This window comes from Nitrosopumilus sp. S6 (genome assembly GCF_054515815.1).
This window is the reverse complement of record NZ_JBTNRI010000014.1, coordinates 1-40831: the sequence shown is the minus strand read 5'-3', so window position 1 is coordinate 40831 and position 40831 is coordinate 1. Positions and strand designations below refer to the sequence as shown.

The following is a 40831-nucleotide window of genomic DNA, read 5'->3' as shown; positions in this document are numbered from 1 at the left end:
TGTAGTTTTTCTTGCTGGTTTCTTTTTAGTTGCTTTCTTTTTAGGAGATTTTTTTCTCTTAGCCAAAATTTCTTTTAATTTTGAGGATGCTTTCTCTAATGCCTTCTTTGCAGATTCTTCGGATTTTGTTTTTCTTTCCAAGTCTTTAACAAATTTTTCTGCTGCTTTCTTACTAGACATCATTGTCTCACGTAGTGAAGGTTTTGATTTGGATTGTTTTTGGATTTTAGTAGAAATTTTTGATTTTATACTATCAAATTTGGCAACATCTTCAGTAATTTTCTTTGCAGTTTTTTGTCTACTTTTAATTTCAGAAGTCAATTCTTCAACATGGTCCCTTAATGAGCGTAATCTGGACTCAGCATACTGCTTTTCTTCAGGACTTTCAGAAAATTCAATTTCTTGTTCAGTTTGCTCAATAGCCTCTTTTTCTCTAGTTAGACGCTCTTCGGCAGCCTGAACTAGTCTTTCAATACTTGCTAATTGAGAATTTTTTTGATTTAAAACACTAGAAACATCTGAAGCATCTTCTTTCTCAGATTCTATTTTTCTATCAATAGAGTTAAGACCAGATGAAGAACGTCTCTGAGATGAAAGAACTTCTTTGAGTTGTTTTTCTGCTTTTTTTCTTAGTTTAGTTGCTTCTTGTTGTTTTTTACGCAGTTGCAAAACTGTTTTTTCTAATGATGCCAATGATTCAAACAAATCAAAAGAGTCGATTAAGTTGTTAATATAATCATGATTTGACTTACCAGTTAAGAAAATTAACTAACAATGATCGCAAATATCATTTTTTTAAAAAATATTAGTCAAGATATCCGACTAATATCATGGATTTTCATCCAAAAGACTTGCCAGTTACAAAAACATATGATCTCAAAGATGAAAAAGATGCATCAAATGCTGTGGAAGACATGGTAAGTATTGGCTTTCAAGGTAAAAAGGAAGGATTTCGAGTTTTGATGCCAAAAGAATCAAAACTTGCAAAAAGGATCGGATATACTGTCACTACAGGTGTAACACACGGGTTAAGACAAAAAAATGAAATTCGAGATGTCAGATATTGGACATATCATCATGATGATGAACATTATGCGATAGTTTTGATTAGTAATTCAGCATTAACTGAGTTAGGTTTTTGATTTGTCAAAAATTTTGTAAAGTTTTGTTCTATTTGCCATAACACCAGCAAGCATGATGCCAATAACAGTTCCACCTATCACATCCATCGGATAATGTTGTAAAACATAGATTCTACTCAAAGAGATCATTACAGGATACAAAAACAACAAATATGCACCTCTAGGGAATCTTTCAGATAAAGCATATCCCAAGATAATTCCAAATATCATAGCTCTTGCAGCATGTCCAGATGGATAAGAGGCATCAAAGCCACCCTCACAAAATAGGGCAAAAGTATCACGACTAATTTCTACGGGAAATTCTACACCTTCATAATCAAAATCAGGTCTATCACGGTCAACCCCACATTTTATGTATCCAGTAAGGAGAGTAGACAATACAATCAATATCATAAGAGTAATTCCTATCCTTCGGGTTTTTGGAATAATTAACAGTACAATTCCAAATACCAGCATGTTAAAGACATCACCACTTTCTGTAACATACTGCATTATGATGTCAAGTGTAGGGTTTCCAACATTTTGAGAGAAAAATGAAATAATATTTTGATCAAAACTTTCAGTAATTCCAGAGTATACTAATCCAGTTAAAATCAAAAATAAAATTGTCAATAATACAAATGAACGGGACCTGATATCAAAAAGCCAGCTTTGCAATCAATCAAACTCCATAGACACATCTTTTAATTTTTGTCAATAGATAAGTTTTGAAGTCAATATTTTGTAAATTGTATTTGATGAAATAATTCTGATCGGCTCAAAGAATTTAACCAAGAGGATAATAGAAAAGGCGTGAAGGTACTCACACTTGATGATTTTGACTTAAAAGGTAAGACTGTTTTTTTGAGAGTCGACATGAATTGTCCAATTGATCCAGAAACAATGGAGATTTCAGGTACCAGAAGAATCGAGGAAGCCATTGAAACATTACAGTCACTAGGAGAAGCCAAAGTTGTTGTTGCATCACATCAAGGCAGAGTAGGAAATAATGATTATACTGGAATGGACAAACATGCAAAAGTTCTTGAAAAATTAATGAATAGAGAAATAAAATATGTTGAAGACGTTATTGGGGAAGCTGCACAAAATGCAATTAAAAATTTAGAAAGTGGAGACATTCTACTTTTAGATAATCTCAGATTGTGTGCTGAAGAAAATTATGAATTTACCCCAGAGAATGCAGCAAAAACAATCATGGTAACCAGATTAGCAAAACTATTCGATCTATGTGTATTGGATTCATTTCCTAGTGCACACAGATCACATCCATCAATTGTTGGATTTCCACAAGTGCTACCTGCATGTGCTGGAAGAATAGTTGAAAGAGAAGTTAGAAATCTTGACGAAATCATGACTGTTGCAAAGGCTCCTCATGTTATAGTTTTAGGAGGATCCAAAGTTCCGGACAGGCTTGAGGCAATCAAATTACTCATTCAGAATGGTAGAGCAGATCATGTCTTACTGACAGGGTTGATAGGAAATGTGTTTATGCGTGCACAAGCCAGAGTCAAATCCCCATTGGGAATAAAAAGAGAAGAAGAAGTAGTTGCAAAAGCCCACACATTGATAGGAGAATATCCAGATGTATTCGCAACACCGGTAGATATTGCAATTAACAAAGATGGTCAAAGAGTAGAGATGGACGTAAGAGAGATGGGTAAAGGAGATAAGATTTTTGATTTAGGTCCAAAAACAGTAGAATATTATTCAAAATTAATTTCAAGTGCAGGAACTGTATTTATCAGTGGGCCTGCAGGGTTTTTTGAGAAAGAGAATTTTAGTTTTGGTACAAAAGCACTCCTAAATGCAGTTGCAGATTCAATGGCAACAACAATTGTTAGTGGAGGTCACTTAACAACTGCATTAAAGCAGCAAGGTTTAGCAGACAAGATTGATCATATTAGTACTGCAGGTGGAGCTTTGGTACTTTATCTTACAGGAGAAAAATTACCAATGATAAAAGCACTTGAAGAAGCTAGAATAAAACAGCAATCTAAATAGTAGATTTACACGAAGAGTTTGGACAAACTCTATCTTCAGATTTTCCAAGAAAGACATCTTGGTTACAAGCATTACAATGTAGTTTTTCAACGGCATCAAATAGTTTGAGATGGATAGTAGTAAAATTCTGAGCAACATTTCTTGCAAGACCAGAATCACAAAGGTCATTGACAAAAGTTTCGAGATCATCAATTATCCATGAAGGATCAATGTCACCATTTGTTTTGAGAATTTCAAATATAGAATCATTTGTAAAGATAGTATCAACTTCATTGAATTTCTCAAAGATTATTTTTCTTATTTGAATTTCAACAGGTGTTGTAGGAGTGAAACTCATACTAGTACAGGTTTGCTGCCTCTTCTTTTAATTTATCTACATCTTCTGAATTTTCAAGATGTTTTCCAATGTACGTGTAAAGCGCAGATTTGAGCACCTTTAGAGAAAGCAAAGCACATTTGATTCTAACTGCTTGTAAGTGTTCTAATCCCAATTCACTTAGGACATCATTTTTTTCAATCTTTCTTACATCATCAAGACTTTTGCCTTTAGTGATTTCAGTCAAAACTGAAGAACATGCCATACAAATTGCACATCCCTTACCATGGAATTTGATATCAGTTACTTTATTGTCATCAATTTTCATATCGATGTCAATGCTGTCACCACATAAGGGATTTGAATCATGGAAAGTTACATCATGGTTTTCTATTTCGCCATAATTAACAGGATTTCTTGAATAATCCACAATCATTTCATGGTAAATGTCAGCATTACTACTCATAACTTAAACACCTTTGCCACCGTATTTAATGAATTGACAAGTACATCAATATCTTCTTTAGTATTGTAAATGTAAAAACTTGCTCTTGAAGTAGCTGCAACATTTAGTCTTTCCATCAATACTTGTGCACAGTGATGACCAGAACGTACTGCAATTCCTTCTTCATCAATAATTTGTGCAACATCATGTGGATGTACATCTGCAAAATTAAATGAGATCACACCTCCACGTTTGGATATATCCTTAGTTCCATAGATATGAAGTCCTTTAACTTCAGATAATTTTTCAATAGCATATTTTGTTAATTCAATTTCATGTTCACGGATATTATCCATTCCAAGTTTAGTTAGGTAATCAATTGCAGCACCTAATCCAACAACATCAGCAATGTTAGGAGTTCCAGCTTCAAATTTGTAAGGCAAATCGTTCCAAGTAGTCTCATATTTGTGAACTTCACGGATCATATCACCGCCACCATGGAAAGGATTCATGGTATTGAGTACAGATTTTCTAACCCATAGAACACCAATTCCAGTTGGACCTAACATTTTATGGCCAGAAAATGCAAAAAAGTCACATCCTAAATCTTCAAGGTCAACTTTCATGTGAGGAACTGCCTGAGCTCCATCAACCAAAGTAGGAACGCCTACAGCCTTACATTTTTCAATAATTTTTTTAGCATCAGTAATAGTACCAAGCACATTAGACATTAGACTAAATGTAACAAGTTTCACTTTACCTGTTGCAAGATATTTATCAAGATCATCTAGAATTAATTCACCGTTGTCATCCATTCCAATGTATTCTAGTTTAGCACGTTTTTCTTGTGTAAGGAGTTGCCATGGAACAATGTTACTATGATGTTCATATTCGGTAGTGACAATAATGTCACCTTCATTAATGTGAGGTCTTCCCCACGCATATGCAACTAGATTAATTGCTTCAGTAGTACCTCTAACAAAGATGATTTCTTGTCGGTCTTTAATGTTAACAAATTTTGCAATTTTATCTCTAGTGGCCTCATAAGCTTCTGTTGCTTCTTCAGCTAGTGCATAAACGGCTCTGTGGATATTTGCATTATGATTTTGGTAATAGTCAGTAATGGCATCAATTACTTGATTTGGTTTTTGTGTAGTAGATGCATTATCTAGATAAACTAGATGTTTGTTATCTCTAACAGTTCTTTCAAGTATTGGGAAATCTTTTCTTAGACTTTCAAAAGATGATTCAGTACTTTGCATATCTTAAAGCTCCACGTAAATTTCGTTGTCGTCTATTTTAACATTGTATACCTTTAAAGGAGTTTCAGCAGGAAGATTTTGAGGTTCACCATTCTCTAAATTGAAAACAGAGAGATGTAATGGACATCTAACACCTTCATCGCTTAGAAAACCAGTTGAAAGGTCAGCATCAGCATGAGTACAGATTAGATCTGTTGCATAAATTTTGCCTTTGAGATTTGCCAATAAAAGTTTCTTATCTTCATGTACAAACCCAAAGAGTTGACCTTCTTTTACTTGCTCTAAATTACAAGCCTTAATCCATTCAGACAAAAAAATCACCTGTATTTGTAGTGTTGTTCTATTTCTGCATCTTCGTTGTAACGTGTCTCTTCAACTTCAACGAACTTTGTTAATTCTTTATCAGTATTGATGGTGAGTTCACGGTTTTCCCATTTGGATTCAATAAGATATGCAATCCATGCTCTAACTTGAAAAGACATTTTTCTTGAAAGTGGTTCTAAGAAACCTTCAACAATGGTTCTTTCAGCTTCTTCATGACTAAGACATCTAGTTTTTAGATAGAAGATTTGTTCTTCATCAATTTGTGCAACAGATGCAGAGTGAGTTGCCTTTACATCATTTGTAAAAATCTCTAATCCAGGAATTGCATCCGATTTTGCGTCTTTATCTAATAAAATAGAACGGCCTGACAAAAATGAGTTTGATTTTACTGCATTTTCTTTAATTCGAATCATTCCCTTGAAAAGAGATTTTGATTTGTCTCTTAGAATGGATTTTTCAACTACTCTTGCTTCTGTAGATGGACTTTCGTGGTTTACACTAGTTTGAATATCAAATGATTGTTCATCATTACCAAAGATTACTTCTGAATCATTTGAGGATGCACCAGTTCCATTTAGAAAGTATTCAATTTTGTATCTAGACAACATGGAACCAAATAACCCAGAGTACCAGTTAACTTTGGCATCTTGAGCCAAATCTGTTCTTCTAGTTGAAAAGACCACAGCATGTTGATCAATCATTTGAAGAGTTGTGACATCTAGTTGTGCATTTGCACCTAGATTTGTATTCATTAATTCAAGATATGCTTGTTGAGTTTGAATATTAGGTGAGTATAATTCCTGTACAATGGTTGCTTTACTACTTTCATCTGCAAATATTACATTTCTAGAAATTGTAGAATGACCATCTTCAGAGAGACAAGTTAAGAAATGAATTGGTTTATCGACAATCAAATTACGTGGAATGTGAATGAATATGCCTGAATTAAAGGCAGCATTGTTTAGTGCTGTAAATTTATCCTCTTCAGATTTTGAGGCCTCTAGTGCTTTTTTTACTAATTCAGAATTATTTTCTATTGCATCAGAGATTGAAGTAATTACTAGTCCTTTTGATTTTAATTCATCAGGAATGTTGATTTTGTGAATGTTTGTTCCAATTTGAATAATGCATAATTCATTTTCTAATTCACCTAATCGTTTTGTTAAGAAGTTGGGAATTGTTTCTGCAGTAGAGGTTGAAAGAGATACTTTTTCTGGATCCATTTTTTTTGCATCAGTGTATTTGTTGTATAGTGGCGATAACTCAATTGGTAAACTGTCGTAGATAGATAATGAATTTTTTCTGTAGTCTTTTAACCAATCAGGTTCGTTTCTTGATGAAGAGATTTTATCAATATGACCGGTATTAAGTTTTGAAAGGATTTCTTGAGACATAATTTCACCAAAATTAAAAAGAGATTATCCGACTGAGTCGTCCATCTCTAGTTTAATGAGTCTGTTTAATTCAACAGCATACTCCATTGGTAATTCTTTTGTAAATGGCTCCATGAAACCATTAACAATTAGAGATAATGCTTCTTCTTCACTAAATCCTCTACTCATTAAATAGAAGATTTGTTCGTCACCAATTTTTCCAACTGTAGCTTCGTGAGTAATTGTTGCATCTTCTTGATTAATTTCCATGTAAGGATAGGTATCAGTTTTGGATGTATCATCTAAAAGCAATGCATCACATCTTACAGTAGATTTTACACCAGTAGCACCTTTTGCTACATTTAGCATTCCTCTGTAAGTGGAACGTCCATCTAATCGACTTACTGACTTTGATGTGACTTTGGAAGTTGTATTTGGTGCAAGGTGAACCATTTTTGCGCCTGTATCTTGGTGTTGTCCTTTACCAGCAAAGGCAATAGAGAGAGTTTCACCATATGCACGTTCTCCCATTAGATAAACGCCAGGATATTTCATTGTTAGTTTACTTCCAATATTTCCATCAATCCATTCTACTGTTGCACCTTCATATGCATAAGCACGTTTGGTTACAAGATTGTAAACATCAGCACTCCAATTTTGGATTGTAGTGTATCTTAATTTTGCATCTTTGTGTGCAACTAATTCTACAACTGCAGAGTGAAGAGATTCTGAAGAATAGACAGGGGCAGTACATCCTTCAATGTAATGTACTTCTGCACCTTCATCAACAATAATCAATGTTCTTTCAAATTGACCAATGTTTTCTGCATTAATTCTAAAGTATGCTTGTAGAGGCATGTCAACTTTGACACCAGGTGGAACATAGATGAATGAACCACCACTCCAAACTGCACTGTTTAGTGCTGCAAATTTGTTATCCTCTGGAGGAATAATTTTACCAAAATATTTTTTGAAAATCTCCGGGTGTTCTTTTAAGGCAGCATCAGTGTCTAAAAACAAAACACCTTGTTTTGCCAAGTCTTCTCTTAAACTATGATACACAACTTCAGATTCGTATTGTGCGCCAACACCTGCCAAGAATTTCTTTTCAGCTTCTGGAATTCCAAGTTTATCAAATGTATTTTTGACATTTTCTGGAACATCATCCCAGTTCTTTTCAACTTTGTCAGATGCTTTTGCATAATAGTAAATATTTTGGAAATCAATTACTGAAAGATCTCCACCCCAAGTTGGCATTGGTTTTTTCATAAAAATTTCAAAAGAACGTAATCTAAAATCAAGCATCCATTGTGGTTCATCTTTCATTTTACTTATGCCAATTACAGTTTCCTTAGTCAGGCCTTTCTTGCTAAGGTGGACGTATAGTTCTGTAGAGTCTTTAAAATCATATTTTGAATAATCCATGTCAAGGTTTTCAGTTGCCATGAGCAAAATAACCCCGTTATATTATAAATACATGAGGAAAAATAGGCAGAGCTAAATAGGTAGAGCTAAAGCCATCAGATCGAGGCTATTTTTTTGATTTCTTTTTAGATTCTTTCTTTTCTTTTTTGCCTATTTTCTTGTCTTTCTTTTTCTTTTCTTCGATTTCTAGCTCGATTTCAATTTCAGTTTCTATTGCTTTTTCGCAATGAGGACATGTGATATGGATCTTCTTTTTAATTTCATATTCCATAATTTGAGAATAATTTCAAAGTATTAGAATTTGATCATTAATTATGCAACAGTAAGAGTATTTTTCATAGATTCAAATGCACCAGCAACAGTATGAACTTCAGCCACAGTGTTTTTGACTTTGAATTTTTTTAATTCATCTGAGGTAAATGGGCCAATAGAAACTACAGAAAGTTTAGCAAGGTTATCTAACAAAGAATTTTCATCATAATCTTTAGTCATTATTTCAAAGAATCCTCGAACTGAAGAAGCACTTGTAAAAACTACACCATCAATTTTGTTTTTAGAGAATAGTTCTCTAAACTCATTCCATTGAGACGTGTCTCTAAATGCACAAACATCATACAAATGAATTTCAAAGACATCAATTCCAATTTTGTTTAGTAATTCTTTGAGAAAGGGAGTAGATGCACCACTTCTAGGAACTATAACTTTTTTCCCAACTGCATTAAGTTGTGTAAATAATTCCCCAACACCTACAGAGGAGAAGGTTTTGTCAGGTTCATGATTAACTTTGATTCCTTGTGCTTCAAGAGCAATTGTAGTTTTTGGACCAACTGAAATAACACCAGTATTTGCAACTGCTAATTGAAGTGTTTCAAGTTTTCCAGATTCTTTTGCTGTGTCAAATAACAATTTTACAGCTTTTGAACTCATAAAAACAGAGTAGTCAGGATTGTAAGTTTTTACAGAGTCTAAAAATTCATCAACTATTTTTTCACCTTTACTAACAAGCTCAATAGTAGGCAAAGGTATTGGTGTTGCGTTGTTTTGTTGAGCAAGTGAAATAAATTCAGCAGCATCATGACGTGAGCGAGTAATTGCTATAGTTTTTCCATCAAGCATTATTTCCACCCAATTGTTTCTGATAAAGTGACAACATTTCCAATTATGATGTTACTGGGAGGAGTTATTTTATTTTCTTTGACCTTTTTTGCAATATTTGTAACAGTGCCTTTGATCATTTTTTGTTTGGGAGTAGTACCATTTTGAATTACTGCAACAGGTGTTTTTTTATCCATTCCACCTGCAATGAGTTGTTTACAAATAATATCAATTCGAGATAGACCCATCATTATTACTATGGTATCTACAGATTTTGCAAGTCGTTTCCACTTTACAATCTCTTGTTTCTTTTCAGGGTCTTCATGACCAGTTACAAAAACTACAGATGAGGCATATTTTCTATGTGTAAGAGGTATTCCAGCATAAGTAGCTGAACCAATTCCAGAAGTAATACCAGGAACAATTTCATATTTTACCTTGTTTTCTTTAAGGAATTCTGCTTCTTCTCCACCGCGTCCAAAAATAATAGGATCTCCACCCTTTAGTCGGACAACATTCTTTTTTGATTTTGCATACTTTACCATCAAATCATTTGTAGTATTTTGATGCGTGGTATCATCGCCTACTGCACGACCAACATAGACTTTTTCAGTCTTTTTTGAAATCATGGAAATAATTTTTTTGCTAACTAATCTATCATACAAAACAACATCTGCTTTTTGTAACAATTCAACTGCACGAAGTGTAATCAGTTTACTATCTCCAGGTCCTGCTCCAACAAGATACACCTTTCCTGTCATGTCTTATTCCATTCCTCCACTTTTTCTCTCCAATTTAATGCAAGATCATTTACTCCTTTCTCACGAAGTTCTTTTCCCACACTTTGACCCAAAGCTTGTGGATTATTTTTATCTCCAGTTTTAATTACATGAAGAGATTGTTTTCCATCAACAGAGAATGCAGTTACAGTCAAAGTCATTTCTAAGCCATTAGATTTAGCATATGCACCCACAGGGAATCTACATCCAGAATCAACAAAATCAGATAATGCGCGTTCTGCCTCTATTTCTAAACGAGAGTCAAAGTCTTCGATTTTTTTGAGCATCTCAATTGTTTTTGAATCATCAGCTCGGGCTACAATAGCGATTGCACCCTGACCTGGAGAGGGAGAAAAATCATCAGTTGATAACTCTGTATAGTTTACATCAACACCCAATCTAGTAATCCCAGCCTTTGCAAGAACAATTGCATCATAATTTTCTCCAGATGCTTTTTTGATTCGAGTTTCAATGTTTCCGCGAATTGGTTTTACTGTAACATCAGGCCTTTTCCTAGATACCTGTACTGCTCTTCGAAGTGAGCTTGTTCCAATTACTGAACCAGACTTTATAGAGTCAAGAGAAGAACCATCTGAAGAGATGAACACATCATTTACTGTTTCTCGCTTTGGAATACAAGCCAGTATTAGATTTTCATCTAATTCAGAAGGAACATCTTTTAGACTGTGAACTGCAAAGTCGACTTCTTTTTGTGCAACTGCTCTATCAATCTCTTTTTCAAAAATTCCTTTTTGGTCTATTGTAAATAGAGGTCTACTATCCGTATCACCTTTTGTTGTAATTGTTTTAATTTCATATTCTGTATCAGGATTTACTTTTTTTAATTCCTCAATTACCAAGTTTGTTTGAGCAACTGATAATTGACTTCCTCTTGCACCTACAACATACTTCAATTTTTCACCGATTTTAGAGCCAAATGATATGCATCAAGTGTTTTGTTTAGATCATTTTCTGTATGTGCATCAGATAAGAAAACAACTTCAAACTGAGAAGGTGCAATGAATATTCCTTTTTTAAGTAGAGTTTTGAACATTTTTTGAAATTTCTTTGCGTTTGCTTTCTTTGATGTTTCATAGTTTGTAACAGGTTTGTTGGTAAAGAAAATCTGAAACATTGAGGCGGTAAAATTGATTTGGTGAGGAATTCCCATGTCAGTTGCCATATCATCTAAAGCAGTTGAAAATAAAAGATTGAATCTCTCAAGTTTAGAATATAGTTTGTTTTTGAGTTTGTTTATGGTCTTAATTGAGGCTATTGCAGCACTCACAGAAACAGGATTTCCAGCAAAGGTACTTGCCTGATAGACTTTACCACCAGGAGATAGTAAATCCATTATCTCTTTTTTACCACCAACTGCAGAAATTGTAAATCCATTGCTTAGAGCCTTAGCCATAGTAGTAATGTCAGGTTTTATTCCAAAGTGTTCTTGTGCACCACCAGGTGCAACCCTAAACCCAGTAACTACTTCATCAAAAATTAATGGAATGTTGTTTTCTTTTGTAATCTTTCTCAAGTCAGATAGGAAATTTTTCTCAGGTAGAATCAATCCCATATTGGCAAGAATTGGTTCAACGATTACTCCTGCAACATCTTTATTTTTTTGAATTGTTTTTTGCAAATCTTCAATGTTATTGTATTGAACTACTAATGTGTTCTTTGATACTTCATCTAATCCACCATCAGAAACAGAAATTCCATTATGTGCTGAACCAGATCCTGCTTTTACTAAAACAGAATCATGTGCTCCATGATAACATCCTTCAAACTTGATTATCTTTTTCTTTTTTGTAAATCCACGTGCAAGTCTAATTGCAGTCATTGTGGATTCACCACCAGTATTCATTAATCGAACTTTGTCAATTGATGGGAAATTTCCAATGATTAGTTTAGCAAGTTCAGTTTCTGCTTCGGTAGGAGTACAGTAAAGAGTGCCTTTGGTTAGTTGTTTTGAAACAGAATTAATAATCTCCTTTCTTCTGTGTCCTAACAGTAATGCTCCATAACCATTGCAAAAATCAATTAGTTTTCTATTATCAGCATCCCAAATGTATGCACCATCTGCCTTTTTTGTGAAAAAGGGATATGGTTCAAAGTATCTAACAGGACTATTGACACCTGAAGGAGTCACTTTTTTAGCGTTTGAGAATAGTTTAGAGTTTGTCAATATTTGACAGGGTTTTTGGTCATTATTATTCGTAATTTGAGGCTCTTTGGGCTCGAAATTTACCACGAAATAGAAAAGCCATGATAATAGTTCCAACAAACGGAGCAGTCCAGTATAGCCACAAGTCACTTAGAGTTCCAGATAGCAATGCAGGAGCAAGAGCTCTTGCAGGATTCATGGAAGCACCTGAAATAAATGCTAAAAACAAAATATCCAATCCAACAATTCCTCCAATTGCAACACCGCTGAATCCTCTCAATCCTTTTGTATATACCACATAGAAGATTACTCCCATAAGCATTGCAGATGCTAACACTTCAACTGGAAAAATCAAAAATAATGAAAAATCATAGTTTGGAGCATTTGCTCCAAGATTTGCATTCTCACCTATAACTTTGAGAACAAACAATGAACCTAATAAGGCACCAATAATTTCTGCTGCAAAATAATATAGAATCTGAATTTTTGTAATATGTCCTGTGATGTAATACCCAATAGTTACTGCAGGATTAAAATGTGCAAGAGATATTTTTCCAAAGGAATAGACACCAATTAGTAATGCAACAAATGGTGCAACTGCTGCAAAAGGAATTCCTAATTGTCCATCAAAAAATTCGGCATCATAAACAATGGAACCCGTTGCAAATACAACAAGAATGAACGTTCCAATTAATTCTACAGTAAAAATTTGTAAATTAGAATAAGTCATGGTTTATTTCTCAAGGGATTTAATTAATTCTAAAACTTTTTTTAAAATTTGATCACGAATTTCTCTAACATCATCAATTGATTTTTCTTTAGGATCTGAAATATTCCAATCAAGTACATCTTTTACAAATAATGCAGGACAAGATTCTTTATCCATACACCCCATGTTGATTGTTTTTGATGAAGTATCAATCATTTCATCAGATAGTGTTTTTGGAGATTGTTGCATCATATCAATTCCAACTTCTTTCATTACTTGAACAACTGTAGGATTTAGTTGAGAAGAGGGAGTAGTACCTGCACTAATTACATTATACCTTGCAGGAGCATATTTTCGAAAAAACGCCTCAGCCATCTGGCTTCTGCCTGCATTTTCTACGCACACAAACAGCACATTTTCCATACCATCACATAAATAGCAGTTTATATAAATCTAAATTGATATGAATGGTGTCAGTCTTTTAAAGTGTATTTGTGATGAAACACGATTTGAGATTCTAGATTTATTGCAGAAAAACAAAGAACTGTGTGTAAATGATTTTGTTGAAAAATTAGAAAAAGACCAACCGCTAGTTTCACATCATCTCAAGACACTCAAAAAATGCGGAATTGTAAAATCAAGAGATGAAGGAAAAAAAGCAATGTATGCAATTTCAAACAATCAGTTATCAGAACTAATATCAAATGTCACAAATGCAAGCAAAAAGATACCAGTCTTGTGTTCAGATGACTCTTGTTGTTAGAATTTTTCAGGTCGCAGTACACCAACATCACTAACATAAAGAACAATAGCAAAATTTGCAAATAAAGTTCTAGATATTTCTTCTACAACATCTTGTAATTTTTCTTCTCGCATGATTACTTCAACTTTGACATTCTTTTCATTTTTTAATCCCTGACCACGTAAACCACGTGCACCATTTCCATCAACTTCATAAGTAGTGTATCCAGTGATTTCATGTTTTTTGAGAATATCAATAATATTTTCTTGTGCCAAAATTTCACAAGTAATTGTCAATAATTTGACATTGTATAGTTTCATTAGAATCCCTCCATAATGAAATTGAATAAGTCTATCGCCCCTTCACCAGAATGAACAAGTGTAGATATTGTAAATAAGATTGGTAATGTGACAATGATGTTAAATGGAAATGTGATTCCTAGAGCAGATGTAATATACAGACTTGGTTTTGCCTGAGGAATGGCGTGACGCAAAACTGCCGGAGCCGCAATAAATGAGGCACTAGCCATAAGTAATCCAAACATAACTGCTCCTCCCACGCTTAATCCTAATGCAGTTGAGACCAAAACTCCAATTATTCCGTTGAATAGAGGAATGATTATAGCAAATGCAGTAAGGAAAACACCTACCTTTTTGATATCATCTAATCTTTGGCCAGCAATTATACCCATTTCAATCATGAAAATTACTATTGCTCCAGTGAACATATCATCAAATACAATCTTAATTGGTTCAAACCCATCCTTGCCAATAATGTAGCCTATCACTATACTTCCAAGAAGAATTACTATTGCCTTTCCAGTAATGGATTCATGTAGGACTTTGGAAAGTTTTGTCTTTGTCTGGTTTAATCCAAGATCGATTTCTGAAGTATCAGCATCTGAAAAAGACTGTTTCTTTGCCTTGATCTGTTTTGCAACTGCCATGTTGGTCATAAATATTGCCAAAATGAATGCAAGAGGTTCTAGTACGGCAAGAATTGCTGCAATGTATCCTTCAGATGATACTCCTTGATTTTTTAAAAATGACAGACCTACTGAAAAATGTACAGCCCCTACTGCACCATAAGTTGATGCAAGTGCATAAGAATCAAAGAGATTGAACTTTCCTAATCGCCTAAGAATTTGATAGTGATTTAACGTAAACAACAATGACAATCCAATTGCAACAAACATTGGAACCAACATGTTTTCAAATCCAGTGTTACGCATCTCAATTCCACCATGAAGACCAATTGCAGCTAAAAGATAGATGGGCAAGAATTCAGAAATTGCTTCAGGAATTTTCAAGTCAGATTTTATTCGAGCTGCAATAATTCCAAACAAGAAGAAGAGAATTATTGGAGTAAGAAGATTAGCTTGGATTAGTTCTAGTATTTCCATGGAGATATTTCAGCCAAATTATGCTTGCATAAAAACCAAGAGAATATGACTATACGAATAGATGAATCAAGTAAGTAAAGCCGATTCCAAATGCTGCAGCACCAGGAATAGTGATTATCCATGAAAAGACAATCTGTCTACTGACTTTCCAACGTACTGCACGTTTTCTTCTGGCAGCTGCTGATCCCATAATAGTTCCAGTAATTGCATGGGTTGTACTTGCAGGAATTCCAAAAACTGCAAATATCGCAAGCATTAAGCCACCACCCGTTTCAGCACAAAATCCTTGATAGGGTCTTAATCTTGCAACTTTAACGCCAAGTGTTTTGATTACTTTGTATCCACCAAAGAAGGTTCCCAATCCCATAGCTGCTGCAGCAGCAAAAATTACCCAAATAGGCATTTCAAATTCATCCATAAATCCTGTAGAGACTAAAATTAAAACAATTATTCCCATGGTCTTTTGTCCATCATTTGCACCATGGGTCAAAGCAAACCAACCTGAGGAGATTATTTGTAATCTACCAAAAGTTTTGTTTACAATAGCAGGCCGTCTACTTGCAAAAACAGTAATTATTAAGCCAGTTAACAATAAACCAAAAATTATTCCACCTATTGGCGCAATAACAATTCCTGCAAAAACTTTGGTCAAACCACCATAAACTAGTTTTTCAAAACCTAACCCTGCAATTCCTGCACCCATTATTCCACCAATAAGGGAATGACTGTTTGAAATTGGCAATCCAAAGTAAGTACAAATAGTACTCCACGTAATTGCACCTGCAAGTCCTCCAATTATCATGTAGATTGTAATGTCATCCATGCTGACAATTCCTTTTGCAATAGTAGATGCTACTGCAACACCAAAAATGAAGGGACCTACAAAATTTGCTACAGCAGACATGGTAACTGCATGTAAAGGTTTGAGAACACGAGTTCCAATCACAGTTGCAACAGAGTTAGCAGAATCATTGAAGCCATTAACAAAATCAAAGATTAAGGCTACAATTATTGCGCCAATTGCTATCTCTAACATCTCAACACCTAGGTATATTTCAGAACGATATCTTCAACCACATCAGCTACATCCACACATCTGTCTGATGCAGTTTCTATGGATTCATAGATATCTTTAAGTTTGATAATATGGATTGCATCGTTACTTTCGAATAATTCTCGGATTGCATCTCGATACATATCATCTACTTTGTGCTCAATAACACTGGTATTTCTACAGTGATCAATCATATCTTGTGGATTTTTAATGCGTTTTAGTTTTGATACCATATACTGAACCTCTTTTGTAGCTTTGGAGAGTTCTTCAACCATTACTTGAGTAAATGGTGGAGGAGACTGAATTTTGTAGCTGTATAGTCTAGCAGCAATTCCATCGATAAAATCAATAACATCATCTATTTTTGATGCTATTCTTTGCATATCTTCCCGATCTAAAGGAGTGATGAAAGTTTTGTTTAATTCTGCAAAAATCTCACGAGTATAAACGTCGCCTTCACTTTCTAGTTGACGAACTTTTTCCATTTTTTCCAAATTTCCTAAATCATTTAGATATTCAGTCAGTGCTTCAGAAGTTTCTACGGCCTTTGATGCCAAGTCATTTAGAATTGTTAGAATTTCATTTTCATTGGATTTTACCCAAGATAACCATTGTCCCATGATTTTGCAAATGTAAAATTAGAGTTAAGGCTAGTGAACATACAAACTATTGTTCTATATAGAAACATGATTAATGACAGATCATAAAATGATCGCAGATATGGAAATTTTTTTAATAGAAAAATAAAAGAAAAAAGAGTTTGTTTTACTCTACGTAGAATCCACGATCCCACTGGTCAGTGTTTCTAAGATCGTTTGAACTTAGATTATTTCCTTTTTGTACTTCAAACATTGCATCATAGATTGGATTATTTGGAGTGTATCCTTGGCATTCAAAGTCAAAAATGTTTTCTAGTGCAAACTTGTTTTTGACATAGCTCTCCTCAGTATTTGGATCGGTTTCAACTTTATAATCAGTTACACGACAATTGGAATAATTGAATCCACGAATTACCTCACCGTTAGAAACAATTTCAACATCAATATCTGCAAGGTCTTTTAATGCAGTTCCCTTTACAGTTTGATATTTGATATTCTTGTCTACGTAATTATACAGCATTGGATAATCACCAATAATTCCTCTCAATTCTAATGTAGGGGCAACAGTTTTTCGTGTAAACTTGTCAGCTGCTACAGTTTTTTGGCCATTTTCATTGTTAACATTTTCAGTTGAAGTCAACACTTTACTTTTTTTGAACATTGAAAATTCAATTATTTCAACACCACTTGGTAAAGTAAATGTTGTAATTACATCTAATCCTTGATCAGTGTTTTGCATAGATTCCATATAGACATTTGAAAGTTGAGTCATTTTCCAGACAGGGGCATCACCTTTTAGTTTATCATAGTGCATATTGATTGGAGTTAGTCCAGAACATGTGAAACTCATAGTGTGGACTACTGCAAATCCACTCTTTCCAGTAAAGCCTTCTTCTTTGTCAGAAACAGTATTAATTTGAGCATCACTAACAATACAGTCTCTGAAATTAAATCCTCTCAATGTTTCTTGACCATTAGAAAATTCTACAGTAGCATCAAAATCTTCATTTGATGCATAAGAAGTTCCAGAAATATTTCTTGCATTATTAATTGCATTGAAAAGTAATGGATAGTATTCCAGGACACCTTCTACTTTAAATTCTGCAACAACATTTTCAGATGAATCTTCATATGCTGAAATCAAGTTAAACACAGGAAATTCCATTTTTTCTGTTCCATGATCAAACATAAAAGTTACAAAAGTGCTGGTGTCTTTTGCAAATGTAAATCCAGATTCACCAAAATCAGTTAGTGACTTAGTTGGCTTTACAAATTCAGTATTTGAATTAACACCACTACATACAAAGTCTATTTTATCAACAACTGCAAATCCAACTTCTTTGAAATAGCTCTCATAGTCATTTGAATCTAAAGTTTCTACCTGGTAGTTATCTACCCTACAGTTCCGATAATCAAGAGATACTATAGACTCACCGTCTTTCATAAAATTAGCATTAACATCAAAGTATTTCATTTGAAAATCATATGCTGCATTTGAGAATCTGTATTTGTATGCCTCATCCATCGCCTCATGTAATAATGGAGATTTAGTAACAGTTCCTTCTACAGAAAAAGACACTCCAGAATCGGATACAAAGTTTTCACCCATATCAAAGACAGGAAAAGTATGTACTTCAACACCATCTCTAAAGTTAAAAGTTAGTACGGGTACAATATCACCTACCATTTTGTATTCTCTAGTTTCTTCTGCAAAGACATTAGAAGTTTCAAAGGATGCAAATGCAATTGTTGCAATAATGCTAAACACTGCAATGTTTTGTACGTTTTTAAAAGTCATTAATTTGAAAAAGTAAAATTTGCATTATAAGTTACATCATCATTCTCTATTTGTATAACAATGCATGAGATAGTCAACGTATTTCTATATAGGAAAAAGATTCAAAGATATTCTAAATCAATAGAATAAAGATTAAGAAAAGTTATTCATTACAGTTTAGAATGATATTTTCTAGGGAATCATAACAATTGTCATTCTCAGAACCGCCATCAAGTACATCAGAGCCTGTTCCACCATAAATTACATCAAATCCTGAATCACCTTTAAGAATATCATGACCGTCATTTCCATGAATAGTATCATATCCACTGTTTCCATACACAATATCATCACCATCTCCACCAAAGATGCAGTCATTTCCTTCCAATCCTTGAATAATGTCATTTCCTTTCAATCCAAAGATTAGATCATCAGCAGTAGTTCCTTGAAGAACATCATTTTCATCAGTTCCAACTATCATGTTATAATCAGAATACACATTACCACAGGCATATACTGTGATAATTTGATAGTCTTCAGCAGTATTTCCAGCATTATCAAATGCAATCCAAGTTACCTTACTTACACCCAAAGAGAACGACTCAGGAGCATTGTTCAAAATTGTTTTAATTCCACTGTGTAAATCTTGGGCAACTGCATCACCTATTGGCACAGGAGTAAATAGATCAGTTGCATCTAATTTTATATCACTAGGAGCCATGATTATAGGATTAATATCATCAAATTCATGGCCTTCCGTTATTTCAGGAGTAATAATTTCAATTGTTTGAACAATTTTTGTTTCATCATAAAAGGGGGTTTCAAATGATTTTATTTTATGGGCAGCAGAGTCTACTACTAACAATTCACCTTGATAACCCAATGTAACATCAGTTGGATCAACAAAAGAATTACCAAATGGTCCTAGTTGTTCAAAGATATCTAAACGTAGATTGTCATCCAATTCAAGATGCAAAACTCGATTATCTGCAGAGTTTATGACAAATACCTTTCCATCAGGAGCAACAATAATTCCTTCAGGTGCAAAGACATGGTTGTTACTACGTAGTGGATAAGATTCAATCAAAATTCCATCAGAAGTGAATTTTTCAATTTTACGATTTCCTTTGTCGGTAACATAGACATTCCCATCCTCATCGACGGCAATACCAGATAAAATAAGAAATTGATCATGATTCATGCCACCCGAACCAAAAGACAATACAAATTCACCATCAGTAGTAAATTTTTGAATTCGGTAATTATCAGCATCTACAACATAAATGAAATTAGAGTGAACTGCAATGTCTTTTGGAGATTTGAATTCACCTTCATTGTTACCATATTTTCCCCATTCATCTACAAATATTCCATCAAGAGTAAATTTTTGAATTTTATGCAAGTTTTGATCTGCAACATAAACGAAATTAGAATCAACTGCAACACCAGAAGGATGATGGAATTGGCCGGCTAATTTTCCACTTTCTCCAAAAGTAAGAATAAATTCGCCAGAACTGGAGAATTTCTGAATGCGTTTATTTCCTAAATCACTAATGTATGAATTCCCATCAGCATCAACTGCGATAAACTGTGGATAGGAAAGATGTCCAGGAGTTGAAATTCCAAATTCTCCCCATTCATCAAGAAAATCATAATCTCCTAATGCGAATGAGGGAGTCAAAGTACCAGACAGTAAAATTACTGAAAGAACTGCTACAATTACAGGGATTGTATTCAACAGACAATGATTTCTAAATTTCTCAAAGATCAACAGAGTTAACAATTGTTTGATTTTTTGTCAACTTTATCTCAAAATGGCTTGTTTACTTCACGCGTAAACACATAGCTTGCAAGACATACCATCACCAACACAAAGACAGTGATGATTCCAAGGCTGAGAAAAACAGATACTCCACCTTCAGACACACCTGTCATCATTTCTCGTACAAGCAAGACAGTGTAGGTTACAGGGTTTAGTTTTGCAATAGTTGAAAGCCAATTTGGAAGTAGTTCTAGTGGGAATAATGCAGGACTAAGCATGAATAGAGGCATGCCAAGAAAATTGATAATTCCCCAAAAAGTTTCTTGAGACTTTGCAGTGGCTGCAACCATTACAGAGATTCCAGAGAATCCTAAAGAAAACAAAATTACAATTGCCATAATTGGTGCAATCATTAGTGGGTTTGGAAATGTTACACCAATTGCCAAAGCAATTCCCAAAATCAAACTGGCTTGCAGAGCTGCAATTAACGATATTGCAGACATTTTTCCTAATGCAATTGCAGAACGAGAAATTGGAGATGTTAATGCTTTATTCATAAAACCATAACGTCTATCCCACAAAGTGTTTACACCACCAAAGATACTAGTAAAAATTGCAGTAAGGATAATGACGCCAGGTGCCATAAATTCAATATATTCACCTTCAAACCCAACTGATTGAATTAATGGTTGAGTTCCTGAAAAGGTATTACCAATAACTATAATCCAAATTGCAGGTTGTATCAGTCTAATTAAAACACCACTTCGAGATTTTTTGTATCTCTTGAGTTCTCTCCAAAAAATCGTATAGGTATCATACATCAAAGTATTCATGCGCGTAACCTCTTCATTTTTGCGTGTTCTCGTTTTCGATTAAATGTTCCATCATCATCTCGAATTTCATGTCCAGTGTATGAAATGAAGACATCATCAAGAGTTGGTTGAGTCAAAGAGATAGAAGTGATTTTGATTCCAATGTTTGATGAAATTTGAAAAATTTTTGGTATTACTTCGGTTCCATTTGATACAAAGAGAGTAAGTTTAGAACCATCTTTATTGATTTTATTTACAGACTCTATTTTTTGGAGTTCAGCTAAAAAGGAATCTCTAGAATGATTTTCTTCAATTACAATTGAAATAACCTCATTTCCCATAGCATTTTTCATGTTTTCAGGAGAATCTATTACCTGAATTTTTCCCCCATCAATAATTCCAATTCGATCACATAGTTGGTCAGCCTCTTCCATGTAGTGAGTTGAAAGAAATATCGTCATCTCAAATTCATCATGAATCTTTTTGATATACTCCCAAATTTTCCTCCTAGTTTGAATATCTAGTCCAACTGTAGGCTCATCAAGGAATAGAACTTTTGGTCGATGGAGTAACCCACCTGCAATATCTAATCTCTTTCTCATTCCACCGGAATAAGTTACAACAGATTCATTTTGCTTGTCAGATAGTTCAATTAAATCTAAAATCTCATCAATTCTTGAATTAATTTCATTTTTTGGAATGTGATTGAGTTTTGCTTGTAACAAAAGATTTTCGCGTCCTGTAAGATATTCATCAACAGTAGTTTCTTGTTGCACATATCCAATGTTTTGACGAACTTTTTTTGGAACAGACATTACATTGTATCCAGAAATCAAAGCTTGCCCAGATGTTGGTTTTAACAAAGTTGTCAGAATCATCATGGTCGTACTTTTTCCTGCACCATTAGGTCCAAGAAATCCAAAGATCTCACCATTCTCAACAGTAAAAGAAATGTCATTTACTGCAGTTATGTCACCAAATGATTTTGTTAATGATTTTGTTTCAATTGAATACAACACATAGATCGCATTTTTCAATTATAAATTGCTAAGGATCCTACTCTAATCCACAAAAAAATTTAAGGAGTGGTTTTAGAGTTTTGTCATGAAAGGATTATGTCAGAAATGTCACTCATCAAATGTTGAGGTTACAGTAAAGGAAGGAATTCCTGTTTGTGAAAACTGTGCTAAAAAAACAGAATAAGTGTATTTTTGAAAAAAGAAATTAAAAAAGAATCATTCAAGATTCTTGAATTCTTCTTTGGTCATTCTTAAAATGACTTTTTCTCCAATTCCCCAAATTTCTGATTTGGATAGAATTTTTGAATGCATCAATCCGTCTGATACTTCGATTGATTCTAATTCATTGGTATCAGGATGTCTGTGCAGTCTTTTTACTTTACCAACTTTATTTTGGTCAATATCAGTTACAGGAATTCCTGTTCGTACAGGAGGTCTGCTAAGGAGTAGGGTCTCTTCAGAGAATTTATCAATATAATCTTCTGAGAGAAAATAATCCTTGTTAAATCCTTGATGGATTGTAACACCAGATACGGTAAGGGTATCTTGATTGATGTGAATATGTTTGACTTTACCGTATGCTATTCCTTCTCTGTCTATGACTTTTTTTCCAGTAAAGGTATCTGCAGTAGCCAAGTTTGATGGCATTCCTTCTAGTTTTACTGACATGACTTGAAATGTTGAGATTTGCTTATCACACCAAATATCAGAAATTTCTATCAATGGGGTTAAATTACTTGACAGAAGAAAATTACGCATGAAGATTTCAGAGGATTTGTTTAGACCAATTCTAATAACTAAAGGAAGAAAGACAGGAAAAGAACACAGAGTTATGCTCAGAGCAGTAAACCATAATGGGAAGATCTATTTTTCAAGACACAGACCTGATGGAGACTGGTTTCAAAATGCATTAGCAAATCCTACTGTAAAAATTCAGTACAAAGATTCAGTTTTTGTAGGTCAGGCAAAAGAGGTAACTGATGAGGAATTGAACAAAAAAATTTCCGAGTTAAAATATCCAGGCGAAGAAAGAGCAAAAGAAAAAAGAGTTACAATAGAAGTTACATTAGACTAGTTTGATTTTCGAAGTTTCCAAATATAGTAAGCAGTCAATCCACCCAGAATTATCGTAATTATTACAAATGGAATGGACAAATCAATTCCAGAAACACCATAATCAACTACCTTTTCTGTAATTTCCATACCTGCAGACAGATCTTGAGGTTCAGATTCAGCCATAGGTGCAGATGCAACAACAGATTCATCAAATGATTCAATACGTTTTGATGATTCTTCAATTGCAGAAAATTGTCTTGTATGCTCTATTGGAATAGTTTTTTCTTGAAATTGAGATAAAGAAAATATTCCAGAAATTCCAGTAGCAATAGCAAATCCTGCAACTTTATAGATATGTCTGAAAGAGCGAACCAAAAGTTTACTTTCTTTGGTTTTTTCAGAAAATTTTGGTGGGACAATTACAATACTGAATTTTGTTGCAGAGTAAACTTTCATATCTTGAGATTTTGAATTTTTTTCAATTTTTGAAATCTTTACAACTCCCAAATCTTGTAATTTGTTTAGATGATACTTTACTAGTTGTAGTGAAATGTCAGTCTTTTGTGCAATCTGATTTGCAGTCATCTCTTCATTGAATAGTAATTGTAAGATTTCACGGCTTGAATCATTCGTAAGTATCTCTCCAAATGACTTTATTTTCTCATCATCTGTGGCCAGAATTTTGATTTTTTCAGTTAGTTCATCATCTGGATTTTCAGCAGACATTAGAATAGAGTATGTAAATCAGGAATATGTAAGTTGTTTGGTAAAATTCCAATTTCACTAATCCTTTTATCTCAAACTACCAAGGAATAGTAATCACTAAAACTGATGAAACAAAAAAGATGATAAAATTGAGTTCAAAAATAATAATTCCAATTGCAGTAGCCATTTCGGTAATCGTTACAGCAGGAATCATGTATGCAATAGGTTTTGAGCAAGAATCACAAATTGTGCAAGTACCTCAACCTGAAATTGTTTATGTAGACAAGTCAGTTTCAGAATTTTTCAAGGGAACAAATGACATTAGAAAAATATCATCACAAGAAGATCTAGTGTCAATTCTTGAAGCATCATCACTTTTTGGTGGAGGATTCTATGACACACGTTCCATCAGAAGTATGGCAGTAGAAGAAGCTGTAATGTTTGACAGGGCAGAATCTGCAGTGTCTGCTCCACAAGCAAAAATCATGGGAGATGATGGAGGAGTGGATTATTCAACAACAAATGTTCAAGTAGAAAATGTTGATGAACCAGATTATCTCAAAAATGATGGCAAGTATGTATACATTGTTTCAAGAAACACACTTTCGATTATTGACGCATATCCAGCTGAGAATGCAAAAGTAATTCTCAAAATTGCACTAGACATTGAATCACAATACATTCAGAACATGTTCCTCAATAATGACAGATTAGTGATATTTTACAATGGACAAAGTGACGAGGAAGTAATTCCACAATTTGACTTTATTCCAAGACCATCTTATAATCCAGTCACCCACGCACTAATTGTAGATATATCAGACAAAGAAAACCCAACCATTCTCAAGGATTATTCCATCGATGGACATTTCAGAGATGCAAGAATGATTGGAGACTATGCATACTTTGTAACAAATAGTCACATCAATCACCAGAATCCTCGACTTCCAATAATAATGGAGGATTCAGTAAGAATCATGACTCCAAATGCATTCTATTTTGATAATGTTGAGGAATTTTCAAACTTTAACACACTAACTGCAATTGATATCTTTGGAGATACCATAAACTCTGAGACATTCTTGATGGGATACACAGGTTCATTCTATGTATCAGAAAAAAATTTCTATTTGACTTATCAACAAAACATGCCATTTGGATATTATGAAAATTCATCACGAGACAGATTCTATGATGTTATTGTACCATTATTACCAAACAATATCCAAAAGGAAATAAAAAATATCCAAAATGATTCAACACTGAATTCCTCTGAACAATGGACAAAGATTTCAGAACTAATGCAAGACTCTTACAATTCTATGGATAAAAAAGAGAAAGAAAAATTATTTGAAAAAATAAGAGAGGCATTAAATGAATATGATGTTAAAATTCAAGAAGAAAATAGAAAGACAATCATTCACAAAATTGCAATTGACGAAGATAAGATAGAATATGTTGCAAAGGGAGCAGTCCCAGGCAGATTATTGAACCAATTTTCCATGGATGAATCAGGAGATAGATTCAGAGTTGCAACAACAATAGAGTATTACATTCAACATGAAGGAACAATCCGTTCAAATGCAGTGTATGTCTTAGATGAAAAACTCAACATAGTTGGGGAACTAGAAGATATTGCACCTGATGAAAGCATATTTTCATCACGATTTATGGGCGACAGGCTCTATTTGGTAACATTTGAGCAAATTGACCCATTCTTTGTTATTGACTTGTCAACTGACACACCAAAAATCTTAGGGGAATTAAAGATTCCAGGATTCTCAAATTACTTGCATCCATTTGATGAAGATCATGTGATTGGAGTAGGAAGGGATACCAAAGTAGACAGTAATGATAGAGTTCAGCAATTAGGAGTCAAAATTGCATTATTCAATGTAGCAGATGTGAATAACCCCAAAGTATTAGATGACTTTGTTATTGGAGATAGATCAAGTCATTCTGAAGCACTATACAATCACAAGGCATTCTTCTTTGATAAAACAAGAAATGTATTATCAATTCCAATAAGCGGAGATTCAAAAGGTTTGGAGCATATCACTTCAAAGATGTTTGCTCCAGAGTATAATCGTTGGAGTGGATTTTATGTCTTTGATGTAAATGACTCAAATGGATTTTCCATCAAAGGAACAATCACACATTCAGACAGCGATTCCAGATACTATGGAATGGGAGATGCAAGAACATTCTACATTGAAGATGTGTTGTACACTGCATCTCAAGGATATTTGAGGATGAATTCATTTGAAAATCTAGAAGAAATCAATTCAATTAAGTTGGAAAACACTGGAAAATTTATTGATTATTTAGAAGAACCAATAATGGAATTAGAACCTGTTAGATAGAATTTTAGATTCAATCATCATTTTGAAATAATGCAGCATCAATAAGTCATACTCCAAATGATTTGAATTGGTCATCACAGTTAGGGCAATTCATTCCAGTGGTTTCTTTTCCACATTTGTTACAATGTTTTTTAATTCCCAATACATCATGAGAATGAGTTTTTAACACTTTTACAATTAGATATGTTGCAATTAGAATTCCTATTCCAAGTCCTATCCATAAAAGCACCATGATTAACTACTCATTTTGATTGTGTTTTCTATATGTTTACCAAATGAATATTGTATCTTATCTTTGAATAGTGTTATAAGATAATCTGCCATGTATGCCATTTCTAACATTTTTTTCACCTATAGCATATTCAAAGGTAAATTGAATACTTAAAGAAAGTACAAGATGATTTAATTCTGAATTAAATCAAACTATGTGAATAATAGTACTAAGACCTCTTTTTTCCATTTCAACATCATTTTCAATTTCATAAATGGTAACTGTAAATGAAATAACATCTCGTTGTTTTGCATTTTCTGCATGTAATTTTAGATGAATATCCATAAGATCAAAATCTTTTTGCGGAAGGTCTGTTTCATCCAAGTATGCCCCGCACGTAGATTCTATTCTGAATCGGTCATCTTTGAAGTGATATCCCAATCTTACTTTTCTTCCTTCTCGCCCACTTGCCTTTACATTGACATCAATTACTCCAGGTTTTGCTTCAGTGTAGCTTGGAGTTTTGTTTACAAATACACCAATTTGAAGTGGTTTTCCAGCAGTAGCTTCTGCCATCTTTTGTATTCCGTCATTCATTACAACATCAATTGCAGGAATTGATGTTGCTACTTTTGCAATCCAAGTATTGGTTTTAGTTATGGTTGCACGAATTTCGTCTCTTCTTTTCTTATCTTCATCTTCAGGCAATTTGTAATAGTCAACCCAAGCCTCATAATCATGAGAAATATCTTCAATGAAATCCATGCATGTTCTTTGATAAGAATTTACATCAGTCGTTCTCTCTGACTCATCATCAATTCGCATAGAATCATCAGTTGGCATTGCCATATTCTAAGCCAATCAAAGTTCTAAAAAAACCAATCTGGAAGAAAATTAATGATTATAATAGGAATTTCTTTTCAAAATAATCATGATATTTTCAGAATTAATTTTGGATCTTCAAAATGCATTAAAAAAAGATCTAGCGCAGATTAGATTTCTCTTAAAGAAAAATCCTGCAATGGGATACACAAGAATTGTAGATATTGGAAAAGAGGTAGGTAGAAAATACAACATTAAACTTGTCGTAAATTTTCCAAAAGAGGGAAGAATTGAGGAATTTGAGATGTATGGAAAAAGAGATTTGAGTTTGATTGTAGATTATGAAAGAAAACGATTTCCAATAGAAAGAGAACAAATCAAAGAAAAGGCAAGAGAGTTCCTCGGAGATGTTCAAACTGAAGATGCATACATGTATGAAAATAAGGAGGGGGTCAGAGTATTTGGAGAAAATTGGAAAATAGATATTTTGCCTCACTCAGTCCATATTTGGACAGAATTTGATGACAAAGTTACAGCATTTTGTAATTGGTTAATGGAAAATGCATATCAGATGAAAAAGAAATAATCTATAATCTTTCAAGTTGATCAAGTAAATCATGAGCCTCATGATTTTTTGGATCAACTTTTAGAATATGTTCACAACAGTCAATGGCTTCAGATTTTTGTTCCAATGCCAAGTGAACGTTAGTTTTGAGTCTAAGCATTTCAATATCAGTTTGATTGAGTTGGAATGCTTTTTCAAAATATGGCAGAGCCTTTTTTGGTTCATCAACTAAAAAGTAGACACTACCCATAATGAACATAAAATCATGATCATCAGAATATTCAGATTCTAAACTTTTTCCTAGTTGGATTGCATCTTCATATTTTCCTTGTGTTAACAATTTTTTTATTTTTCGTTTAGGATGTTTGAAAAGACCAACCATTTTTCTTCAAAGACTTTTCAGTGATTCACAATTTGAATGTAGATAATTATGAAGATATACTCATAATTCCTTCTTTGATTAAGAATTGAATTCCTTGAACAAAGGAGTTATCGTCAATTGCACCATCTGCCCACCATCCAGCATTATTCTTAATCCAAGAGGGAATTTCATTAGAAGAACCAGTACCTTGTGCAGTTGGAGGAATTTGCATTATTCCTTCTTTGATTAAGAATTGAATTCCTTGAACAAAGGAGTTATCGTCAATTGCACCATCTGCCCACCATCCAGCATTATTCTTAATCCATTCAGGAATTTGTGTAGAGGGATTCACAGGGACACTTGCTTCACCAGCGAAAATTTTCACAGGTATTTTCACATAATCAGTAGCTGATGAGGGGGCAATTCCTTCAGGTGCTAAACCATAAATCCAAACAACATAGTTTGCAGTGCCAGGTTTTTCTTTTACTATCATATCTAAAATGTACTGACCAGATGGAGAATAGAGATATTGTCTACCTTCTTCTTGGGCAATTGATCTTAGAGGAGTCAAATTGTCATCTACAACTAGAACATCAAATTGGACTTGGTTTAAAAATTCAGTATCATCAAATTTACTGATAAATTTGATAAGCCATTCCATTTCACATCCTTCTACTGGGTCTTCAGGTCCATAAAACACATGTACTTGATAGGCAAAATTTTTGGTGGCTTTCTTTACTTGAGTATCCCTTTCAAAGTTAGTATCACATCCTTGTGCTGAAAAAGTGTCAATAGTAGAAACAATTCCAGAAAATGGGCTAGTTGATACATTCTCTTGATATTTTAATAATTCAAATTTGTATTCAGCTGGAGGAATTCCTTCTGATACATGAGTCAAAGTATGTGCTTTAACAGGGAATGGGAATTCATCAACAATCCAAACTTTACTGTGGTATCCACCAGTTTTCCATCCAATTTGAACAGTTTCCCAAGTGCCAGACTTTACGGTGATTGTTTCAATCTTTTGAGGAAGTACTTGTTCTCCACCAATGTTTCCAATCTTTCCCCAAGAAGTAGCACTGAATGCTTTTGGACCTTTACCACCAGAACTACCATCAGAAGTTGCAAATGCAGATAACCATGCAACTGAAGATTTGAATGCGCCTCTATACACACCTAGTTCTGGACTTCCACCAGTTGGTTCAGGAGCAATCTTACCCAATTCCATTTCACCAACAATAATCTTGTTGCCATCATATACAACAACTTCAGCTAACCATTTAGTTTCACTTCCAACTTGTTTGTCACCTTTAATCCACATGTCAAGACCAAATTGAGCACATTCTTTGTAGTCCACATGACACATATTATAAGAAAAATAATCACCTTGTTTCAGACCTTCACCAACATACCACGTTCCAGGTTTATCTACACCGCCAGATTGGATTTGAGCAAATGCCGAAGGAATCATTAATGTTCCTAATAATATCGTCATGAGAATTGGAAGAATTAGCAGTTTATTCAAATCTAAAAAAAATTGTTAAAAGAGATAGTTAAACGTTATTCAACTTGCTTCAAATAAGCAAATATAGAGGAAAATTTAGAGAGTGATTAGGTATGTGTGAATGCTCAAAAGTTCACTTGTTTGAAGTAGAATTCAAGTTAGACGGAATGAATGTTGTTCCAACACACAAAAATTGTGGATATGCACTAGATTCAAAACAAAACGACAAATTCCAAAAAGAGTTAGTAAAATCTTGGGGATTTGAAGACGACGACGAATAATTTTAAAAAGAAAAGAAAAAATTGGAATAATCCAATTACATGTCTTTAGTAGCTTCTTTACAAACGTCAGTATTACATTTGCAGTCTGCACTACAGATGCAGTGACCTTGCATTGCACAATCACATGCATATTCTGGATCGCCGCTATCAGCTTCGCATCCACATGCTTGATCTGTCATGACAAACCATAATCGTACTTATTTTAAAAGGTTAGTGCAAGAATATAGAACTATTATTCTGAACGTGCGGCAAGTAAAGTATTACAAGAATTTTGAATCAAGTCAGCCTGTTGTAATAAAACATTAGAGTCAGCCTCAATGTCAAATGCTGTTTTTAACACGTGGATTAGATCAGGATTCCTGCTCAGATTGTTTTTCACTTTTATGAAATTTTCTTTATTGGTATATCCAAGATAGAAATAACAGTCAGAAATCATTGAATTTTTTACAAAATATTCATGTTTTTGAGAGATAATTTGAGAATGATTATTTTTTTCAACCATATCAGAAAAACCCATAGTAGATTTTACCATACGTTCAAGTAAAACAGGAGTTGCTCGCTCTATTCCAACTGTTTGTGTAACAACTGAGATGTGTTCATTAATTGGAGATTTTTCAAATTTTCTCAAAGAATCAAGCATGTGTGTTGGGCCAAATCTTTTGTTATTGAGAGAAGTGATTGCATCAGCCAGATAAAAAGATGCACATTTTTGCCAACAAGGAGCAAAATCATCAGAGTTATCAATTGACTCTTTTGTCTTTTGACAGCAAAACATTGATTCGATCAAAGAGTTTTTTGCAAAATCAGCAAACAAGGAGGAACGTTTTTCTTTAATTTTTGATAAAAACATTCGAAGTTCCCAGGAAGCATCTTGAATAATTTGAAGATCGTTATACTGTAAAAGTCTCTTTGAGTTTGTTTCAGAGAAAGTTCCATGACGAAGAACAAATATTTCTTCATCAATTGAGATAATTTTGTCAGGTTTATCTTCATCATCAAATATAACAACATCATATCCACAAGAATCAAAAAAATTTTCAGAAACCCTACATCCACCCAAACCTATAGGAAAATCAGATAAATCTAGTTTCTCAGGAATTTTTTGCAAATCCATGTAAAACAATATTATAGATTTTCTATAAATGACCTAACTCACAAAGTTTAACAAATTCATGTAAAGTCAAAACCTTTCCTTTAAATTGAGACAAGAGTTGTTTTGGATTAAGCTCCTATAGTGTAGTCCGGTTAAGCATACAGCCCTCTCAAGGCTGTGACCCGGGTTCAAATCCCGGTGGGAGCACTTTTTAATTTTTAAAATTGTTTCTTTAAATAACAAATTCATTAGATGATACTAGTGGGATTAAGAGACATAGAACTAAAAGAAGAATATCGTTCGGACACAGATGATATTGTAGCAGAATTTTTCTTTCCCTGTCTTGGACATTGTATTGAATATGATAGATGTGTAGATTTTTTATCAATTCAAACATTGGCTACTATTGCTATGGCCTTTGATAACTTTGCAGTAGGAAAGGCAAAGTTGAGAATGGTTACAGGACACAGATTTAGAACAGGTGACCTTACTTTATTTAAAAAACTCTTCTCTGAAAAATATACAAAATCATTTGAGGGGAAGTTTATCAAAGATACAAAGATACAAAAATTACAAAATATCGTCAACGAAGGTCAAATTGAGTTAAAGATTGCAATTCCAAATTCTGAACAAGTAGCAGATTCTTTTTCAGAAAGAATTGGGATATTTAGAGATGGAAAGGATGATGCAGTTGCATTTACAGGAACATCAAGTGAGTCATTTTCTACCCAAACAAGAGACTTTGAATCAGTTGACGTATTTACATCCTGGAATGATAAATCAAGAGTGGTAAGAAAGATGAAAGATTTTGAGGAGTTGTGGGAAAATAAAACAAAACATTTGGAAGTTTACGATTTTATGTATGCTGAAGAAAGAAATCTACTAAAATATTCTTCAGATTGGATTTTCAAAGATTAAAGGATTCTTCTAGTCTTGCCTTATTTTCATAAAAGTTCATTTTATTGATTTTGTAATAGATTACTTCACCACGACGTTCAATAACTGCAATTATTGGTTCTTTTCCCATTTGAGTAATCTCTTGAATCTTTTTTTGTAAATTTCCCATCTTTTCTTGTTGGCCTTCATTTAGACCAAATATCAAAAACTTTGCCCCCTTTTCACCAAAGTGTCCTCTTTCATATACTCTAAAATCAGAACCAAATCCAAACCCATCTTTTACAACATAGCCTCTATTTCTTAGATCACGATAGATCAAAAATTTAGTTAGAATTTCTGAATCAGTCTTTTGACAAGTATTCATGAAAAAATCAAAATCGATTTGTTTTTTGCCTTTCTTTAGTACTAGTTTGTTTGTATACAAAAGATACAGAGTCTCAAATTGTTTTAGGAATAGTTTTTCTTTTTCAATTTCTCCATATCCCTTTAGTTCAAGTTCATGAATCATGTTCTTATCAACAATACAGGCTTGATCTGATACCAATGTGCCTCTAACTAAAGGGGTGTCTTCCACGATGAAAAGAAAACCAAATGATTTCCATATAAGCATTGGAAAATACGAATGAATGTCTTCTAACCGTTAAAATATGGGCATTCAGGCGTTATCATATCATGCATGGTGCCAATTACAGAGAAGGAAATGGTCAAGTATTTACTAGAAGAAAGTACATCAAAGGTAAGCCACAAATCAAAATTGCAAAATTTCAAGGTGGTAAAAGAGGAACTTATCAGTACTGTGTACAATTATGCATTAATGAAAAAATGCAATTAAGACACATGGCAATTGAATCAACAAGATTGGCAGCAAACAAAACACTAGAAAAAACAACTGGTGAGTCAGGATATTATTCCAGACTTAGAATTTATCCACATAACATGTTAAGAGAAAATAAACAAATTGCAACTGCAGGTGCAGATAGAATTTCAGAAGGAATGAGAAGAGCGTGGGGTAAAGCAACCAGTTTGGGGGCAAGAGTAAAAGAAGGTCAATGCATTATGGAGCTCTACGTTAATGGTGACGCTCATTTGACAGCAGCAAAGAAAGCACTCAAAAGTGCATGTGTGAAATTACCAGGAACACCAACAATCAAAGTTTTCGACTGGAACAAACCATCACCATAGATTTTCTAATTCAGATTTCTTGGTTTGAACATATTCTAAAAATTCTTCAAATTCAGTTTTTGTTGGATCTCTATTCAAAATTCGTTTTGATTGATAATAAAATGCATTGTAGAGTCTTCCAACTACAATTCCTAAGGCAAAAGATTTAGAATTATCAATATTTGACAACATGGAAATTAATTGTTTAATTTCATCTTTATTTGAAATTGTTTCTTGAATTTTTTCTTCAATCTTTTTTAGAAGAATTTCATCCATAATGATTCTTCATTAAAATAGTTAAAAACAGTTTAATATCCAAATTCAGCCTCTAGGTTTGTTGCAGTTATAGTACAGTCTGGTTAGTACTCGTGCTTGCCAAGTACGTGACCCGGGTTCAAATCCCGGTAACTGCACCATCTATTGATTTTTAGGAATTAGAGCAGATTTTATTATCTCTAGAGCATCATGAGCTTTTTCAGGTCGAGGTAGTTGAATTGCAATGACATTGTCTGTACCATATTGAGATTCAGGGGAATTTAGTACAAGCATTGAAGTGTTGGCAAGCGTTTCAAAAAATTTCAGATCAGTCTTTGCATTAATAAGAAATTTTTCAGATATATTTCCAATTGAAAAAGTTAAAACAACTTCAACAAAAACATTTCCCAATCCATCTTGTAAAATATTCAAATCAGTGTTTACTGAGAATGGTTGTCCCTCAATTTTTGCTCTAATAGTTCCGTATTTTGTCGCATCAATTACTATACAAGGAGTTTCTTTTCCTTCAAAATCAAAGGTAGTGATGCCAGTGTGAACTTGTTCTAGCATTCGTTTTAATTCATCAGACATTATCTTTTTCTAATTTGGGAATTATTTTATCTCCAGCTTTTACCATGAAGGGAGAAAGAAATGCAGTGATAATTGAGATTATACCAATTAGAGGGAACAAGAATGCACTGACTGCTCCAATATCTACACCAGCTTTTACAATTACAATTGAGAATTCTCCTCTGGGGGCACCCAAAGTAAATGCTGAACGAAGCGCTTTACCACGTTTTTGTCTGAATAAAATATTTCCAAGCATATTTCCTCCAAATTTCATACCAGTGGCAACTGCAATCAACGCTATAGCTATCCAGATGTAATCTCCAAGTTGAGATACATCCATCAATGCACCAACTGAGATAAAGAAGATTGCAACAAACATGTCTTTAATTGGGCTAGAAAGAAGTTTTGCAACTTCAGCAGATTTTGATTCTGCTACCAAAACACCTGCCAAAAAGGCACCAATTGCAACTGACAATCCAACAATATTTGCAAACAAGGCATAACCAAAGCAAACACCAAGAACACTAAGGAGTAAAATTTCACGGTGTTCTGCAGCAGCAACTCTATCAATTAGAGGTGGAATTACACGAGTTCCAACGGTAAATGTTCCAACAATTAATCCTGTTGCAACTAGAACAACTACAATTATTGATTCAATAGAAACACTTCCAACCAATGCAATTGACTGCAATGATGAAATTAGAATAACTGCGATGACGTCTTCAACTATCAAAATACCCAATACAAGAATCGATGATTCTTTTTTGATCTTTCCCATGTCTTCTAAAATTTTAACAATTATTGCAGTACTGGAAATGGATAATGCTGCAGAAATAAACAATGCATCCATAAATTCTAGACCCAGAGCAGTAGCAGTGTAAAATACTACACCCAATGTGGAGAATAACCCAATTGTTCCAACTCCAACTGCAACTCGTCCAATACTTTTAATTTTTGCATATGGAAATTCAATTCCAATTACAAATAATAGTAAAATCACACCAATCTCAGCAAAAAGATTTAGTGCAGAAATGTCAGATAAAATTCCAACACCTTCTAAAACATCAGCAGACGGGCCACCTTCAGGTAACACCCAAGACCAAAATGGAGACAATGGTCCAATTAGCATTCCTGCAAAAAGATATCCAATGATTAATGGTTGCTTAATTTTGAAAAAGGCAAGAGTGACAACAGCACCAATAATCATGATAAATGCCAAATCAGTAACAAATGATGTGTGAGGAAGTTCAGGAGTAACTTGTTCAATTAAACTAGAAACAGTATTGTTAATTGAGCTTTGAATCCCACTAGGGTTCAGTTGGAGTGGGATGTTTTGCATGTTATCACTTAACAAATTTGTTTAAAAATGATTACGAATTGAAAATTCAGAAATGAAATTGTAAAAACGGTGAATAATTAACTACAGGCTCGAAAAAATTTCAAAATGTTAATCTCTTTATTCTAAGTAATCATTGTCAAAATGCAGAGTGATGATTAGGTCAACTGAATAAGATGTAGAGATATGACCTGGGGTATCTGACTGCATAATTGGTTACGTTGTCATTACCTTGTTATTAATAGTACGGTACCATACCGTACTATATGATTCAATGTGAATATTGTACAAGAGGTTTTATCGAAACAGCGAATGGTTTGGCTGAAAAGACCTTTCACGAGTTACTTCATGAACCAGAAGTGGTAAACAAGTAACTCTTTACATTTTTTATTTTAGACCTAACTTTTTTATCATTAAATTTTTAATTCAATTTAGATGGCTACAAAAACTACAAAGAGGAAACCTACTACTAAAGCAAAAAAAGTTGTAAAAAAAGAGCCAAGTCCTTCAGTTTTACTAAAAAAAGTAGCATCAGTTTCAGACTCTAACAAAGCATTACAAAAAGAGATCAAAGTAATGTCAAAGATTTTTGGAGAAAATCAAAAGGTTCTAGTTTCTATGAAAGGAATGATTGATTCATTAACATCAGCATTAGAACATATTCAAAAACAATCAAAACAGCTTAACATAATTGAAGACGACACACAAAAACTCTATGCAGGACTAAATCAAGTTAGAACACAATCAAATCTAGTAACTAAAATAAATAATCAAACAGCAAAATTACAAGAAGAAATTAACAGGATTTCAGAGGAACAAAAATTAGCAAAACCTCAGGAGATTACTCAACAAATAGAAGAAAGTATGAATTCTATTAGAAATAATTCACAAATGATCATCAAGATTGCACAAAGAATTGATGAAGTAAGAGATGATCTGAGAAAAGTTTCAGGAAAAACGGATTCCTTTTTAGAAATCGGTTCAGAAATGGACAAGCTAAAAAATAGTATTGAAGAGATTTCAGGAAAAACTGCAAAACTTGAGACAGGTGCCCAGATAATTGAAAGTCTCAAACAAGAACTCTCAAAAATAACTGAAGGAGTTTCTGATAATTCCAATCTTAATTCAGAATTAGATGCAATCAAAGTAACTATTGATGCAATTTCGTCTAAAGCATCAAAGATTGATTCACTTGGAGGTGTAATTGAGGGCTTAAAACAACAGTTTGAGACTGTTGCCACAAAGGCAAGTTCAGTAGATAATTTAAGCCTAGAATCAATAAAAGAACTAGCAGGTAAGATTGACAAAATTGAGACAGAGATAGGAACACTATCTCACAGAGCAGATTCAACTGCCTTTGTAGGTGAAGGACTCAAATCAGTTCAAGAGGACCTCTCAGAATTCAAACAAAATGTCTTTGATAAAACAAACAGTATTGAACAAAAGATCTCTTCAGCATCAGATATGCTAAAAAGACAAGATGCATCTACTGCAGAATTTCATAAAAAGACTGAAAAATTATTTGAAGAGATGCAATCAGTTAGAAGTGTCACAAACAAAGCTTCAGATGATTCATCAAAAGAGATGATGGCATTATTGAAACTGTCAGAATATCAATCAAACATTAGAATGAATGCTGAATCAAAATATGGTGAAGCAAAAGATCTTGAAAAGATGGCATCTCAAACTGCAGACATTGTAAATCTATTTGATAGAATTTCAATAGAATCCGGTGAAAAAATTCCATTACCACACGAAGTAAGACAATGGGCAGTAAGTAAGATTTTGGATTGTGCAGACAAGTGGGAAATTCGATTTAGTGATGTCTATTCGATTTTAACAAATGCTATTGGACGAGACTTGTTAAAAGAAGCAGTAAGAATTCAACAAATAAGAGATATTTATGGAATTAGAGCAGTTGATGAGATTAGAAAGGATCTAAATATTACTTAGATTCCAGCTTCGTCAGCTTCTTTGAGTTGTTCTTTCTTCTTTTTTAGAGCTGCAAAGATTCCCAGTAGAGCAGCAATCCAAACTGTTGTAAACATTAGATTTGCAACACTGACATACATGTAGGGAGTTGCATCCATAATGTTGGTTTTGATTAGAAGAGCTCTATCACTTACATCCATCATTCCGGTATGATATGCAGAACTATCTTTTGGAACGGTAGAAATTTTATCAACACTTGCAAGCATAGTGTCTAAATTGTCTTGAATTCTAACAAAGTTAGTAGATTCTGTGGAAAATAGCCAAACAGGATTTTTAGAAATTAGTTCACCATCAGCATTAGTTTTCTCAGGGATTAGGCCATTTGCCATAATTCCATCCATATCAGCCTGAATAGCCATCAAATGCGCACGGATATCAGCAGGATCAGACGAACCAATTATACCATCTAGATTACCACGAATTCTATCAAGTGGATAGATATCAACACTATATCCATAAATTGCCATAAATCCTCCAAAAATAATTATTCCAATAATTCCAACCATGGAAAGTTTGTAAACTCTATTTGCCATCTTTTCGTTCTTGGTCATTACACGGTTAACACTTGATTTATTTCTTTTAAATCGAGTATGAGATAGGCTCAGATAGGCAATATAGAAGAATCCAACAGTCTGCAGTGCAATTATCGGAACAAAGATTGGATTGTTTGAAAATATTGAAACAAAGATTCCCAACATACCATAAACGCCAAAGAAAATTTCAAGGAGTGTTACTTGAGAGAAGGGTAAATTGTAAGCATTATCTTTCCAATCATCTTTTGTTTTTAGAACACCATATTTTGGAGTTCTAAGAAATTCATTCTTTTTTCCGAGGATTGCATCAAATACTGCAACAGTATTATTTACAGACATTCCAGCATTATAGACCAATAATGCAGGAAGTATTTTGGCTTTTGACTTCCATGATTTGTGATACATACTTTGAATAATCATGATGTACGCACCAGGGCCCATTGCAAGATATGTTGCAATTGTTATTGCAGGAAGAAAGCTAATCACATAGAGATTAACTTGTCCTGCCAACAAAATTGGCAATGCCAAAAATTGGATTAACATTAAGGGATAAACAATGTGACGAGTAAGTTGAATGAAAGCCTGAATCTTTGCTTCAATTGCAATTTTTCGTTTGATTACAATATCAGTAAGTAATTTTACTGCACATTGGATAGAGCCTTTAGCCCAACGGAATTGTTGTCTTTTTGCAGCATTCATCTGTACAGGTAATTCTGCATCAACTACAATATCAGGTAAGAATACACATTTCCATCCTTTCATTTGCGCTCTGTAACTAAGATCAAGATCTTCAACTAAAGTTGCAGTGTGCCATCCTCCTGCATCTTCAATACAATCACGTTTCCAGATTCCAGCAGTACCATTAAAGTTCATGAAAAGATGAGAGTTACTCTTTGCCTTTTGCTCAATTAGAAAATGAAAGTCAAGGCTTAGTGCTTGGGCTTGGGTTATTGCAGAATAATTTTCATTGACATGACCCCAACGACATTGTACAAGTCCAATGTTTGAATTTGCAAAATGAGGAATGGCACGTTTTAGGAACCATGTGGGGGGAATAAAATCAGCATCGAAGATGGCTACAAGTTCTGTATCAGTTGATAGCATTGCATGTTTTAGAGCGCCAGCCTTGTACCCCTTTCGAGTTCCACGTCTTACATGTTCAATTTGGAAACCTTTCTTTTTGTAATCATTAACGGTATCGGCCAAAAGGTCTACTGTATCATCATCTGAATCATCCAACACCATTATTCTCATTTTATCATGAGGATAATCCAAATTGCATACAGAATCAACTAATCTCTTTGCAACATACTTTTCATTGTATATTGGTAATTGAATTGTAATTGAGGGAGTTCCCAAATCAGCAGTTTCCAAAACATCTTTTCTTTTTCTTGATAAGAATGCAAGATAATAGAAATTGCAAGTATATGCAGTAATTATAATAGCAGATAGAATAAAAAGATCAAAAACAAATGCAGTGAAAGGATTGAATGCCATATCCCTAATTTTCCAGAATCACTGTTCGCTATTTATACTTGCAATGAATTTTCATTATTTTTGTTCGAATATCTTGATTGCTTGTGGAGGACAAACACCTTCACATGCAAGACAAAATATACAATCAGGTTCTTTTGACATTAGTGGTTTCTTTTCAGATGCAGGATTTCCTGGAGTGTCAAACCATTCATACACACCTACAGGGCATGCTTCAATACATCCACCATCTGCTACACAAATATCATAATCTACTGATACAAATTCTCCCCAAACACCCATAATTCCATTACTCGTGCCTTTTCTACCCCAAGTCTTGATTGTGTGTTCAGGGGCTTCATAAGGAGTAGATGCTTTCATCTTTTGTTTGAACTCAACATCAATTGGTCCAGGCTTTGCACCATCGGGAATTTCAATATCACCTTCATCTTCTTCTGCTTCTTCTTCAGTAGCCTCAACTGGTTTTGGTTTTGCACCAAGAACAATTTTTGCTAATGGAGTAAGATCCTCGAGTTTTTGAATAGCTGCAACTTCAGATATTTTTTCTGTTTTTACAAAATAAGAAATCATCTTGTCTGCTAAGATAGTATTACGTAAAATAGTATCAATTACCATTTTTGCAAAATGGTCTGCTTTCTTTCTGTAATCTTTGACCCAGTTAGGATCACCAAATTTTTCAATTGGAAAAATCTGATAAATAATATCTACAACTTCGCCAGTAACAATTTCAACTGTAACTGATAATTCAACTTCTTCGTATCCTTTTGCATCAGGATCATCCATATTTTTTTCAGTCCAACGATATGTTGCAAATACTCTATCAGCATACTGGTCCATCTCAAATGCTTTTTTGAGACCATCATGAACTGACTTTATCTCATTAGGATCTTCCAGGTTAATTGGTAATCTATACAATCCAAGTTTGAATCCGTGTAATGGATAAACACCACGTTTTGCAGTAGGGGCTTCCATTGACCAAACTCGATCTTTGAGAAGTAAAGACATCTGAGATTCATCAATTGAATTTATTTAAAAAGGTTATCAGTCATTGTCATCAGGACATGTAAGTTCTCGCAATTCTGTGTATTTTTTTTCCATTGCTTCAGCATGGATTGTGACTGAAGCGAGATCGTATGAATCCTTTGGAAAATACCATCTTATTGGAACCCAATGACCAATCCCATCCATATCATGGATCATGCCCTTGTCAGCCTTGACATCAAGTTTTTCATCAATAGATGTTTCCTTAACAGTAAGTCCTCGTTTTGTCTTATCTTCCATAACAAGATCATCATCAGATTCTTTGATAAAATAAAAAGATCCCTTTTTTAAAATAGGGAGGTCTAGTAACAATTTATTTTTCCACAGGGTTTCCTATCATGTTTCCCCATTCAGTCCAAGAACCATCATAGTTTCGGACCTTTGGATAA

Annotated in this window: 48 protein-coding genes and 2 tRNA genes; 12 read left to right on the top strand and 38 right to left on the bottom strand. The window is 33.8% G+C overall.

The window, feature by feature from the left end; all coding sequences use genetic code 11:
• The coding region (locus ACX12B_RS08680) for an ATPase V (protein WP_459353615.1) at positions 1–693 on the bottom strand (693 nt) is incomplete at its 3' end.
• A gap of 137 nt (positions 694–830) precedes the next feature.
• On the opposite strand from ACX12B_RS08680, the gene ACX12B_RS08675 reads away from it, so the two are divergent.
• On the top strand, positions 831–1142 hold the full coding sequence (locus tag ACX12B_RS08675; RefSeq protein WP_459353614.1) for a hypothetical protein: 312 nt from the start codon (positions 831–833) through the stop codon (positions 1140–1142).
• Here the strand turns inward: ACX12B_RS08675 and ACX12B_RS08670 are convergent.
• Positions 1131–1799 carry a phosphatase PAP2 family protein gene (locus tag ACX12B_RS08670; protein ID WP_459353613.1) on the bottom strand — a complete coding sequence of 223 codons (669 nt, stop codon included), beginning with the start codon at positions 1797–1799 and terminating at the stop codon, positions 1131–1133. The genes ACX12B_RS08675 and ACX12B_RS08670 overlap by 12 nt on opposite strands.
• Before the next feature lie 135 nt (positions 1800–1934).
• Here ACX12B_RS08670 and ACX12B_RS08665 point away from each other — a divergent pair, with 135 nt between their 5' ends.
• A complete protein-coding gene (locus ACX12B_RS08665) occupies positions 1935–3143 on the top strand; it encodes a phosphoglycerate kinase (RefSeq protein ID WP_459353612.1) in 1209 nt (402 codons plus the stop codon).
• On the opposite strand, the gene ACX12B_RS08660 is transcribed toward ACX12B_RS08665, so the two are convergent.
• The 13 genes from ACX12B_RS08660 to ACX12B_RS08600 form a co-directional block, all read right to left on the bottom strand.
• A complete protein-coding gene (locus tag ACX12B_RS08660; RefSeq protein ID WP_459353611.1) occupies positions 3136–3480 on the bottom strand; it encodes a hypothetical protein in 345 nt (114 codons plus the stop codon). The two genes, ACX12B_RS08665 and ACX12B_RS08660, sit on opposite strands and share 8 nt — an antisense overlap.
• Position 3481: 1 nt before the next feature.
• A complete protein-coding gene (locus ACX12B_RS08655; RefSeq protein WP_459353610.1) occupies positions 3482–3925 on the bottom strand; it encodes an iron-sulfur cluster assembly scaffold protein in 444 nt (147 codons plus the stop codon).
• On the bottom strand, positions 3922–5166 hold the full coding sequence (locus ACX12B_RS08650) for a cysteine desulfurase (RefSeq protein WP_459353609.1): 1245 nt from the start codon (positions 5164–5166) through the stop codon (positions 3922–3924). The genes ACX12B_RS08655 and ACX12B_RS08650 overlap by 4 nt, the downstream gene beginning before the upstream one ends.
• 3 nt (positions 5167–5169) lie before the next feature.
• The gene (locus ACX12B_RS08645; protein WP_459353608.1) at positions 5170–5478 is read right to left on the bottom strand and encodes a Rieske (2Fe-2S) protein; all 309 of its coding nucleotides are present in this window, start codon (positions 5476–5478) and stop codon (positions 5170–5172) included.
• A 5-nt stretch (positions 5479–5483) separates the two neighbouring features.
• A complete protein-coding gene (gene sufD, locus ACX12B_RS08640) occupies positions 5484–6884 on the bottom strand; it encodes a Fe-S cluster assembly protein SufD (RefSeq protein ID WP_459353607.1) in 1401 nt (466 codons plus the stop codon).
• A gap of 24 nt (positions 6885–6908) precedes the next feature.
• Entirely contained in the window at positions 6909–8309 is a 1401-nt protein-coding gene (gene sufB / locus ACX12B_RS08635) for a Fe-S cluster assembly protein SufB (RefSeq protein ID WP_459353606.1), read from the bottom strand.
• 85 nt (positions 8310–8394) lie between these two features.
• Positions 8395–8559, bottom strand: a complete 165-nt coding sequence (locus tag ACX12B_RS08630) for a hypothetical protein (protein ID WP_459353605.1) — start codon at positions 8557–8559, stop codon at positions 8395–8397.
• 41 nt (positions 8560–8600) lie between these two features.
• The gene (locus ACX12B_RS08625) at positions 8601–9404 is read right to left on the bottom strand and encodes a uroporphyrinogen-III synthase (RefSeq protein ID WP_459353604.1); all 804 of its coding nucleotides are present in this window, start codon (positions 9402–9404) and stop codon (positions 8601–8603) included.
• Complete coding sequence (gene cobA / locus ACX12B_RS08620; RefSeq protein ID WP_459353603.1) at positions 9404–10144, bottom strand: uroporphyrinogen-III C-methyltransferase; 741 nt, start codon at positions 10142–10144, stop codon at positions 9404–9406. Before cobA ends, ACX12B_RS08625 begins: the two co-directional genes overlap by 1 nt.
• Positions 10141–11076 carry a hydroxymethylbilane synthase gene (gene hemC / locus ACX12B_RS08615; protein ID WP_459353602.1) on the bottom strand — a complete coding sequence of 312 codons (936 nt, stop codon included), beginning with the start codon at positions 11074–11076 and terminating at the stop codon, positions 10141–10143. The genes cobA and hemC overlap by 4 nt, the downstream gene beginning before the upstream one ends.
• Positions 11073–12350: a glutamate-1-semialdehyde 2,1-aminomutase gene (gene hemL / locus ACX12B_RS08610; protein ID WP_459353617.1), complete on the bottom strand. Its 1278-nt coding sequence runs from the start codon at positions 12348–12350 to the stop codon at positions 11073–11075. The genes hemC and hemL overlap by 4 nt, the downstream gene beginning before the upstream one ends.
• Before the next feature lie 22 nt (positions 12351–12372).
• Positions 12373–13056, bottom strand: a complete 684-nt coding sequence (locus tag ACX12B_RS08605; RefSeq protein WP_459353601.1) for an MIP/aquaporin family protein — start codon at positions 13054–13056, stop codon at positions 12373–12375.
• Positions 13057–13059: 3 nt separating this feature from the next.
• Positions 13060–13458, bottom strand: coding sequence for an arsenate reductase ArsC (locus ACX12B_RS08600; RefSeq protein WP_459353600.1), 399 nt, complete (start codon positions 13456–13458; stop codon positions 13060–13062).
• 40 nt (positions 13459–13498) lie between these two features.
• Here ACX12B_RS08600 and ACX12B_RS08595 point away from each other — a divergent pair, with 40 nt between their 5' ends.
• The gene (locus tag ACX12B_RS08595) at positions 13499–13798 is read left to right on the top strand and encodes an ArsR/SmtB family transcription factor (RefSeq protein WP_459353599.1); all 300 of its coding nucleotides are present in this window, start codon (positions 13499–13501) and stop codon (positions 13796–13798) included.
• Here the strand turns inward: ACX12B_RS08595 and ACX12B_RS08590 are convergent.
• The 9 genes from ACX12B_RS08590 to ACX12B_RS08550 all read right to left on the bottom strand — a co-directional run bounded on the left by ACX12B_RS08590 (position 13795) and on the right by ACX12B_RS08550 (position 22925).
• A complete protein-coding gene (locus ACX12B_RS08590; protein WP_459353598.1) occupies positions 13795–14097 on the bottom strand; it encodes a DUF3240 family protein in 303 nt (100 codons plus the stop codon). The two genes, ACX12B_RS08595 and ACX12B_RS08590, sit on opposite strands and share 4 nt — an antisense overlap.
• Positions 14097–15179 carry a sodium-dependent bicarbonate transport family permease gene (locus tag ACX12B_RS08585; RefSeq protein WP_459353597.1) on the bottom strand — a complete coding sequence of 361 codons (1083 nt, stop codon included), beginning with the start codon at positions 15177–15179 and terminating at the stop codon, positions 14097–14099. The genes ACX12B_RS08590 and ACX12B_RS08585 overlap by 1 nt, the downstream gene beginning before the upstream one ends.
• A 49-nt stretch (positions 15180–15228) precedes the next feature.
• Positions 15229–16215, bottom strand: a complete 987-nt coding sequence (locus ACX12B_RS08580; RefSeq protein WP_459353596.1) for an inorganic phosphate transporter — start codon at positions 16213–16215, stop codon at positions 15229–15231.
• Between the two features lie 8 nt (positions 16216–16223).
• Positions 16224–16853, bottom strand: a complete 630-nt coding sequence (locus ACX12B_RS08575; RefSeq protein WP_459353595.1) for a DUF47 domain-containing protein — start codon at positions 16851–16853, stop codon at positions 16224–16226.
• A 145-nt stretch (positions 16854–16998) separates the two neighbouring features.
• Positions 16999–18630 (bottom strand): hypothetical protein, encoded by a 1632-nt coding sequence (locus ACX12B_RS08570; protein ID WP_459353594.1) that lies wholly within the window; start codon positions 18628–18630, stop codon positions 16999–17001.
• Positions 18631–18772: 142 nt separating this feature from the next.
• Complete coding sequence (locus ACX12B_RS08565) at positions 18773–20347, bottom strand: 6-bladed beta-propeller (RefSeq protein ID WP_459353593.1); 1575 nt, start codon at positions 20345–20347, stop codon at positions 18773–18775.
• Positions 20348–20418: 71 nt separating this feature from the next.
• On the bottom strand, positions 20419–21204 hold the full coding sequence (locus tag ACX12B_RS08560; RefSeq protein ID WP_459353592.1) for an ABC transporter permease: 786 nt from the start codon (positions 21202–21204) through the stop codon (positions 20419–20421).
• Positions 21201–22199, bottom strand: a complete 999-nt coding sequence (locus ACX12B_RS08555; RefSeq protein ID WP_459353616.1) for an ATP-binding cassette domain-containing protein — start codon at positions 22197–22199, stop codon at positions 21201–21203. Before ACX12B_RS08555 ends, ACX12B_RS08560 begins: the two co-directional genes overlap by 4 nt.
• 219 nt (positions 22200–22418) lie before the next feature.
• The gene (locus ACX12B_RS08550) at positions 22419–22925 is read right to left on the bottom strand and encodes a hypothetical protein (RefSeq protein WP_459353591.1); all 507 of its coding nucleotides are present in this window, start codon (positions 22923–22925) and stop codon (positions 22419–22421) included.
• A 34-nt stretch (positions 22926–22959) separates the two neighbouring features.
• Here ACX12B_RS08550 and ACX12B_RS08545 point away from each other — a divergent pair, with 34 nt between their 5' ends.
• Positions 22960–23277 carry a nitroreductase/quinone reductase family protein gene (locus ACX12B_RS08545; protein ID WP_459353590.1) on the top strand — a complete coding sequence of 106 codons (318 nt, stop codon included), beginning with the start codon at positions 22960–22962 and terminating at the stop codon, positions 23275–23277.
• On the opposite strand, the gene ACX12B_RS08540 is transcribed toward ACX12B_RS08545, so the two are convergent.
• Complete coding sequence (locus ACX12B_RS08540) at positions 23274–23984, bottom strand: ArsR/SmtB family transcription factor (protein ID WP_459353589.1); 711 nt, start codon at positions 23982–23984, stop codon at positions 23274–23276. The two genes, ACX12B_RS08545 and ACX12B_RS08540, sit on opposite strands and share 4 nt — an antisense overlap.
• A gap of 119 nt (positions 23985–24103) precedes the next feature.
• Between ACX12B_RS08540 and ACX12B_RS08535 the strand changes: the two genes are divergently transcribed.
• On the top strand, positions 24104–26326 hold the full coding sequence (locus ACX12B_RS08535; protein WP_459353588.1) for a beta-propeller domain-containing protein: 2223 nt from the start codon (positions 24104–24106) through the stop codon (positions 26324–26326).
• 46 nt (positions 26327–26372) lie between these two features.
• Here the strand turns inward: ACX12B_RS08535 and ACX12B_RS08530 are convergent, their stop codons facing one another.
• Positions 26373–26558, bottom strand: coding sequence for a hypothetical protein (locus tag ACX12B_RS08530; protein ID WP_459353587.1), 186 nt, complete (start codon positions 26556–26558; stop codon positions 26373–26375).
• Between the two features lie 186 nt (positions 26559–26744).
• Positions 26745–27386 (bottom strand): hypothetical protein, encoded by a 642-nt coding sequence (locus ACX12B_RS08525; RefSeq protein WP_459353586.1) that lies wholly within the window; start codon positions 27384–27386, stop codon positions 26745–26747.
• 82 nt (positions 27387–27468) lie between these two features.
• Here ACX12B_RS08525 and ACX12B_RS08520 point away from each other — a divergent pair, with 82 nt between their 5' ends.
• Positions 27469–27945, top strand: coding sequence for a hypothetical protein (locus ACX12B_RS08520; RefSeq protein WP_459353585.1), 477 nt, complete (start codon positions 27469–27471; stop codon positions 27943–27945).
• 1 nt (position 27946) lies between these two features.
• Here the strand turns inward: ACX12B_RS08520 and ACX12B_RS08515 are convergent, their stop codons facing one another.
• Together ACX12B_RS08515 and ACX12B_RS08510 are read right to left on the bottom strand one after the other, a co-directional pair.
• Positions 27947–28306: a tetratricopeptide repeat protein gene (locus ACX12B_RS08515; RefSeq protein WP_459353584.1), complete on the bottom strand. Its 360-nt coding sequence runs from the start codon at positions 28304–28306 to the stop codon at positions 27947–27949.
• A 46-nt stretch (positions 28307–28352) separates the two neighbouring features.
• Positions 28353–29780 carry a peptidase gene (locus ACX12B_RS08510; protein ID WP_459353583.1) on the bottom strand — a complete coding sequence of 476 codons (1428 nt, stop codon included), beginning with the start codon at positions 29778–29780 and terminating at the stop codon, positions 28353–28355.
• Positions 29781–29902: 122 nt separating this feature from the next.
• Here ACX12B_RS08510 and ACX12B_RS08505 point away from each other — a divergent pair, with 122 nt between their 5' ends.
• Complete coding sequence (locus tag ACX12B_RS08505; protein WP_459353582.1) at positions 29903–30070, top strand: hypothetical protein; 168 nt, start codon at positions 29903–29905, stop codon at positions 30068–30070.
• A gap of 35 nt (positions 30071–30105) precedes the next feature.
• On the opposite strand, the gene ACX12B_RS08500 is transcribed toward ACX12B_RS08505, so the two are convergent.
• Together ACX12B_RS08500 and ACX12B_RS08495 are read right to left on the bottom strand one after the other, a co-directional pair.
• On the bottom strand, positions 30106–30249 hold the full coding sequence (locus ACX12B_RS08500; RefSeq protein ID WP_185736653.1) for a hypothetical protein: 144 nt from the start codon (positions 30247–30249) through the stop codon (positions 30106–30108).
• A 53-nt stretch (positions 30250–30302) separates the two neighbouring features.
• Positions 30303–31184 (bottom strand): hypothetical protein, encoded by an 882-nt coding sequence (locus tag ACX12B_RS08495; protein WP_459353581.1) that lies wholly within the window; start codon positions 31182–31184, stop codon positions 30303–30305.
• Between the two features lie 111 nt (positions 31185–31295).
• On the opposite strand from ACX12B_RS08495, the gene ACX12B_RS08490 reads away from it, so the two are divergent.
• Both ACX12B_RS08490 and ACX12B_RS08485 read left to right on the top strand, forming a co-directional pair.
• Positions 31296–31370, top strand: a tRNA-Glu gene (locus ACX12B_RS08490).
• A gap of 54 nt (positions 31371–31424) precedes the next feature.
• On the top strand, positions 31425–32081 hold the full coding sequence (locus tag ACX12B_RS08485; protein WP_459353580.1) for a DNA repair helicase: 657 nt from the start codon (positions 31425–31427) through the stop codon (positions 32079–32081).
• Here ACX12B_RS08485 and endA read toward each other — a convergent pair.
• Entirely contained in the window at positions 32071–32634 is a 564-nt protein-coding gene (endA, locus tag ACX12B_RS08480; RefSeq protein ID WP_459353579.1) for a tRNA-intron lyase, read from the bottom strand. The genes ACX12B_RS08485 and endA overlap by 11 nt on opposite strands.
• Positions 32635–32732: 98 nt before the next feature.
• Here endA and ACX12B_RS08475 point away from each other — a divergent pair, with 98 nt between their 5' ends.
• On the top strand, positions 32733–33242 hold the full coding sequence (locus ACX12B_RS08475) for a 50S ribosomal protein L16 (protein WP_459353578.1): 510 nt from the start codon (positions 32733–32735) through the stop codon (positions 33240–33242).
• Here the strand turns inward: ACX12B_RS08475 and ACX12B_RS08470 are convergent.
• Positions 33234–33497 (bottom strand): hypothetical protein, encoded by a 264-nt coding sequence (locus tag ACX12B_RS08470; protein ID WP_459353577.1) that lies wholly within the window; start codon positions 33495–33497, stop codon positions 33234–33236. The two genes, ACX12B_RS08475 and ACX12B_RS08470, sit on opposite strands and share 9 nt — an antisense overlap.
• A gap of 63 nt (positions 33498–33560) precedes the next feature.
• Here ACX12B_RS08470 and ACX12B_RS08465 point away from each other — a divergent pair.
• Positions 33561–33637 (top strand) — tRNA-Gly (locus ACX12B_RS08465).
• 1 nt (position 33638) lies between these two features.
• Here the strand turns inward: ACX12B_RS08465 and ACX12B_RS08460 are convergent.
• Both ACX12B_RS08460 and ACX12B_RS08455 read right to left on the bottom strand, forming a co-directional pair.
• A complete protein-coding gene (locus tag ACX12B_RS08460) occupies positions 33639–34067 on the bottom strand; it encodes a hypothetical protein (RefSeq protein ID WP_459353576.1) in 429 nt (142 codons plus the stop codon).
• Entirely contained in the window at positions 34060–35385 is a 1326-nt protein-coding gene (locus ACX12B_RS08455; protein WP_459353575.1) for a cation:proton antiporter domain-containing protein, read from the bottom strand. The genes ACX12B_RS08460 and ACX12B_RS08455 overlap by 8 nt, the downstream gene beginning before the upstream one ends.
• A gap of 432 nt (positions 35386–35817) precedes the next feature.
• Here ACX12B_RS08455 and ACX12B_RS08450 point away from each other — a divergent pair, with 432 nt between their 5' ends.
• On the top strand, positions 35818–37335 hold the full coding sequence (locus ACX12B_RS08450; protein ID WP_459353574.1) for a chemotaxis protein: 1518 nt from the start codon (positions 35818–35820) through the stop codon (positions 37333–37335).
• Here the strand turns inward: ACX12B_RS08450 and ACX12B_RS08445 are convergent.
• From ACX12B_RS08445 to ACX12B_RS08435, 3 genes are read right to left on the bottom strand one after another with little or no spacing between them, the layout of a single operon-like run.
• Positions 37332–39404: a cellulose synthase family protein gene (locus ACX12B_RS08445; protein WP_459353573.1), complete on the bottom strand. Its 2073-nt coding sequence runs from the start codon at positions 39402–39404 to the stop codon at positions 37332–37334. The genes ACX12B_RS08450 and ACX12B_RS08445 overlap by 4 nt on opposite strands.
• A gap of 54 nt (positions 39405–39458) precedes the next feature.
• Positions 39459–40406: a 4Fe-4S dicluster domain-containing protein gene (locus tag ACX12B_RS08440; RefSeq protein WP_459353572.1), complete on the bottom strand. Its 948-nt coding sequence runs from the start codon at positions 40404–40406 to the stop codon at positions 39459–39461.
• A gap of 36 nt (positions 40407–40442) precedes the next feature.
• Positions 40443–40754, bottom strand: coding sequence for a hypothetical protein (locus ACX12B_RS08435; RefSeq protein WP_459353571.1), 312 nt, complete (start codon positions 40752–40754; stop codon positions 40443–40445).
• Positions 40755–40831 lie beyond the last annotated feature (77 nt).

Coding starts and splice junctions, on each gene's coding strand:
- ACX12B_RS08675 (WP_459353614.1), top strand. CDS start 831: ATGGATTTTCATCCAAAAGACTTGCCAGTTACAAAAACATATGATCTC.
- ACX12B_RS08660 (WP_459353611.1), bottom strand. CDS start 3,480: ATGAGTTTCACTCCTACAACACCTGTTGAAATTCAAATAAGAAAAATA.
- ACX12B_RS08655 (WP_459353610.1), bottom strand. CDS start 3,925: ATGAGTAGTAATGCTGACATTTACCATGAAATGATTGTGGATTATTCA.
- ACX12B_RS08650 (WP_459353609.1), bottom strand. CDS start 5,166: ATGCAAAGTACTGAATCATCTTTTGAAAGTCTAAGAAAAGATTTCCCA.
- sufD (WP_459353607.1), bottom strand. CDS start 6,884: ATGTCTCAAGAAATCCTTTCAAAACTTAATACCGGTCATATTGATAAA.
- sufB (WP_459353606.1), bottom strand. CDS start 8,309: ATGGCAACTGAAAACCTTGACATGGATTATTCAAAATATGATTTTAAA.
- ACX12B_RS08630 (WP_459353605.1), bottom strand. CDS start 8,559: ATGGAATATGAAATTAAAAAGAAGATCCATATCACATGTCCTCATTGC.
- ACX12B_RS08625 (WP_459353604.1), bottom strand. CDS start 9,404: ATGCTTGATGGAAAAACTATAGCAATTACTCGCTCACGTCATGATGCT.
- cobA (WP_459353603.1), bottom strand. CDS start 10,144: ATGACAGGAAAGGTGTATCTTGTTGGAGCAGGACCTGGAGATAGTAAA.
- ACX12B_RS08605 (WP_459353601.1), bottom strand. CDS start 13,056: ATGACTTATTCTAATTTACAAATTTTTACTGTAGAATTAATTGGAACG.
- ACX12B_RS08600 (WP_459353600.1), bottom strand. CDS start 13,458: ATGGAAAATGTGCTGTTTGTGTGCGTAGAAAATGCAGGCAGAAGCCAG.
- ACX12B_RS08595 (WP_459353599.1), top strand. CDS start 13,499: ATGAATGGTGTCAGTCTTTTAAAGTGTATTTGTGATGAAACACGATTT.
- ACX12B_RS08590 (WP_459353598.1), bottom strand. CDS start 14,097: ATGAAACTATACAATGTCAAATTATTGACAATTACTTGTGAAATTTTG.
- ACX12B_RS08585 (WP_459353597.1), bottom strand. CDS start 15,179: ATGGAAATACTAGAACTAATCCAAGCTAATCTTCTTACTCCAATAATT.
- ACX12B_RS08580 (WP_459353596.1), bottom strand. CDS start 16,215: ATGTTAGAGATAGCAATTGGCGCAATAATTGTAGCCTTAATCTTTGAT.
- ACX12B_RS08575 (WP_459353595.1), bottom strand. CDS start 16,853: ATGGGACAATGGTTATCTTGGGTAAAATCCAATGAAAATGAAATTCTA.
- ACX12B_RS08570 (WP_459353594.1), bottom strand. CDS start 18,630: ATGACTTTTAAAAACGTACAAAACATTGCAGTGTTTAGCATTATTGCA.
- ACX12B_RS08560 (WP_459353592.1), bottom strand. CDS start 21,204: ATGAATACTTTGATGTATGATACCTATACGATTTTTTGGAGAGAACTC.
- ACX12B_RS08545 (WP_459353590.1), top strand. CDS start 22,960: ATGAAGATTTCAGAGGATTTGTTTAGACCAATTCTAATAACTAAAGGA.
- ACX12B_RS08540 (WP_459353589.1), bottom strand. CDS start 23,984: ATGTCTGCTGAAAATCCAGATGATGAACTAACTGAAAAAATCAAAATT.
- ACX12B_RS08535 (WP_459353588.1), top strand. CDS start 24,104: ATGATAAAATTGAGTTCAAAAATAATAATTCCAATTGCAGTAGCCATT.
- ACX12B_RS08530 (WP_459353587.1), bottom strand. CDS start 26,558: ATGGTGCTTTTATGGATAGGACTTGGAATAGGAATTCTAATTGCAACA.
- ACX12B_RS08525 (WP_459353586.1), bottom strand. CDS start 27,386: ATGGCAATGCCAACTGATGATTCTATGCGAATTGATGATGAGTCAGAG.
- ACX12B_RS08520 (WP_459353585.1), top strand. CDS start 27,469: ATGATATTTTCAGAATTAATTTTGGATCTTCAAAATGCATTAAAAAAA.
- ACX12B_RS08515 (WP_459353584.1), bottom strand. CDS start 28,306: ATGGTTGGTCTTTTCAAACATCCTAAACGAAAAATAAAAAAATTGTTA.
- ACX12B_RS08510 (WP_459353583.1), bottom strand. CDS start 29,780: ATGACGATATTATTAGGAACATTAATGATTCCTTCGGCATTTGCTCAA.
- ACX12B_RS08505 (WP_459353582.1), top strand. CDS start 29,903: ATGTGTGAATGCTCAAAAGTTCACTTGTTTGAAGTAGAATTCAAGTTA.
- ACX12B_RS08500 (WP_185736653.1), bottom strand. CDS start 30,249: ATGACAGATCAAGCATGTGGATGCGAAGCTGATAGCGGCGATCCAGAA.
- ACX12B_RS08495 (WP_459353581.1), bottom strand. CDS start 31,184: ATGGATTTGCAAAAAATTCCTGAGAAACTAGATTTATCTGATTTTCCT.
- ACX12B_RS08475 (WP_459353578.1), top strand. CDS start 32,733: ATGCATGGTGCCAATTACAGAGAAGGAAATGGTCAAGTATTTACTAGA.
- ACX12B_RS08470 (WP_459353577.1), bottom strand. CDS start 33,497: ATGGATGAAATTCTTCTAAAAAAGATTGAAGAAAAAATTCAAGAAACA.
- ACX12B_RS08460 (WP_459353576.1), bottom strand. CDS start 34,067: ATGTCTGATGAATTAAAACGAATGCTAGAACAAGTTCACACTGGCATC.
- ACX12B_RS08455 (WP_459353575.1), bottom strand. CDS start 35,385: ATGCAAAACATCCCACTCCAACTGAACCCTAGTGGGATTCAAAGCTCA.
- ACX12B_RS08450 (WP_459353574.1), top strand. CDS start 35,818: ATGGCTACAAAAACTACAAAGAGGAAACCTACTACTAAAGCAAAAAAA.
- ACX12B_RS08445 (WP_459353573.1), bottom strand. CDS start 39,404: ATGGCATTCAATCCTTTCACTGCATTTGTTTTTGATCTTTTTATTCTA.
- ACX12B_RS08440 (WP_459353572.1), bottom strand. CDS start 40,406: ATGTCTTTACTTCTCAAAGATCGAGTTTGGTCAATGGAAGCCCCTACT.